General features: G+C 26.3%; 50 protein-coding genes. 6 read left to right on the top strand and 44 right to left on the bottom strand.

Annotated elements, in window-relative coordinates:
• Positions 1 to 138: 138 nt before the first annotated feature.
• From AWT72_RS01545 to AWT72_RS01505, 10 genes are all read right to left on the bottom strand, one after another.
• Entirely contained in the window at positions 139 to 798 is a 660-nt protein-coding gene (locus AWT72_RS01545) for a hypothetical protein (RefSeq protein ID WP_067139779.1), read from the bottom strand.
• Positions 791 to 1492: an ABC transporter ATP-binding protein gene (locus tag AWT72_RS01540; RefSeq protein ID WP_067139776.1), complete on the bottom strand. Its 702-nt coding sequence runs from the start codon at positions 1490 to 1492 to the stop codon at positions 791 to 793. Before AWT72_RS01540 ends, AWT72_RS01545 begins: the two co-directional genes overlap by 8 nt.
• A gap of 1 nt (position 1493) precedes the next feature.
• A complete protein-coding gene (locus AWT72_RS01535; RefSeq protein ID WP_156285898.1) occupies positions 1494 to 1847 on the bottom strand; it encodes a GntR family transcriptional regulator in 354 nt (117 codons plus the stop codon).
• A 65-nt stretch (positions 1848 to 1912) separates the two neighbouring features.
• Positions 1913 to 2896 carry a LacI family DNA-binding transcriptional regulator gene (locus tag AWT72_RS01530; protein WP_067139770.1) on the bottom strand — a complete coding sequence of 328 codons (984 nt, stop codon included), beginning with the start codon at positions 2894 to 2896 and terminating at the stop codon, positions 1913 to 1915.
• Between the two features lie 102 nt (positions 2897 to 2998).
• Positions 2999 to 4318, bottom strand: a complete 1320-nt coding sequence (locus AWT72_RS01525; protein WP_082680497.1) for a carbohydrate ABC transporter substrate-binding protein — start codon at positions 4316 to 4318, stop codon at positions 2999 to 3001.
• 18 nt (positions 4319 to 4336) lie between these two features.
• Positions 4337 to 4498 (bottom strand): DUF6903 family protein, encoded by a 162-nt coding sequence (locus AWT72_RS09425; protein ID WP_156285897.1) that lies wholly within the window; start codon positions 4496 to 4498, stop codon positions 4337 to 4339.
• Entirely contained in the window at positions 4495 to 5364 is an 870-nt protein-coding gene (locus tag AWT72_RS01520; RefSeq protein ID WP_067139764.1) for a carbohydrate ABC transporter permease, read from the bottom strand. Before AWT72_RS01520 ends, AWT72_RS09425 begins: the two co-directional genes overlap by 4 nt.
• A gap of 9 nt (positions 5365 to 5373) precedes the next feature.
• The gene (locus AWT72_RS01515) at positions 5374 to 6264 is read right to left on the bottom strand and encodes a carbohydrate ABC transporter permease (protein ID WP_067139761.1); all 891 of its coding nucleotides are present in this window, start codon (positions 6262 to 6264) and stop codon (positions 5374 to 5376) included.
• Between the two features lie 18 nt (positions 6265 to 6282).
• A complete protein-coding gene (gene gnpA, locus AWT72_RS01510; RefSeq protein ID WP_067139759.1) occupies positions 6283 to 8460 on the bottom strand; it encodes a 1,3-beta-galactosyl-N-acetylhexosamine phosphorylase in 2178 nt (725 codons plus the stop codon).
• Between the two features lie 170 nt (positions 8461 to 8630).
• Positions 8631 to 13322 (bottom strand): OmpA family protein, encoded by a 4692-nt coding sequence (locus AWT72_RS01505; protein ID WP_067139756.1) that lies wholly within the window; start codon positions 13320 to 13322, stop codon positions 8631 to 8633.
• A 200-nt stretch (positions 13323 to 13522) separates the two neighbouring features.
• On the opposite strand from AWT72_RS01505, the gene AWT72_RS01500 reads away from it, so the two are divergent.
• Together AWT72_RS01500 and AWT72_RS01495 are read left to right on the top strand one after the other, a co-directional pair.
• Complete coding sequence (locus AWT72_RS01500) at positions 13523 to 15403, top strand: ABC-F family ATP-binding cassette domain-containing protein (protein ID WP_067139754.1); 1881 nt, start codon at positions 13523 to 13525, stop codon at positions 15401 to 15403.
• A complete protein-coding gene (locus AWT72_RS01495) occupies positions 15396 to 16538 on the top strand; it encodes an Abi family protein (RefSeq protein ID WP_067139751.1) in 1143 nt (380 codons plus the stop codon). Before AWT72_RS01500 ends, AWT72_RS01495 begins: the two co-directional genes overlap by 8 nt.
• A 90-nt stretch (positions 16539 to 16628) precedes the next feature.
• Here the strand turns inward: AWT72_RS01495 and AWT72_RS01490 are convergent, their stop codons facing one another.
• The 14 genes from AWT72_RS01490 to AWT72_RS01425 all read right to left on the bottom strand — a co-directional run bounded on the left by AWT72_RS01490 (position 16629) and on the right by AWT72_RS01425 (position 29542).
• On the bottom strand, positions 16629 to 16937 hold the full coding sequence (locus AWT72_RS01490) for a PTS sugar transporter subunit IIB (RefSeq protein ID WP_067139748.1): 309 nt from the start codon (positions 16935 to 16937) through the stop codon (positions 16629 to 16631).
• 34 nt (positions 16938 to 16971) lie between these two features.
• Positions 16972 to 19536: a phosphoenolpyruvate carboxylase gene (gene ppc / locus AWT72_RS01485; protein ID WP_067139744.1), complete on the bottom strand. Its 2565-nt coding sequence runs from the start codon at positions 19534 to 19536 to the stop codon at positions 16972 to 16974.
• Positions 19537 to 19574: 38 nt separating this feature from the next.
• The gene (locus AWT72_RS01480; RefSeq protein WP_067139741.1) at positions 19575 to 21275 is read right to left on the bottom strand and encodes a DEAD/DEAH box helicase; all 1701 of its coding nucleotides are present in this window, start codon (positions 21273 to 21275) and stop codon (positions 19575 to 19577) included.
• Entirely contained in the window at positions 21275 to 22174 is a 900-nt protein-coding gene (ylqF, locus tag AWT72_RS01475; RefSeq protein ID WP_067139738.1) for a ribosome biogenesis GTPase YlqF, read from the bottom strand. The genes AWT72_RS01480 and ylqF overlap by 1 nt, the downstream gene beginning before the upstream one ends.
• Positions 22174 to 22836 (bottom strand): 16S rRNA (cytidine(1402)-2'-O)-methyltransferase, encoded by a 663-nt coding sequence (rsmI, locus tag AWT72_RS01470; RefSeq protein WP_067139735.1) that lies wholly within the window; start codon positions 22834 to 22836, stop codon positions 22174 to 22176. Before rsmI ends, ylqF begins: the two co-directional genes overlap by 1 nt.
• Entirely contained in the window at positions 22836 to 23579 is a 744-nt protein-coding gene (locus AWT72_RS01465; RefSeq protein WP_067139732.1) for a TlyA family RNA methyltransferase, read from the bottom strand. Before AWT72_RS01465 ends, rsmI begins: the two co-directional genes overlap by 1 nt.
• On the bottom strand, positions 23576 to 24031 hold the full coding sequence (locus AWT72_RS01460; protein WP_067139729.1) for a divergent PAP2 family protein: 456 nt from the start codon (positions 24029 to 24031) through the stop codon (positions 23576 to 23578). The genes AWT72_RS01465 and AWT72_RS01460 overlap by 4 nt, the downstream gene beginning before the upstream one ends.
• The gene (locus tag AWT72_RS01455) at positions 24028 to 24366 is read right to left on the bottom strand and encodes a YhbY family RNA-binding protein (protein ID WP_067139726.1); all 339 of its coding nucleotides are present in this window, start codon (positions 24364 to 24366) and stop codon (positions 24028 to 24030) included. Before AWT72_RS01455 ends, AWT72_RS01460 begins: the two co-directional genes overlap by 4 nt.
• A gap of 168 nt (positions 24367 to 24534) precedes the next feature.
• Positions 24535 to 25833 (bottom strand): toxin-antitoxin system YwqK family antitoxin, encoded by a 1299-nt coding sequence (locus AWT72_RS01450; protein ID WP_067139722.1) that lies wholly within the window; start codon positions 25831 to 25833, stop codon positions 24535 to 24537.
• Positions 25834 to 25892: 59 nt separating this feature from the next.
• Positions 25893 to 26363 (bottom strand): hypothetical protein, encoded by a 471-nt coding sequence (locus AWT72_RS01445; RefSeq protein ID WP_197407583.1) that lies wholly within the window; start codon positions 26361 to 26363, stop codon positions 25893 to 25895.
• A 24-nt stretch (positions 26364 to 26387) separates the two neighbouring features.
• Positions 26388 to 27212, bottom strand: coding sequence for a toxin-antitoxin system YwqK family antitoxin (locus AWT72_RS01440; protein WP_067139715.1), 825 nt, complete (start codon positions 27210 to 27212; stop codon positions 26388 to 26390).
• 28 nt (positions 27213 to 27240) lie between these two features.
• On the bottom strand, positions 27241 to 28554 hold the full coding sequence (locus AWT72_RS01435; RefSeq protein WP_067139712.1) for a toxin-antitoxin system YwqK family antitoxin: 1314 nt from the start codon (positions 28552 to 28554) through the stop codon (positions 27241 to 27243).
• A gap of 95 nt (positions 28555 to 28649) precedes the next feature.
• A complete protein-coding gene (locus AWT72_RS01430) occupies positions 28650 to 29147 on the bottom strand; it encodes a GNAT family N-acetyltransferase (RefSeq protein WP_067139709.1) in 498 nt (165 codons plus the stop codon).
• Between the two features lie 23 nt (positions 29148 to 29170).
• Positions 29171 to 29542 (bottom strand): hypothetical protein, encoded by a 372-nt coding sequence (locus AWT72_RS01425; protein ID WP_067139706.1) that lies wholly within the window; start codon positions 29540 to 29542, stop codon positions 29171 to 29173.
• A 151-nt stretch (positions 29543 to 29693) separates the two neighbouring features.
• On the opposite strand from AWT72_RS01425, the gene AWT72_RS01420 reads away from it, so the two are divergent.
• From AWT72_RS01420 to AWT72_RS01405, 4 genes are read left to right on the top strand one after another with little or no spacing between them, the layout of a single operon-like run.
• Positions 29694 to 29996: a PadR family transcriptional regulator gene (locus AWT72_RS01420; protein ID WP_067139704.1), complete on the top strand. Its 303-nt coding sequence runs from the start codon at positions 29694 to 29696 to the stop codon at positions 29994 to 29996.
• A gap of 4 nt (positions 29997 to 30000) precedes the next feature.
• Positions 30001 to 30570 carry a DUF1700 domain-containing protein gene (locus tag AWT72_RS01415; protein ID WP_067139703.1) on the top strand — a complete coding sequence of 190 codons (570 nt, stop codon included), beginning with the start codon at positions 30001 to 30003 and terminating at the stop codon, positions 30568 to 30570.
• Between the two features lie 20 nt (positions 30571 to 30590).
• A complete protein-coding gene (locus AWT72_RS01410) occupies positions 30591 to 31175 on the top strand; it encodes a hypothetical protein (RefSeq protein ID WP_067139700.1) in 585 nt (194 codons plus the stop codon).
• Between the two features lie 36 nt (positions 31176 to 31211).
• Positions 31212 to 31694, top strand: coding sequence for a hypothetical protein (locus AWT72_RS01405; RefSeq protein ID WP_067139697.1), 483 nt, complete (start codon positions 31212 to 31214; stop codon positions 31692 to 31694).
• A gap of 35 nt (positions 31695 to 31729) precedes the next feature.
• Here the strand turns inward: AWT72_RS01405 and AWT72_RS01400 are convergent, their stop codons facing one another.
• The 20 genes from AWT72_RS01400 to infA form a co-directional block, all read right to left on the bottom strand.
• Positions 31730 to 32236, bottom strand: coding sequence for a hypothetical protein (locus AWT72_RS01400; RefSeq protein WP_067139693.1), 507 nt, complete (start codon positions 32234 to 32236; stop codon positions 31730 to 31732).
• A gap of 372 nt (positions 32237 to 32608) precedes the next feature.
• Complete coding sequence (locus AWT72_RS01395; protein ID WP_197407582.1) at positions 32609 to 33076, bottom strand: hypothetical protein; 468 nt, start codon at positions 33074 to 33076, stop codon at positions 32609 to 32611.
• A 22-nt stretch (positions 33077 to 33098) separates the two neighbouring features.
• The gene (locus AWT72_RS01390; RefSeq protein ID WP_067139687.1) at positions 33099 to 34121 is read right to left on the bottom strand and encodes an N-acetylmuramoyl-L-alanine amidase family protein; all 1023 of its coding nucleotides are present in this window, start codon (positions 34119 to 34121) and stop codon (positions 33099 to 33101) included.
• On the bottom strand, positions 34118 to 34378 hold the full coding sequence (gene yajC / locus AWT72_RS01385) for a preprotein translocase subunit YajC (protein WP_067139683.1): 261 nt from the start codon (positions 34376 to 34378) through the stop codon (positions 34118 to 34120). The genes AWT72_RS01390 and yajC overlap by 4 nt, the downstream gene beginning before the upstream one ends.
• Positions 34379 to 34397: 19 nt before the next feature.
• Positions 34398 to 36710 carry an endopeptidase La gene (gene lon / locus AWT72_RS01380; protein ID WP_067139680.1) on the bottom strand — a complete coding sequence of 771 codons (2313 nt, stop codon included), beginning with the start codon at positions 36708 to 36710 and terminating at the stop codon, positions 34398 to 34400.
• Between the two features lie 3 nt (positions 36711 to 36713).
• On the bottom strand, positions 36714 to 37937 hold the full coding sequence (gene clpX, locus AWT72_RS01375; RefSeq protein ID WP_371440132.1) for an ATP-dependent Clp protease ATP-binding subunit ClpX: 1224 nt from the start codon (positions 37935 to 37937) through the stop codon (positions 36714 to 36716).
• Positions 37938 to 37954: 17 nt separating this feature from the next.
• Positions 37955 to 38527: an ATP-dependent Clp protease proteolytic subunit gene (locus AWT72_RS01370; protein ID WP_067139674.1), complete on the bottom strand. Its 573-nt coding sequence runs from the start codon at positions 38525 to 38527 to the stop codon at positions 37955 to 37957.
• Between the two features lie 13 nt (positions 38528 to 38540).
• Positions 38541 to 39821 carry a trigger factor gene (tig, locus tag AWT72_RS01365; RefSeq protein WP_067139671.1) on the bottom strand — a complete coding sequence of 427 codons (1281 nt, stop codon included), beginning with the start codon at positions 39819 to 39821 and terminating at the stop codon, positions 38541 to 38543.
• 46 nt (positions 39822 to 39867) lie between these two features.
• Positions 39868 to 40224: a 30S ribosome-binding factor RbfA gene (gene rbfA, locus AWT72_RS01360; RefSeq protein WP_067139667.1), complete on the bottom strand. Its 357-nt coding sequence runs from the start codon at positions 40222 to 40224 to the stop codon at positions 39868 to 39870.
• On the bottom strand, positions 40224 to 42863 hold the full coding sequence (infB, locus tag AWT72_RS01355) for a translation initiation factor IF-2 (RefSeq protein WP_067139663.1): 2640 nt from the start codon (positions 42861 to 42863) through the stop codon (positions 40224 to 40226). Before infB ends, rbfA begins: the two co-directional genes overlap by 1 nt.
• Positions 42856 to 43119: a YlxR family protein gene (locus AWT72_RS01350; RefSeq protein ID WP_197407581.1), complete on the bottom strand. Its 264-nt coding sequence runs from the start codon at positions 43117 to 43119 to the stop codon at positions 42856 to 42858. The genes infB and AWT72_RS01350 overlap by 8 nt, the downstream gene beginning before the upstream one ends.
• Positions 43103 to 44191: a transcription termination factor NusA gene (nusA, locus tag AWT72_RS01345; protein ID WP_067139657.1), complete on the bottom strand. Its 1089-nt coding sequence runs from the start codon at positions 44189 to 44191 to the stop codon at positions 43103 to 43105. Before nusA ends, AWT72_RS01350 begins: the two co-directional genes overlap by 17 nt.
• Complete coding sequence (rimP, locus tag AWT72_RS01340; RefSeq protein ID WP_067139654.1) at positions 44181 to 44666, bottom strand: ribosome maturation factor RimP; 486 nt, start codon at positions 44664 to 44666, stop codon at positions 44181 to 44183. Before rimP ends, nusA begins: the two co-directional genes overlap by 11 nt.
• A gap of 65 nt (positions 44667 to 44731) precedes the next feature.
• On the bottom strand, positions 44732 to 45106 hold the full coding sequence (gene rplQ, locus AWT72_RS01335) for a 50S ribosomal protein L17 (RefSeq protein WP_067139651.1): 375 nt from the start codon (positions 45104 to 45106) through the stop codon (positions 44732 to 44734).
• A 19-nt stretch (positions 45107 to 45125) separates the two neighbouring features.
• Complete coding sequence (locus tag AWT72_RS01330) at positions 45126 to 46073, bottom strand: DNA-directed RNA polymerase subunit alpha (RefSeq protein WP_067139648.1); 948 nt, start codon at positions 46071 to 46073, stop codon at positions 45126 to 45128.
• Between the two features lie 35 nt (positions 46074 to 46108).
• Positions 46109 to 46696 carry a 30S ribosomal protein S4 gene (rpsD, locus tag AWT72_RS01325; RefSeq protein WP_067139645.1) on the bottom strand — a complete coding sequence of 196 codons (588 nt, stop codon included), beginning with the start codon at positions 46694 to 46696 and terminating at the stop codon, positions 46109 to 46111.
• A gap of 25 nt (positions 46697 to 46721) precedes the next feature.
• A complete protein-coding gene (gene rpsK / locus AWT72_RS01320) occupies positions 46722 to 47108 on the bottom strand; it encodes a 30S ribosomal protein S11 (RefSeq protein WP_067139643.1) in 387 nt (128 codons plus the stop codon).
• 20 nt (positions 47109 to 47128) lie between these two features.
• Positions 47129 to 47494: a 30S ribosomal protein S13 gene (gene rpsM / locus AWT72_RS01315; protein WP_067139640.1), complete on the bottom strand. Its 366-nt coding sequence runs from the start codon at positions 47492 to 47494 to the stop codon at positions 47129 to 47131.
• 145 nt (positions 47495 to 47639) lie between these two features.
• Positions 47640 to 47753 (bottom strand): 50S ribosomal protein L36, encoded by a 114-nt coding sequence (rpmJ, locus tag AWT72_RS01310; protein WP_067139637.1) that lies wholly within the window; start codon positions 47751 to 47753, stop codon positions 47640 to 47642.
• Positions 47754 to 47766: 13 nt separating this feature from the next.
• Entirely contained in the window at positions 47767 to 47985 is a 219-nt protein-coding gene (gene infA, locus AWT72_RS01305) for a translation initiation factor IF-1 (protein ID WP_046328514.1), read from the bottom strand.
• Positions 47986 to 48372: the final 387 nt, after the last annotated feature.

Below are 48372 nucleotides of genomic sequence, written 5' to 3'. Positions count from 1 at the left end.
TTTTTACTTTTTTTTGAAAAGTTTTTTATTTTATCAAAAACACTTTAAAATAAAAGGAAATTTTATATTTTATTTCTCAAAAAAAATATGAGTATAAAACCCATATTTATTTTTTTATTAACATATAAATCTAATATATTACATATCTAATTTTTTATCTAACAATCTACCTGATATTAAAACAAAAATACATGATAGCGCAATTGCTATAATACTTTTAACATCATAATTATAAATCATAATATCAATAAAAGTAGTCATGATTATAGCAGTTATAGTAGTTATCAATATAGCATAAAATCTAGAATTTATATAGACTTTTACAAATACAAACATAATAATTATAAATGATAAAAACATAAATACATTAATATTAATAATTACCATTGGTGATATTCCATCTTTTATCAAATTTAAAATATTTAAAAAATCTACTCTAAAATTAAGCGCTGTTTGTATTGAAATAGCTACCAAAATTGTATTCATATAAAATAAAGCAAATAGTATTTTTGAAAATAGTATTTTATAACTTTTTATAGGCAATGTATATGTGAAATAACCTGTATTTCTAAATAAGTCTCCAACTATAATATCATATGCCTTATAAAAAGAAAACATTACACTTAGACCCAATAATATTGCTCCTGGTATTAATAACAATGTAATAGCATCTAATGAAATTATTGTTGTCCCATTATCATATTCAGTAATTATTTGTGTTAATGAAACTACCACCAATAAATTTACTACAAGAATTTTATAATTATTCTTTAATTGATATATAAAATATTTAAGCATTTATAACACCTCCAAAAAATTCTAAATACAGTTCTTCTACTGATTTTTCATTATTAACTCTAACTTCTTCTACATTGTAAATTTTAGAAATGTTACCTTCGTTTAAGAAGCATACTTCATCAAATATTTGTTCTATATCTTTAATTAAATGTGTAGTTACTATAACTGATGCATCTTCATTTATATTTTCTATTATTAATTTTAAAATTTGTTGTCTAGTTACTATATCTACTCCTGCAATTGGTTCATCTAATATAAATAGTTTAGCATCTCTTGATAAAACTAAAATTAAATTTAATTTTTCTTTCATACCCTTAGACAATCTTTTTATTTTTTGCTTTTTGTCTAATTTTAATTCTTTTAATAACTTTTCAGATTTTTCTTCATTAAAATCTTTATAGAAAAGCTTATGATTTGATATAGCTTGACCTATACTCATGTTCTCATCTAAGAATATAACATCTGGTAAATAACTTATATATCTATTAGTTTCTTTACAAAGTTTTTCTCCCATGATTTCTATTTCCCCACTGTCATAAGCTCCTATATTTACTAAAATTTTCATAAGACTTGTTTTTCCACTTCCATTAGGTCCTAATAAGCCTAGTATTTTCCCGCTAGATAATTCTAAATTTACATTATTTAAAATTAAGTTACTCCCAAAACTTTTATTTAAATTTTTTATACTTAACATTTTAACCTTCCCTTTCTATAAGTTCCATAATCTCTTCTTTACTAAATCCCGATAAATACATATCTTTCAAGAAAATCTTTAAGGCTTCTTTTATTTTTTCTTTTTTTAGTTTTTCTACAATATTTTTATCGTCAACTATAGAATAACCCACTCCTCTTTTAGTTTCAATTATACCTTGGCGTTCTAATTCTTGGTAACATTTCATTATAGTATTTTGATTAACTGTACACTCCTTTGCATAATCTCTAATAGAGGGTATTCTTTCTCCTGATACATACTTTTCTTGTATAATATCATCTATGATATTATCCATTATTTGTATGTAAATCGGTTTTTTGTTATCAAATTTCAACAAAATCACCTCCTTAGTGTTATATTGGTATATTACACCAAGAAAGGCGGTTTGTCAAGTATTAAATTTTAAATTTTTTTACAACTCTTTCTAACAATTAATTCTGTTTGTATTTGAACCTTACAAGTAAAAGTTCTATTTTCATATATTCTTTCTTTCAATAACTTCATAGCAACATTTATTATATTGTCTAAATTAATACTTATAGTAGTTAAAGGTGGATTTAAAAATTTAGCATTCTTATTATCATTAAACCCTATAACAGATATATCATCAGGTATTTTTTTATTATATTTATATATAGCCTTATAAACGCCTAGTGCTATATTATCATTCCCACAAAAAATAGCAGTTGGCTGATTTTTTTTATTTTTTAAAAGTTCCAACATGAGTTTATAACCACTTTCATCAGAAAATTCTCCTATTTTAAGTATAGTCTTTTTTAGTATTTTCCTATCTTTTGTTATTTCTTCAAAATATTTTTCTCTAAAATCTTTTTTATTATATTTCCCCGTTATTAATGCAATCTTACTATGACCTTGTTTAATTAAATAATCAACAACTTTTTTTACACTTAATTTATAGTCAAAACTAACAGAATCCACACTATCTATTTTAATATCTGTATCTAAACATATAATATTTTTATTATATCTTAAAATGTTTAGTATAAACTTATTAGGGGCTTCACCAACAACTATTATTGCATCTAGGTATTTTAGTTTGGCAAAACTCTCATCTTCTAGGTCATTTTTTGAATATATCTCATATTTAATTTTTTCTTCTTTAAATTTTGTCTTTATTTTTAAATAAAAAGAAGAATAATACGCATTAATATCTTCTATTTCATTTTCAAATATTTTTATTATTCCTACCTTATATCTAAGTTTATTTTTCCCTATATTTCTTTTAACATAACCTAGTTTATGAATAGTATCTATTACCCTATTTTTAGTTTTCTCACTAACTCTAAAATCCTCATCATTATTTATTATTCTTGATACTGTAGTAATACTTACTCCACTAGCCTTTGCTATTTCTTTTATAGTCATAATATTTCCTTTCAAAATTCCTATAATACATTATACAATGAAAATTAATTTTTAACTACAAAAAAAGTGCTACCATTTAATAGTAACACTTAAATTTTAAAATTATTTGATGATATTTTTTTGTAACTTGTCAAATTTTTCTACTAAATTATCTCTATATTGTTTTATAGTCTTAGTCTTATTAACTACTGAATCCACTGAACCATATACTTCATCTCCTATTACTAAACCTTCTATTGGTGTAGTCGGAACAAATCCACCAACTATTGCCTTAGCACCATCTTTATATATACTAAAAAATATTTGATTTTCAGCTGACAATTTATCATAAGGATATGAATTTATTGGTTGCACTGCATTATACTTAGCAAAAATTTCTGCTGCTGCATCTGAATATATGAAGGCAATAAAGTCTTTAGCTGCTTCTTTATTAGCGGCTTCTTTTGGTATCCAAATTTGTTCAAAGAAACTATATGCATATTTATTTCCACCATCTAAACTAGGAATTGCCATCATTCCCCATTCCGTACCTTCAGGAGTTGTATCTTTCATTTCTCCTAAAACCCAGAATCCATTAGGCATAAATAATGCTTTACCATCTATGATTAATTGTTGATTTTTTCTATAGTTTTGTGCATTTGCATTTGAAACTGTTGTAGGGTCTGCATTAGCAAATACTTTTTCTAATATTTCAAATAATTTATCTCCCTTTTCTCCCTTGAAAACACTACTATCAAAGTTATAGAATTTATTTATACCTTCATAACCATTAACTGATGCTACTACTGATGGTATAAACGAATCTAAATAACCTGTTGTAGGATAAGTAAATAATGATATACCTTTTTCTTTAGCTTTTTCTCCTAAAGCAAATAATTCATCCCAAGTATTAGGAACTGCAAATCCTTCTTTTTCAAATAAAGTTTTGTTGTAGAATAGTCCAGTAGTTGAATAGAATACTGGCATTAAATATAGTTTATCATCACCATAAGGTTTTGTTACACCATTATTTATAAAGCCTTCTTCAACTTTTTCTGAAACTTTCTTGTTTTCTCCAGGAATTGTTAAGTTTAAAATATCTGTCAATTCTTCTAATGCTTGTTCCTTAACAAAATTTTCTGTAAATCCTGCTTTACGACCCATAGCTATCATAACTACATCTGGGTAATCTCCACCTTTAATTTTACTTGTTAACTCATCTTCTATAGTTTTAGACTGAGTTAATGTAACTTTTACATTAGGATTAACTTTTTCATAGGCTTCAACTATTTCAGGCCAAACCTTATCTCCATATCCACCTTCAAAAGCCGAAAATTTTAAATCTATTTTTTCCCCTGTATCAGTTTTCGCACCTTCATTACCCCCGCATGAAAGAGCTAATACTGTTAATGCAAAAGTTAATAAAACTTTTAATTTTTTCATATTAATCATCCCCTTCTTTTAATACCTTTTATTATATCTATATAAAACATATAACACACCAAACATACCTATTAGCATAACTAATAAATTTTTCAAGCTAGTTTCTCTATTACCATAATGGATTATAAACATAGAGATTATAAATATTACTAAATTTAATAAATTTTCTACTTTTCTCATTCTTTAGAACCTCCCAAAGACATTCCTTGAGTAATTTTACTTTGTAATAACATATATAAAATTAATATAGGTAGCATTGCTATAACCATACCTGCATATAAAACACCATAATTGGCTGCTTCTCTACTTGAAGCCATAAGAGATAATAATCCTACTGGGAGAGTTCTCTTATCTCCTGTCATTAATGTTAATGCTATTATATAATCATTCCAAAATGCTAAAAAATTAAATAATATTACTGTTATTATACTTGGCTTTGCCATAGGAGTCATAATCTTTATCATAGTTATAAAATAACTTGCACCATCTATATATGCTGCTTCTTCATAAGATTTAGATAGAGTTTCAAAAAAACCTGTTAATATATATATAGTAAATGGAAGTGCCATTGATACATAAACTATAGATAACATTACCAAACTATTCAAAAAAAATGTTGATTTTATAATTTGTAAACCTTTTAAAGCCCTATCTCCTTTAAGAAGTATCAAAAATATTGGTATAACTATATAACTTATATCTATAAACATACCTGCTTTTACAAAAGTTTTAAGTAGTTTTGCTCCCTTAAATTCAAATCTTGCTAATACATAAGCTGCTGGAACAGCAGTGATAACTAATATAAATAGTGATAATGCCGTTACTATTACAGAATTCATGAAGTATACACCCATTTTAGCCTTTATAAATGCATCTATAAAATTTTGATAATAAAAACTTTTAGGTAATGTCCAAGGATTTCCTACAAATTCAGAATTTTGTTTTAAAGATGCAACAAATACCCATAAAATAGGAACTAGTATAGACAAAGTAAATACTAATAATACTACATAAATAAATAATCTATATAATTTTTCTACCTTCATAATATCTCCCTAATATTGCAATATATCTCTTTTAGTAATAAGGCTTACTATAGCAGAAATTATAAATGAAAACATAAAAACTACTACTCCTATTGCCATACCATAACCATAACTTTGATTTGTATATGCTTGATTATACATATATGTTAAGAAAACTTGTGAAGCCCCATCAGGACCACCATTAGTTAATATGGTTACTATTAAAAAGCTCATATTTATATTACTAATTATAAAAAATGATAATGTCGTTCTTATACTACTCCAAATAAGGGGTATAGTTACATTAAAAAATTTAACTATTCTACCTGCTCCATCTATTTCTGCTGCTTCATATAAATTAGTTGGTATAGAAGCCATTGCTGCCATATACATAACCATATAATAACCTAATGCTTGCCAAACCATTACTATTAAAACTGAATAAATAACTATACTTTGGTCTCCTAGCCAACCTAGTTTAGGTCCACTTAAACCAAATACATTTAATACAGAATTTAAAAGTCCTAAATTTGTATCATAGATTGCAGAAAATATTCCACCTATAACAACTATAGATAATATACTTGGTATATAAAATATTATTCTATAAAAACTAGAGCCTTTTATCTTTGCATTAACAAGTAAACTTGCAAATATAAGTGATATGGTTATAGTTATAATAGTTACATATACTATTAATAATACTGAATTTTGAAATGCTCTAATAAAATTCATATCTTGAAATAAAATCTTAAAATTATGTAATCCTACAAATTGTTCCTTAAAAGATAATATTGATAACTTATATAAGGAAAGTTTAAAAACTTTAAATACAGGAAACACCTTAAATATTGTATAAATTATTAAAGAAGGTAATAGTGATAAAACAATAAAAATTGTATTTGATTTATTTCTTTTCATTTATTTCTCCTATATTATTTAATTTATATCTACCCATCTTATTTCTCCAGAACCTAAATTAAGTTCAAATTTAACTTCTCCTTTTAATAAAATTTTACTTATTTGCTTTTCTTCACTATTATTTATCACCGCTAACTTATTAACCTTTTCAAATTCATATACTTCAACATTTTTATTATCACTTAAATAAATTTTAGCATTTTCATTTTTTGTTGCCCATAATATTGCATTAAATAAGATTTTATTATTCAACAAACTATAATTACTTGAATTAAAGTAAACTGCTCTCCCTTTTCCATATTCATTACAAGCAATTTTTATACTGTAATGAGAACTAGCTAATATATTTAAATTATCATTTATTCTATAAATATAATCATCATTTTTATCATAAATACTACTAGCTAGTATCTCGGTTTCAGACAAATTATTGAATATATAATGTTTATTTAATATCTTTTCTTTTGATTGTTCATATTTAGAATATTGTAGAGTATTCCCCACTTCTTTATCTAAACCAAATATGTCGGCTAAACTAAAATGTGTCCCCCTAAATTTATGACATGCACTTGGATCTCCTATACCAATTATACTTGACCCATTATAAACAAATTCTCTTAAATTACTTATAACTTTTTCATCTAACCAATTTTCATTTCCTATAAATGCTGTATTCTCACGACCAACATTTATTATTAGACCAAATTCATTTAATTTTTCCTTATTTCTAACATCATCAAAATTAATAAATTCAATGTCTATTGGTAAACCTGATAGAGCTTCTAATGCTCCTATATATATATAATTTTCATAATTTCCACTAGCATGACCTGTTCTATTTGCCTGCCAAGTTTTAAGTTTACCCCAACTATTAAGTATCCCTACTTTTTTATTTAATTTTTTACTCTCAGTTCCATTAGTAATATCATGTATTTGTCTAAATTCATTACAAATTTTCTCTACATATTTAGTAAAACCTTCTTCTTCATTTGCTAAACTTAAATAACCACCAAAACCTATTCTATCAACATTTTTAACTAACATAGCCCGTCTCATTCTAAGCCAATTAAATTTCATTTCTTTTAAAGCTTGCCCTGTTTTATTAAATACATCTGGGAATAAATATGGTAAAAACCTAATTTCTTTAATACTTAAATCTTGCATATCAGACACCATTCTAATATCTACACCACATTCTGCAGACCCTACAACACCATCTAAGCCTATATTTTTAAAAGTTTTAGAATATGGTTCTATACCTATCCAGTTGTCTCCTACAAACATTATTGCTTTTTTATTATATTTATGCACTAAATTTACCAATGTTTTAGCTTTTTCACTTACAAATTTAGTAAGTATATCTATATAATCTAAAAACTGCTTTGTCGGATTTCTAAATTGATTGTTATAAAATCCACCATCTATAATATCCTCTAATTTTAATTTATATTTCTTTTCTTTTTCAAATCTTTTAAACATAGCAACACTTGCTGTGCCACTATACCCAAACCAATCTCCATATTTTTGTCTTTTTTTATCATCATACATAACCATAAAATGATAAAAGAATGTTGTAAATCTTACTATATCAACATTTTCTTTTTCATTTAACCATTTTTCTAAATTTTCTATCATATGTTTACTACTCTTTTCATAAACTGCATCAAAAGGTGTACTTTTACCTGTAGTCCAATTATTAGTTAAATGATTATACATATGAGTTATATCCCAAACTTGCTTTGCTAAAAAATTTACTGTATATTCATTAAATTTAGTAGCATTAGTAATTACTACATAACCATTTTCATAATAATAATCACTTTTTGGTAAGTATTCTCCCGCAGTTCTATTTATAACTTCAAGTAAATCTAAGGCTTCTTTACTTTCGTTTATTTCTAATTGTTCTTTGTAATAACCCTTTAAAATATCAATTTTTAAAACTTTATCATACGCTATATTTCTCTCACTCATAAGAGCAGCATTTATTATTTCACTAGGATTTTTTGTAACCCATTCTTGGTCTCCCCTAGCAACAAAATATGTAGCATAAACCATTTGATTTAGCTTTTCAAAATATTCATTTAATTTTGTACCATCACTATTTCTTATAGCATCAGTTTTCCATAAACTTATAAGTTCTTTCACAAGTTCTTCTCTACCTTCTTCTATAGGTAATGTTACTCTTCCTGTTGACATAATTGGTCTCCTTATTCTTTCTACATATTTCTCTCGTTTTTATTATTATAACCCCATAATCATAAATAACAATAGTTATATTTTGGTAAAAATGGCATAAAATTTTACCAAATAAAAAAAGAATTAGGGAGTATGCCTAAACATATTCCCTAACCCCATGAAAATAAACTTTAATTGTATATATCAAAATTATTGATTAATACTTCTACTCTTCTTAAATCTTTTCTATTACCATCGTTAATTTCATTAAATGCTCTTGATCTTATTTCTATGTTTACATTCTTGCTTAATCCTAAGTCAATTAATTTCTTTCTAACTGAAACTGCTCTTCTTAATCCTAAATCTAAATTATATTGTTCTGTATATGCTCTATCTGTATACCCTATAATTTCTATTGTTGTTCCATCATAATTTGCATTTATAACTTCTACTATAGTTTCAAGTTTTGCTATTTGTTCTGCTTTTAAATTATATTTATCTAAATCGAAGTCTTTTATAGTAAATTTAATTGATTTTTTCATTTCATTTAATATTTCATTTTTAACTTCTTGTTTTAATCTATCTAATTCTTCTTTTGGTATTTCTTTAACTATTGTAGTTTTAACCATATTCTTTTTCTTTTCAGGGAATAAATTAACATTTACTCCTGCTGCTACTCCCCAAGATTTTTTAGTATCTACACCAGCACTTACTTTATATATAAATCTTCTTGATGGTATTGTACCACTTACACCTAAAGCAAATCCACCAGTTTTATTATAATAAGCTCCACCTGCTCCTATTGAGAATAAATGTCTATCACTTACTTGTGGTATATTACCCATAGCCATTGACGTTGCTATTCCACCACTTAATTTTCCTGTTTCTGCTCCTATTTTACCTAACTTATTATCAATATCTTTTCTATCATAATAATTATCTTTCAAGTGTTTATGTACTGTATCTCCTGTTACTGTATTTTGATCTCCCTTTACTATTTTACCAGTTCCAACACCTAATTTTTCTCTCCATTTAACCTTTGCTGCATCATCTATATTGCTTGCATCTTTTTTAGCAAAATCTTTTGCTAATTCATCTTTATCTACGGCTAAATCATATATTACTTTTCCAGCTCCATTAGTTTTTGTAACAACATTTAATGACTTATCCTCTGAAGTTACACCTACAAGTTTTTTAGAAAGATTTGTTACTTCATTTACTGTAAGATTACTTCCATCTTTTTTGATGGCATTATCTTTAACATAATCATGTACTGCCTTTCCTGTTACTGTATGATCTTTTTTAGGGTCTGTATCCGAAATTACTCCATCTCCTATTTTATCAACTTTTTCTTTAGTTGGTGCATCTAATCCTACTGTAAATGTTTTCTTACCAGTTGCATCTGGTCCATCAGCAATTACTTCTATACCTGAATTTGGTTTTTCTTTTACGTCAACTAAACCACTTGCAGTCTTTTTAACATAATCATGAACTTGTTTGTCAGTTACTAATCTTGGTTTTGCTGCATCTAGTGTTGCAATATTAGCATCTTTACTTAATTTTTCAGCCCATTGTTTTACATTGTCATCATTTAAGTTACTTGCATCTTTTTTAGCAAAGTCTTCTGCTAACTTCTCTTTATTTACTGCTAAATCAAATGTTTTCTTACCATCTTTAGTAGTTGTTACAACTTTTACTGTTTCATCTTTTGAAGTTACGTCTACTAATTTACCTACATTATCTTTAAGAGCTTTATGTACTGTATCTCCTGTTACTGTATTTTGGTCTCCAGCTTCTACTTTACCTTTACCTATTTTAGCAATATCACTTTTTACAGAATCTGCTAATCCTACAGTATATTCATTAACATTTCCATTAGTATTCTTAGTTACTTTTGTTTCTCCATCAACTTGTTTAACTACTACTGAATCTTTAGCTGATTTTTCTAATTCATCCTTAATTTTATCTAATTGACCCTTATTTACTGCATCTTTAGCATCAACACCATCAGCAACATTTGCAATTTTCTTATTATTCGCATCTACTCCATCACTTGTTATATATGTATTACCACCTAATGAAATTTTATTTTCACCTATAATAACTTTATTTGCTCCAGTTCCTGCTTCTACTTCTTCAAATTTAGGTTTTTCTGCTATTAGTATTTCTAATTTTTTACCATTTACTTTTGTTGTTACATTTTTAGATGAACTTGCTTCTCCTGCTGCTAATGTTCCTTCTATTGCAAATGATTCTCCTAATTTTATTGCTTCTGAACCTACATTTCCTGTAAATGTTAATCCTTGATTTTTAACATAGTCAAATACTGTTTTACCTGTTACAGTTTTATCATTATCTGGGTCGTTTTCATCAATTTTACCTTTTCCTATTTTTAATGCTTTAATTTGAGCCACATTTACTGCATCTGAATCTTTAGTACCAGCTGCCACTCCATTTATTTGTCTTGTTACAGTTCCATCTGCCTTACCTACTGATACTGCTGCATGTGTTGCACTCCAAACTCCGCCAGTTTCTGTACTAGCTGCATCTTTTAAGAAATCATGTCCTGCTACACCTTTATCAACGTCTGCAATTGTTTCAGAACCTAATGCTACTGCATTATCTAATGCTGTTGTTGCCGAAGTTCCTAATGCTACTGCACTTTCTCCTTTAGCATGTGAATCATTACCTATTGCTAATGCTTTTTTCTTTGTTGCTACTGCATTATGTCCTATAGCATATGACTCTTCTTCTTGTGCATTCGCACCTATACCTAAAGCATAAGCATATTTTTTACTTGCAATTGAAGCATTACCTAAAGCATAAGAACTATCTCCTTTTGCTTGTGCATTATACCCTATAGCAAATGCGTTTTGTGCAGTTGCTTTTGATTCAGCACCTAATGCATATGCACTATCTCCATCTGTTTTAGCTTGATACCCTAATGCAAATGATTTTTGCTTCTTAGCTTCTGATTCAGTACCAAGTGCAAATGAATTTGCATCTTTTGAAGTAGCTTTTTTACCTAATGCAAATGAATCTAAACCTTCTGATATTGCTTCATTACCAACTGCAAATGAATATTCTCCTACTGATTTAGCTTTATGTCCTATAGCAAATGAATTTTTTCCTTCTGATACTACTTCATTACCAAATGCATATGAATTTTCATTTTTAGCATGTGCTTTATGACCTATAGCAATTGATTTATCTTTATCTATTTTATTTTCTGAACCTACTGAAACACTTTGAATTCCAGCAACAGTACTTTTTACACCACCAATTATAGCAGAATGATTACCACTAACCGTATTTTTTGTTCCACCTATTACTACTGATGATACTCCTTCAGATTTGTTACCTGCACCACCTACTACTGACGCATGGCTTCCTGAAGCTTTATTACTTGAACCAGCCAATACTGATGAACGTTCTCCACTAGCCGTATTTGTTAATCCACCTAATACTACTGAACCTACTTTTTCAGTTTTATTTTTATAACCACCAAATATTCCAGAGTTTTCTCCAGTCGTATCAACAACATTACCTGCTCCACCAGCTACTACTGAATTATGTCCCTTTGTAACATTTGGATTATTTCCATTTCCACCACCAAGTACTGCTGAATCTTGTCCTTCAGCTCTATTTTGATAACCACCTATTACTGAAGTCGAAGCCCCAATTGCTTGATTTCCTATACCACCTATTACTGATGAAAATTTCCCACTAGAAGTATTTTTTGATCCTCCCATTACTACAGAATGAGTTCCTGAAGCTGTATTAGTATCTCCACCTAATATTACAGTTCTGTTTCCACTAGCATCATTTTTCAGTCCTCCTAACACAACTGACGTAATTCCTGAAACCTTATTTTGAGTTCCTGCTATCGCACTTGAATGTGATCCTGTTACTGCATTATTTACTCCACCTAAGGCTGTTGAATAAGTCCCTGAAACTCTATTATGAATACCAGCTACTATTGCGGTACGATCTCCTGCAGTAATATTATCATATCCTCCTAATACTACAGAATCTGCTTTTTCAACTTTATTTTTATAACCAGCAAATATTCCAGAATTTCCCACTGCTTCGACAATATTACCAGCTCCACCTGCTATTACTGAATTTTCCCCTTTAACTATATTAGGAGCTCCAGCATTTCCTCCAGCAAGTACCGCTGAATCTTGTCCTTCGGCTATATTTAAACCACCACCTAAAACTATTGATCTAACTCCTTTGGCAGTATTTGTTGATCCACCTACTACAGCTGAATCTACTCCTTCAGCCTTATTATTTTCTCCACCTAATACTGATGAAAATTTCCCATCAGAAGTATTTTTTGCTCCACCTACTACTGTTGAAGCTTCTCCATTAGCTTTATTTAATACTCCACCTAAAACACCTGAATATCTACCTTTTGTAATATTTGTAGACCCTCCAATTATTCCTGATTTTTCGCCATCAGCAGTATTTTTGAATCCACTCACTACAGATGAACTTTCTCCATTAGCTTTATTTGATGCTCCACCTAAAACACCTGAATATCTACCTGTTGTAGCGTTTGTAGACCCGCCAATTATTCCTGATTTTTCACCATCAGCAGTATTTTTGAATCCACCCACTATAGATGAACTTTCTCCATTAGCTTTATTTGATGCTCCACCTACTACTGAAGTAGAAACACCACTAGCAGTATTTGAATTCCCTGCTACTACACCTGAATTTTCTCCTGTAGCAGTATTGTTTTGTCCACCAATTTTTTCACCTGGTGCTGCTACTGATAAATTACCACTAATCAAAAATGATATCATTAATCCTAGTGTTACACTTTTTTTATTCTTTAATGACTTTTTAAGCCATTTCATCTTTTCCTTAATTCCCATATTTTTCTCCCTTATATTTTTTCTCAATTACATTATACCCCCCCTCCCCCATGAATGTCAAATAATAATATTTATTTAGCTATAAATGTTAGCTTATAGAATTTCTTTTTTAATTTAGACCGCATTCCGAAATTAATAATAAATAGATTGAAGATTTAAAACATATATGATAGTATTTAGTTAAATAAAAGGAGATAAAGATGGACATAATACAATTTAATAAAGTAAATAAATCATTTTTAGATAAACCAATTTTAAAAAATGTTACTTTTAATATAAATGACAAAGATAAAATAGGATTAATAGGCTTAAATGGTGCTGGTAAATCAACAATAATAAATATAATAAAAGGGACAGAGAGAATAGATAATGGAGATGTTTTTGTAAATCCAAATGTAAATATTTCTTATCTTTCACAAGAACATAATTTTTCAGATGAAAATAATACAGTTTTAGAAGAATTAAAATCTGCATTTGCTTATGAGTTTGGTATTTTAAGTCAGATTGAAAAAATCAATGCTAAAATACAGATAAATGAGGATTTAAATTTACTTAGTGAATTAGAAAAGTTAAATAATATCTTTTTATCGTTTGATGGATATAATTTAGATTATAGGATAAAGCAAGTTTTAAATGGTTTAGAATTAGATGATATGCAAGAAAATATTATTTCTAATTTAAGTGGAGGAGAAAAAACTAGAGTTTCTCTTGCTAAACTACTTTTAAAAGAACCTGAACTTTTAATATTAGATGAGCCAACTAACCATTTAGATTTAGCATCTATAGAATGGTTAGAAAACTTTTTATTAAAATACAATAAAGCTTTCTTATTAGTATCACATGATAGAGTATTTTTAGATAATGTTTGTAATCGTATTTTTGAATTAGAAAATAAGGAACTATATAAGTATAACGGTAACTTTTCAGACTTTATTATTCAAAAAGAAATGATAATAAAGGGAAAATTAAAAGCCTTTGAAAAAGAACAAGATAGAATAAAAAAATTAGAGGAGTATATAGAAAGAAATCGTGCTGGTAGAATGGCTAAACAAGCCAAAGGTCGTGAAAAAATCCTAAACAGAATAGACAGAATAGATGACCCTATATTTAATATCAAAAGAATGAAGTTAAAATTTATACCTAAAAGTCCTACAGCACAAAATGTATTAATAGTTAAAAATATATGCAAGAATTTTGATGATAAAAATGTACTAAATGACATATCATTTAATCTTTATAAAGGAGAAAGAGTAGGAATTATAGGTAAAAATGGTTCTGGGAAATCTACTTTACTTAAAATTATAACTAACAAAATTAAAGCAGATAATGGAGAAATTACTTTAGGTAGTAGAGTTAATGTGGCAAGTTATGACCAAAACAATGAAGATTTAGGTCCTGATAATACTATACTACAAGAAATAAATACTTCTATTAATTATACAGAGGAATATTTAAGAAGTATGGCAGGTGGTTTTCTATTTACAAAAGATGATATAGAAAAAAGGATTTCATCTTTATCTGGTGGAGAAAAAGTAAGAGTATCTTTTATTAAAATGTTACAAAAACAAGCGAATTTTTTAATATTAGATGAGCCTACTAACCACTTAGATATTTACTCTATAGAAATATTGGAAAATGCTTTAGAGGATTTTGAAGGAAGTATATTACTAGTTTCGCACAATAGACATTTTATAGACAGTGTTTGTAATATAATATACATATTAGATGAAAATGGACTTACTAAATTTAAAGGGAATTATGAGGAGTATAAGAAAAGTTTAATATCTAAAAATGATAATACAAAATCTTATAGCGGAAAATTAAATTATACTGCTCAAAAAGAAAAATTAAAAAGAATTAATAAAATAAAAAAAGAGATTGAAAATATTGAGAAACGAAGCAAAGAAATTGAATTAGAAAAAGATGAACTTAACAAAAAAATGTTTATCTCTAGTATAGCAACTAATGCTGGAAAACTTGTAGAAATACAAGAAAAATTAAATTCACTAAATGACCGCGAACTAAACTTACTTGAAAAATGGGAACAATTACAAAATGAATTGGAGGAAATAAATGAATAATGAAGCTTTTGATATAATCTATCAAGATACTCAGCTAATAAGTAAAATATCTAAATTAACTAATGTTTTAAATAAGGATAATCCTAATTTAAAGTTAATTTGTGCATATATTATAGATAATAGACAACTATTATTAGCATCTGTACATGGAGATATAGACTTAGAAGATATAGATTTTGTAAAAAGTTCTTTAAATACTAATAAAGAAAATATAAGTTTAGATTATAAAAAAGTCTGTATTCCTTTCACTCTAGATAATCATATAGTATTCTTACTGTATTTATACTCAAATAAAGAAATAAATGTAGATGAATACAAATCAATTGCTAGGGCATTTTCTAAAATAAGAAAAAAATACAATAAAAATCTTTTAAATGAATATGGGTTAATTGAATTATTAAAAAATAAAAACTTAACATTTGAAAATGAAGAAAAGGCTAAATCATATTTAAAACATACAAGTTACTATGAACTTAAAGACTTTGCTTATGTATTTATGAATAATAATAAATATAAAGATAATATATCTTTTGATGAAATACGAAATAGAATAGATTTAGACAAAAAACTTCGTTTTAATTTACTTGCCCTTATAGAAATAATAGAAATTTCTATAAAAACTAATTTTGCTAAAATATTAAGTAAAAATGGTCCACTTGATTATTTAAAATTCGAATGGTGCCATAAAACTAGTATAAGGGGTGTTCATAATAGTATAGAAAGAGCAAAAGATTTACTTAAAAATGATGATAATAACTATTTTGTTAATTTATATAAGCAAAAATACTTTACTGATGATATACCCATTTTAATTTTAATGGAGAAATTTACTTTGGGTAGTTTAAATGATTTAATAGATGCTAGTCATGATAATATATTAGAAGAAATTTCTAAAATATATAGTTTAAGTAAAAAAGATTTTCAAAATTACCTATCATCTATAAAAGAACTTAGAAATAGGGCTGCACACAATAATAATATATTAGACTTTTTATATGATGACAAGCATAAACTTGAAACAGTTGTAAAATATATAGAATATTTATTTAATATAATAAATAAAGATGAAATTTTTGAAATTGAAAAAAATCAACTAGAAAACTGCAAAACACTTTTAAAACAAATAAAATATTAGAATATAAATGAGATAAGTAATTTTAAAATTTATCTCATTTTTTATAAATAAAAAAAAAGAAATGATAAAAATCATTCCCCTTTATTAATATTATTTCTTTTTATTTTTCATTGTATTTGCTATAAAATCAATACGAGTTCCTATAACAATTTGAACATCTGTATTTGATGATTTTGTTATACCTAGTGTTATTTTTTCAATAGCTTCATCATCTATTATTGAAGTATCTTTAACTTCTAATCTTAATCTAGTTATACAGTTATCAATTTTTACTAAATTATCAATACCACCTAAATATTTGATTAAATCATCTACTAACTTTTCATTTTCTACATTAGCATCAAATTTAGCATCAATACTATCATTCCCTTTTTTATTTTTCTTTAAATAATTAAACATAATTTCTCCCCTCTAATATTTATATTTAAATTTTTTAACCTGAATTTCTAAGTCCTGTTGCTATACCATTAATACTAGTATATATAGCCTTTATTATTTCTTCGCTAGATTTCCCTTCTCTAACTCTTTTAATTAATTCTATTTGCATATAGTTTAAGGCATTAAAATATGGTACTCTATTTTCTAAACTTGTTGCTAGTTTTTTATTATCTCCCAGTAATTCTTTTTTATCAGAAATTTCTAAAATAACTTGTTTAGTTAATTCCCATTCAACCTTTATATCTTCAAATATTTTTTGAGCTACTTCTTGATTTGTGGCTAGTCCAACATATTCTTTTGCTATTCTTAAATCTGTTTTAGCCAAAACCATGTCTATATTTGATATTAATGCTCTAAAAAATGGCCAATTCATATACATTTCTTTGGATTTTTCTATATCATTTTTAAGTGCTGTTCCTAAACCATACCAACCAGCAAGCATTATTCTACATTGAGACCATGAAAATACCCAAGGTATTGCTCTTAAATTCTCAATATCTCTTGTTTTCTTTCTTGAAGATGGTCTAGACCCTAAATTAAGTTTAGATATTTCTGATATAGGAGTTATATCATAGAAAAAATCTACAAAACCTTTAGTTTCAAAAACTAAATTTCTATATTTTTTAAAACTTATCTCAGATAATTTACTTACAATTTTTTCATATTCTTCTTCATTATATGATATTTTTAATTCTTTGGTTGCTTCTAAACTAGCAGCAACTAATGCTTCAAGGTTACGCAGAGAATTAGTATAATTACCATATTTGGCTTCTATAACTTCTCCTTGTTCTGTAAGTCTTATTCTACCATTAATACTATCTTTGGGTTGTGCTAATATTGCATCATAACTAGGCCCACCACCACGGCTTACAGTTCCGCCACGACCATGGAAAAAACTTATACTTACACCTTTTTTAATAGCCAACTTACTTAATTTCTTTTGTGCTTCATATAATACAAAACTAGAACTTAAATAACCACCATCTTTATTACTATCTGAGTACCCTAACATTATTTCTTGTTTTTTGTTATTAATAAGTCCTAAATCAAACCATTTAGACATTATTTCTATTGAATTTTCTAAATCTTCAACAGTTTCAAATAAAGGTACTATATCTATATCAAGATTGGCTTCTTTCAATAATATCTTATTTTCTAATAAATCAGAAACACTAGTAGAATGCGATATTATATTTCTCTCTATAACTTTTTTACCGAATTTATCTATCATCTTTTTAGCCATTTTATAAATTGCTAGTTCTTTTTCCAAAATTTCACTTTTAGTTATATACGGACTAGATAATGTTCTAGGGTCATTAGTTATTAAATTAAATAATAACTCACATTTTTTATCTTCTGATAACGAAATATAGTCTTTTTCTATATTAGCCGATTTAAGAAGTTCCGCTACACATATTTCATGTTTACTTGAGTCTTGTCTTAAATCTATACTAGCTATATTAAATCCAAATACTTCCGTTAATACTATTAATTTTTCTAATAATCCCTTAGATATTATTGGATCTATATTTTCATCAATAGATTTTTTTATCTTTATTAAATCACAAGTAAAAGCATTACAATCCTTATATGGTTCTATATCAACCTTTTTAGGCATAGTTGTAGTATCAAGACCTAAGTAATAAGCAGTGCTTATTACCCTGTCTTTTATGTATTTTATTGCTCTCCTGTATGGTTCTTTTTGTCTATGTATAGAAATATCAAAAGATTTTTCTGCCATTTCCATTACTTCTAAGCTAACTTTTGAAAGTTCTGTACTTAAAGAAATATCTCTATAAAGTTGTTCTAATTTTTCTATATACTCTTCAAAAATTAAAGTAGATGCACTATATACTGCTTTTTCTAATGTTTTATCACTTACATAAGGATTTCCATCTCTGTCTCCACCTACCCAAGTTCCAATAGTTATAGGTATTAAGTCTTCTTTTATTCCTAATTTTTTTGATTTTTCATTATATTTAACAATTAAATCAGGTATAGATTCTAAAAAACTTGATTTATAGTAACTATTAATATTAGTTATTTCATTATCTACCCTTAATTTACTATCTCTTAATATAGCAGTATATATTAATATGTTTATAGTTCTTTCTACTTCTAATAACCATTTTTCTTTATCTTCTGTATAATTATATTCCCTAACCAACTTATATATTTTACTTATTAAATCTAGTACACTTTTTCTTTGTATTTGTGTTGGATGCGCAGTTAATACTGGCATAACAGATATATTTTTTAATATATTAATATCTTTAATATTGTTAAATGCATAATCAAGAGTAGCAATATCATCAGTTTTTATACTACGTGATTCTATTGCATCTTCTGCTATGTTTATAAGCAGTGGAAATAAACTCAAAATTCTTGAAACTTCATAAACATTTTCTTCTTTTATTTCACTAATTAATATCTTTAATTTATCATAATCTTTTAATATAGCTGCATTTTTTATATTTTCTATGTCTAATCTTATGTTACTTTTTAAAGATTTCATTAATATTTCAACTAAAATATTGATTTCTTCATATTTTTTATTCATTTGCTTCTTATCCTTTACAATATATGTGAGATTATCTATTAATATTTTTTACTTCCTCTGCTACCTCTGCTACCTTTATTATCTCTACTTCCTTTGCTTCCCTTATTATCTCTACTTCTACTATTTCCTCTTCTATCTCCTCTATCTCTGTTTCCAGATTTCTTAGATGATCCACTACTATTTGATACTTCAACTAATGGTTTTTTAGATTTATCTCCATTAAATGCATTCATAATATCTTCCGCTTCTTTTAAAGGAACAGTTACAAAAGAGAATTTGTCCATAATTTTAATATCTCTTACTTTACGACCTGGTACATTAGCCTTTTTATTTATTAATTCTAATAAACTCTTAACATTCATATTATCTCTTGCACCTAATGCTATAAATAATCTTGTATTATCTTCTAAATGTACAGTTGTTTCTTTAATTTCAGTATATTTTTCTTTTAAAAATTCTTCATCATAAACATGTCTTAAAAATGCTGCTAAAACTGTTTCAGCATTTTTTTCATTTAACATTTTTCTTGCTAAATCTAAATACTTAGTGAAATCATTTTCTTTAATTATTTCTTCTATATTAGCCAGTAAATATTCTTTTTTAGATTCTAAAATATCATTTACATTAGGTACTTTTTCTTTTCTAATGTCAGATTTAGTATGTTTTTTAATTTTTGCTAATTGACTAGCTTCTCTTGAACTTACAAAAGTAATTGCTATACCTTTTTTACCAGCACGACCTGTTCTACCTATTCTATGAACATATGCTTCCGCTTCTTGTGGTATAGAATAATTTATTACGTGTGTTAAATCTGATACGTCTATTCCCCTAGCAGCCACGTCAGTTGCAACTAATACGTTTAAAATCTTAGTTTTAAATAAGTCTAAAGTTTTTTCTCTCATATTTTGAGTAACGTCTCCATGTATACATTCTGCATCATAACTTCTAGCCTTTAATTTTTTTGTAATTTCATCAACGTCATGCTTAGTTCTACAAAATACTATACCATAAAAATCTGGTCTAGAATCTAATACTCTACATAAAGCTTCAAATTTATCATTAGGTCTTACTTCAAAGTATATTTGTTCAGTTAAAGCCGTTGTTAATTCTTTATTTTTAACCTTCATTATTTTATGACCTGGCATAAATTCTTTTGCTATGTTTAATATTTCTTTTGGCATAGTTGCTGAGAAGAATAACATTTTCTTTTCATCATTTGTTTTTGATAATATATCTTTAATATCATCAATGAATCCCATATTAAGCATTTCATCAGCTTCATCTAAAATAAAATATTCTAAATCATCTAATATTAATGCTCTTTTTCTCATCATATCCATAATACGACCTGGTGTTCCTACTACTATATCTACACCTCTTTTTAAACTTCTTAATTGTGTTTCAATAGAGGCTCCACCATAAACTGATAATACTTTAATATCTTTATCACCTTTTAAAGAATAAATTTCTTCTGCAACTTGTACTGCTAATTCTCTAGTTGGCGCTAATATCATAGCCTTAACTTTTTTAGTTGGCTCTAATAATTCTAATATAGGAAGTGCAAATGCAGCAGTTTTACCTGTTCCTGTTTGTGCTTGTCCTATTAAATGTGTTCTCTCTTTTAAAAGTTCTGGTATAACCATTGCTTGTATTTCTGATGGTGCTTCAAATCCTTTTGCCTTAACTGCTTTTAATGTATCATTACTTAATCCTAATTCTTCAAATGTTTTTTTACTCATTATTTTCCTTCTTTCTTAGGCGATTTAGGTAATTCTAAAAAGAATTTTCCTAACTTTCCTGTTCTATAATCTCTTAATATTTTTTGTGATATGATTTCATAATCATGTTCTTTAGTATTATGAATTAAAAGTCTTTTTTCTATTGCTTTTAATAGTTCATAATCATCAGCATTTTCAATATTTTCTAAATTTTCAATATTATATGCTTTTAAAATATTATTTATTATATTATATTCTTTCATTTTTTTTACAAGTGATATACACACTTGTTCTAACGATAATATATCATCTTTTATAGAGCCTGTTATTGCTAAATTTAATGCCGTTTCATGACTATCAAATTTTGGCCATAATACACCTGGTGTATCTAGTAAATAGAATTTATTATTTACTGTTATCCATTGTTTACCCCTAGTAAATCCAGGCAAGTTTCCTACCCCTGCTTTACTTGTTGATGATATTTTATTAATAAACTTAGACTTTCCAACATTGGGTATTCCTACTACCATTGCTCTAATCTCAGTTTTTATTAAACCTCTTTTTTTCTTTTTTTCTAATTTTTCTTTGTACATAGTGTCTATTTCAGTTCTTAATTCTTTTATATTAAAACCTTTTTCAACACTCATAGGTATTATTTTATCTGCTAAATTATTAGCCAAAAAATATTCTTCCCACTTAAAAAAATCATTTTTATCAACTAAATCCATTTTGTTTAAAATTATTATTCTTTTTTTATGCTTTACTAATTTTTCAACTTCTGGGTTCTTACTTGATAAAGGTATTCTCGCATCTAATATTTCTATTATAAGGTCAACCTGTTTTAACTGCTCTTTGAACATATCCATTGTTTTTTTCATATGTCCAGGATACCAGTTTATATTTGTTTTTTGTATATCCATTACTCTAATTCCTTAATTATTAAGACTATTTCTCCTTTTATAGGTTTAGTCTCTAATTTTTCTATTAGTTCTTCTACATAGCCACGAATAACTTCTTCATACATTTTTGTTATTTCTCGTGCTATTACCACATATCTATTTCCTAAATATGTATTTATGTCTTTTAATGTCTTCAATATTCTATTTGGAGATTCTAAAATTATTATAGTTCTATCTTCTTCTTTTAATTTATTTAAAAGAGTTTGTCTGCCTTTTTTCTTAGGTAAAAAACCTTCATAGGCAATTCTTCTCATACTTAACCCCGATATACTAGCTGCCGTTATTATAGAAGAAGCTCCCGGTATTCCTACTACCTTAATTCCTTCATTTAATACTTCATCAACTAATTCATAACCCGGATCTGATATACAAGGAGTTCCTGCATCTGTAACTAATGCCACATTTTTTTCATTTTTCAATAAACTCAATATATTATCTATTTGATGCCTTTTATTATGTTCATGATACTGATAAACAGTATTTTTGATTTCATAAGCACTCAATAATTTTCTTGTTACCCTTGTATCTTCAGCAAAAATATAATCAACTTCTTTCAATATTCTTAATGCTCTCATGCTAATATCTTCTAAATTTCCAATAGGAGTAGCTACTATGTATAACATTAATTCCTCTTCTTTCTTGCGTACATTAAATACTCAATGTTTCCTTTTGTCCCTTTTATAGGAGACTCATTTATACCAACAATTTCATAATCATATTCTTTCATTACTTTAACTACTTTTTTTATAGCAAAATCTCTCCAATTTTCATCTTTTACTATACCATTTCTAGCAATGTTTTCTTTTCCTACTTCAAACTGTGGTTTTATTAAAAGTACGCAAAACGAATTTTCTTTTGAAAATTTATGAACATATTCTATTATCTTTGTTAAAGATATAAAGGAAACATCCGCAACTACTGCATCTGCCAAACCTAAATCTAGGTCTTCTTCTCCCAATTTATTAATATGTCTGTTTTCTATACTTTTAACTTTGTCATTCATTCTTAAACTATAATCTAATTGATTAGTTCCCACGTCTACTGCATATACAAATTTAGCTCCATTTTTTAAACTACAATCCGTAAATCCACCAGTTGAAGATCCTATATCTAACACTATTAAATCTTTAAAATCAATATCCCAAATTTTAATAGCTCCTTCTAATTTAAGTCCGCCACGACTAACATAATTTATTTTTGTTTTTACCCTGATACTTTTAATGTTTTCTTCTTTAAACATTGTACCAGCTTTAGTTACTGCCATTTCATTGACTATAACTTCTCCAGCCATTATTGCTCTTTTAGCTTTCTCTCTTGTATCAAAGTACCCTTTTTCTTGTAATATATGGTCTAATCTTTTTTTCATACTAAATACCACCCAAACATATATGGGACTAATATTCCTAAAATCATTCCACCTAAAACTTCTAAAGGTGTATGTCCTAAAAACTCTTTAAATTCTTTAAATTCTTTTGTTTTGAATAATTTTAAATCACTTAATATAATTTTATTTAGTATTTTTGCATGTCTACCTGCTTCTCTTCTTATTCCTGTAGCATCATACATAACTATTGTTGCTATAACCATAGTCATTGCAAAATATATGCTAGTTGTTCCATATATAATAGAGATGCAAGTACAAAGACTTATTACACTTGCTGAATGTGAACTAGGCATACCACCTGTTTCAAATAACTTTGAAAATTCTGGTTTTTTACCTTTTAATACTGGTATAAATATTTTTATCATTTGTGCAATCATCATTGACAAAAACACTATATCTATTATTTTATTACCAAATATTATGCCGCCACTCATTTTTTACTCCTATTTCTAAAATCATAAAATTCTTGGGTTATAGGTCCTTTTTGATTTTTTTCATCTACTTTTTTCTTAAAAAATATCATAATATTTCCTATTAAATAGACTCCAACTGCACCAGTATACTTTTCAATCTTACTGCTTAGTTCATAGGAAACACTTTCTTCTGAATTATTCAATATCTTAACTTTTATTAATTCTTGCTTATCAATAACTTGCTTTATATTTTCTAACACAGTATCGCTTATTCCTAATTTACCTATTCTAACAACAGGTTCTAAGTTACTTGCTTTTTTTCTCAAAAAGTTTCTTTCTTTACTTGTTAACTCCATATTTCTCCTTTCTGTCCATATCTAATTATTATATCATATTTTACAATTAATTAATATATTTTATTAGTATATTTATCTTAAAAAATGTTTTTATATTTATATTTTTTTTATTATTTTAAATAAAAAAAGACACAAGTCTTTAAACTAAATGTCTTTTTACAAAATATTTTATTTTTTATCTGCTGATTTTAACTCAATATATTCTCCGCCACCTTGATATTCGTTTAACCTTCCATATCTTCTTATTTGACCATTAGCCTTAGTTACAATTTGCATCATTTCTTTATCTGCACCTTTTAATATGACTTTATAGTAACCTTTTATAGTATCTCCTTCATGTACTTTGAAATGGTCTAAATATCTTATAAGAAGACCACTTTCATCTGCCTTACCATGAATTTTTTTAACATTTTTTTCAACTATATAGCAATCTCCTACTACTCTTCCATCTTTAAAATTAACTATTAAACTATATTCTCCAAAATTTTGAACATGTTCGCCATTCAATAAATTGTTTTTCATATTAAAAGTTAAAGTAGTTTTTTCATTTAAATAAATAATTGTTTCTCCATCTAATTCATCATTTTTAAACATTGAAGTCGTTTTTACATCATATTTTTCATCTTTATATTCTAGCAAACCTTCAATTTTCCCATCTTTAATTTTACCCTTGATTTCATCCTCATTAAAAGATTTAGTCATTTTTTTATCTTTTTTATTATACTTAAAATCAAAACTTATAACTTCTTTAAACTCATTAGGAAGTAATTCTTTTATACTTTTACCATATTTAATTTTTCCATTTTGATATACTACTTTTGCCATAGTTATAGGTTTTGAATTAATAAAAGTTTGAGTATACACATTTCCCTGATGAACAATTTTTGATTGTCCAAAAAGTTTTCCTTTAAATACTTTATAACTCATTTCTAAATTATCATCTTCTGATTTTAAATCTACAATTGTATACATTGGTGTATTTGTAATAACTGTTTCAAAACCATCACCATAGTCTATTGTTTTCAAATTTTCACCTAAGATAAAAGTTTCTTTTTGAAGTAAATTTCCATTTTTATCAGTAGTTATAAAATCTCCATCTATTAAACCATTCAAATACTGACCTTTTATTATATATTCTCCATTACTACTTTTAAATATTGTTTCCCCTTGTATAAGGCCATCTTTAATATTAATTATTTCAATATCTCCATTAGGGTATTCAATTTTCCCTTCTCCTTGTCTTACACCATGTTTATATGTTGAATAAAATATTCTACCGTCTGGGTAAATTTCTTTTGATTTCCCTTCTTTTCTACCATCAATGACTTTTACTTCTTCTGTTGTATTATCTGCGTTATAATATGCAATAATATTCGTTCCACTATTATCTTGTGGCATGTATTTCGCTTCCCCATAAGTAATATTTATTAAAGTAAATAGACAAAATATGCTTAATATTTTTTTCATAATAATTTTTCTCCTTTTTATAATAAATCTTAATTTTCTGAACTTTTAAATTAAATATCTTATTTTTTATCTGCCGCTTTTAATTCAATATATCTACCTCCACCTTGATATTCGTTAAGTTTTTTATACATTCTAACTTGTCCATTTTTCTTTGTAACAATTGTCATTATTTCCTGATCTTTTTTATATGGTACTAGCTTATAATAAGTTTTTAAATTATCCCCTTCATGTACAGAAAAATGATTTGAAGACATTATAAGAATTCCTTCATTGGTAACTTCATATTTTTCAGTTTGTATATTATTTATATAAATTGAATGCTTTACTAATCTCCCATCTTTAAAAATTTTTTCTATTCTAAGTTCATCAAAATTTTCTGTATATTTCCCATTTAATTTATCATTTTTTATGTTTGATTTTAAATATACTCCTTTTTCATTAGTATAAATATTAACTTCTCCATCTAATTTTCCATTTTTAAAATTCAACACAGTTTTGTTAGAAGTCATTTTATTATGATATTCTAACACTCCATCAACTTTTCCATCTTTAATTTAACCTTTTAATCCATCTATTTCAAAAGATTTTGTCATTTTTTTATCTTTTCCTTCATATTCAAAATCAAAACTAATACTTTCTTTTATATCATCTGGCAATAATTCTTTCATACTTTTAGCATATTTAACCTTTCCATTTTTATAAACTACCTTTGCCATAGTAATAGGTTTATTTTTTATTATTGTTTGAGTATATACATTTCCTAAATGAGTAATTTTTAATTGACCAAATTCATTACCAAATTCATCAGAATATTTATTATTAAAAATTTTAAACTCATATTCAAAATTTTCTTTTAAGATTTTAAATTTGAGTGTAACAAAAAATGGGTTAAATACATTTTCTACTATTTCATTATCATAATAACTCTCTATTCTTGTAATTTCATCTAATATATATGTTCTTTTTTCAACTATTTTACCACTTTTATCAGTAGTTATAAAATCTCCATCTTTTAAATTATATAAATATTGCCCTTTTGTTATATATTCTCCATTAGGGCTTTTAAATATTGATTTGCCATGAATAAAATCATCTTTCATATTAACTATTTCGACACTTCCATTAGGATATTCTATTTTAGCTTCACCTTGTCTTACACCATATTTATATGTTGAATAAAATATTCTACCATCAGGGTAAATTTCTTTTGATTTTCCTTCTTTTCTACCACCAATGACTCTTACTTCCTCTTTAGTATAAGAAATATCATTATATAAAAGAGTAAATCTTCCATTATTATCTTGTGGCATGTATTTAGCTTCTCCATAAGTAATATTTATTAAAGTAAATAGACAAAATATGCTTAATATCTTTTTCATAATAATTTTTCTCCTTTTTATAATAATCTTATTTTTTATCCGCTTCTTTTAATTCAATATATGATCCACCACCTTGGTATTCACTAAGTTTTTTATACATTCTAACTTGTCCATTTTTCTTTGTTACAATTACCATTATTTTTTCATCTTCACCATATGGTACTGGCTTATAATAAATTTTTAAAGTGTCTCCTTCATGTATAGAAAAATGATTTGAAGACATTATAAGGATTCCTTCATCAGTAACTTCATATTTTTTAGTTTCTACATTGTTTTCATAAAATAAACACTCTACTAATCTTCCATTTTCAAAAATTTTTTCTACTCTAAATTCATCAAAATTTTCTATATATTTCCCATGTAATTTATCATTTTTTATATTTGTTTTTGAGTATACTCCCTTTTCACTAGTGTAAACACTCACTTCTCCATCTAATTTTCCATCTTTAAAATTCATCACAATTTTATTAGAAGTCATTTTATCATGATATTCTAATATTCCGTCAATCTTTCCATCTTTAATTTGACCTTTTAATCCATCTATTTCAAAAGATTTTGTCATTTTTTTATCTTCACCCTTATACTCTGCATCAAAATTATAATTATCTTTAATTTCATCAGGTAATAAATCTTTTATCTTTTTGGCATATTTAATCTCTCCATTTTTATATACTACCTTTGCCATAGTAATAGGTTTATTTTTTATTATTGTTTGAGTATATACATTTCCTAAATGAGTAATTTTTAATTGACCAAATCTATTACCAAATTCATTAGCATATTTTTCATTAAAGTATTTAAACTCATATTCAGAATTTCCATTTAAAATTTTAATTTTAAATGTACCAAAAAATGGATTAAATACTGCTTCTACTATATCATTATCATAGTTAGTCTCCATTCTTGTTGCTTCATCTAATATATATGTTATTTTTTCAACTATTTTACCGCTTTTATTTCTAGTTATAAAATCTCCATCTTTATATTTATATATGTATTTACCTTTTACTTCGTATTCTGCATTAGCACTTGTAGTAATAGTATCTCCATGTAAATAATCATTTTTAATATTAGTTATTTCAATATTACCATTAGGATATTCTATTTTTGCTTTCCCTTGTCTTACACCATTTTTATATGTTGAATAAAGTATTCTACCATCTGGATAAATTTCTTTTGATTCCCCTTCTTTTCTACCATTAATAACTTTTACTTCTTCCTTTGTATTTGGTTCAAGAAATACTGTTTTAATAACACCACTGTAATCTTGTGGCATGTATTTAGGTTCCCCATATGCTATAACTACACTTAGTAGACAAAATATACTAAATATTTTTTTCATATTAAACTCACTTCCTTATACTCCTAAAATAATAAGCCTATATCCATTTTCTAAATGTGAATATAAAACTTATCTTAAATGCACATTCTAATTATCTAAGTTTGTTTTTTTATAAAATATAGTACTAGGTCATCATCGTTTATACACTCTGTGTATGGCTCTAGTATTTCTCCTTTATAATAGACCCCATTACCATCTGGTATGAATCCATTTCTAATATACATCCTTTGAGCTGTACCATATCCTGCATGTAGTCCAACTCCTATACCAACTAAATCACTTATTTTTTTAGATCTATTAATAATATTATCTAATAATTTTTGTCCAATACCCTTACCTTGATATTCTTTAAAAACATTGAAATCAGAAATTTCAGGAATATTTGTTAAACTAAACGGACCTTTTGTTGGACTTATTATAAGAGTAATATATCCCTTTATTTCATTATTTTCTTCATACACTAAAACTATTCTTTTACCAGATTGTTGCTCATCTAGATATTTATTCAATATATCCTTTCTAGAACCCCATCCCTGTTTAATAAAGTTTTCATTAATTTTTATGATATGGTCCTTATTTAAATTTAAAATCATAGTTGGTCTCCTTTTTTATAATATCATACTCTTAAAATTGGGTTTGAAACCATAAAACCTAAAATTGTTGGTCCAAATCCTAATATAACTATAGGAATCACCATAATTAAATGTAATACCCATCTCCTAAATATGAACATTAAAGTATCTATTATAATATTTTCTGTATATTTTTCTATTAACTTACATAATGCACTTTGTATTATTAAAAAAATTTTAAATGCACATATATAACAAGGTATCATTCCTATAATAATAGCAAAAATATATACGTTTGTTTTATGAGAATTAATATCATTTGATTTTATATAATTTATAAAAATCGCATAAATAAAATTAAGTATGCTTATTATTAAAGTAATTAAATATAGTCTCATATTTCTATTAAATCTCATATTTCTCACTCCAAACATTATTTACATTACTGGTATATTATACCCCGTTTTTGATAATGTTCAACTAAAATAAGAATTTTTTTATATGTATTGACAAACAATATTATATGTCATATAATATTGTTGAAAGCAAAGTAAAGGAGGGTAATATGTGCAAATAACAAGTGATATATTAGAATTTTGTGTTCTATCTTGTCTTAAAAAAGAGGATTTATATGGTTATGCATTAACTCAAAATATTCAAGAAAAAATACAAATAAGTGAATCAACACTCTACCCAGTATTAAGAAGGCTTAAACAAAATGATTTGCTTAGTACATATGATAATAATTATCAAGGCAGAAATAGGAGATATTACAAAATAACTAAAAAAGGACTTCTAGAATTTGAAAAAATCAAATTAGAATGGACAGATTTAAAAAATACAATAGACAATTTTTTAAAAGAGGGTTAAAAAAATGACTAGAAAAAAATTTATGCAAAAACTAGATAATTATTTAAAAAACATATCTTATAGTGAAAAAGCAGATATTTTTAAATATTATGAAGAGTATTTTGAAGATTTAAATATAGGACAAGATGATAATGTACCTGAAAATATGGATCCTTATAAGATAGCAAATGAAATACTATTAGACCAAGGTATACAAGTTGCCAATAAAAAAGAAAAAATGAATAATCCACTTAAATTTATTTTAATAACTATAAGTGCCATATTGGGATTGCCTATTGCATTACCACTAGCACTTGCTGCTATTGGAATTATATTTGCAATCTTTGCAGTAATTCTTAGTATAGGTGTTGTTATAATGGCTCTAATAATTTCATTATTTGCAATACCATTTAAAACAACTTTTTGGGCAATAACTTTCCCATACCCTAGTAACTTTTTATTCTTAGGTGTATCAATATTTTCAATAGGTCTATTATTGGTAATTTCACCTTTATTTATAGAAGTTGCAAGATATATTTTAAATTTATTTGCTAGATTATTTGCTAAGATATATACATTTTTTTCGAATAAATAAAAATTAGAAAGGAAAATAATATGAATAAAAAACTTAGTATAATTATAATAGGTATAATTTTAATGATGATAGGGCTTGTATTTTCAATTTATGCATATAATAAAATAGAAACTAACTATAATAATGAATTTATATATGAAAAAACTTTTAATAAACTTACACATGAAATGCCTTTTAATAATGAAAAAATTTTATTAGAAACCTTTGCTGGAACTATTCAAATAGAAAAGGGAGATAAAAACCTTATAAAATATGATGAAACATTAAATATTAATAATAATTCTAATGAAATAGAAATATATTCAAAAAAGAAAGCTAAAAATAATAAAGTAAAGATAATATATAAAGAAAATCTAGATATAGATATTATAGATGCAGTTGGCTTATTAAACTCTAATTTAGAAAATAATTCTAAAATAAATATAGAAAATTTTGTAGGAGATATAAATATTGAAACTAGTAGTAATGTTTCTATAGATACAACTAATACTCTTGCTCCTATATCAATAGAAAATATTAATAAAAATAGTGATAAAACTATTAATATTTCTATAATTAATGCATTAGGAAACATAAATATTAAGGGTAAATTGAAAGGGAAATAATATGAATAAAAAATAATTATAATAGGTATTATTTTAATGATAACAGGATTTATATTTTCAATTTATGCATATAAAAATAATTACAGTAGTGTAATAAACTTCAAAAATAATGAAATTATAATAGATGATTATGTAGGAGATATAAAAATAATAAAGAGAGAACAAAACATTATAAAATATAGTAATAATGTAGAAGTTGAAACCATATCTGATAAAGTAAATATCTCATCTATTAAAAAACATAATTTAGATGCTATCAAAATAATATATAAAGATGAAATATTTATAGATATTTCAGATTCTATTGGGAAAATAACATCTGATTTAGAAAATAATTCAAAAATTAATATTGATGATTTTATAGGAGATATAAAAATTAAAACTAGTAGTAATGTCTCATTACAAAGAGATGATATAATTGGTAGTGTATCTATGAAAAATATTAATAAAGAAAGTGATAAAACTATTAATATTTATATAAGTAATTTATTAGGTAAAATAAAAATTTCAGGTAGATAAATTAAAAATCTAGGCAATTAATACCTAGATTTTTTTTAGAATGATTTACCTATTTCTAATCCTACAATTCCCTTTGAACCATAACCTAGATAACCACCAACTCTAAATCCATTATCAAATTTTTTACCTACATGAAGTAATTTAGCATTTATTGCAAAAGGATTAAATTCTACACGTTTATCTTTACTTTTTTGAATTCCTAATGCAAGCCCTAATTCACTTCCTATATATATATCATTTTTCTTTAAATAAATGTCATATCTTACACCTAAATTTATTTGAGCAGAACCAGAAAAATCATTATTAAATTTAAAAGCCGAAGTATCTACCCCAAATACTGGACCTACACCTATATCAATTTTTTCTTTTTCAAAAATCCATTCAGGTTGAATATTAAATCCTAAGGTAGCACCATATGTTGGTTCTAATATATATGAATTAAATCCAATATTACCTATAACATTAATATTATCTGGTTTCTTAGTATATGATAAGCCTGATAATACTAGTATTGAAAACATTAAAATTATGTTTTTTTTCATACATTCACTTCCTTTCTAAAAGAATATTATACTATTTAAAAACTTTTGTCAATGATAAATTCTCTATTGATTTATCTAGTTTTTAGGTATATAATTAATTAAAAAATTAACAATTAATTTTTTAGAACGGAGTTAAACTATGAAAAAAGATATTTTATTCGTAAGAAGTTTTAAATTCAGTATCTTTTGCTTTCTTTTGTTTGTTGTAATATTACCTATGCTAGTAATAATTTTCAAAGACAAAACTATTATAGCAAAAACAATATTCTTTACAAATTTATTTTTAATATTTTTATACTGTTTACTACAATTAATAATTACAATAAAAATTAAAAAATAACAAAAAATCTAGACAATTAAGCCTAGATTTTTTTAATCACTATCTAACTTTATATTAACTACTTTTACATTTGGAAAAGCTTCCTTTAAATTAAGTTTTATAGTTGTAGTTACTGCCACAAATGAAGATTTTGAAAGATTTCTAAATTCATCTGATAATATAACTAAAACTTGCTCATCATCTAATTCATAAACTGATAAAAGGTCCATTTTATTAGTTAAGAATTCCGAATTTTCAAGAATTAATTTAATGTAATCTCCCATAGTCAAAAATTGCTTATTGTTGACTTCAATTTCTTTTTCTTTAATCTTATTTTCAAAAGAATCATATATTTTTAACTTTACAATCTCTGATTCTCTTTCAATTTGTTCAGCTTCTTCAACTAAAACAGTAACTGCTTCTTGTTGTTTATTTAAATGACTTTTGTATATATATGCAAATACTATGCATACTAATAATACAATAGTCCATAAATTTTTTTCAATAAATTTTTTTCTCATAGATTTTCTTTTCATATTAACCTCAATAATGCTTTCTTATAGCTTCTGCTATAGTTTTTGCAACCTTTCTTTGTCCATATGATGTTGAATATTTCTTAATATCATCATGATTTGAAACAAAACCTAACTCTATTAATATAGATGGCGAAATTGATCCTCTTAGTACAGCAAAATTTGCCCCTGCTACACGTCTTCTTTCCATATTCATAGTTCTAACTATTCCATCTAAAATAGAATTAGCAACAATCGCACTTTGCTGTTGGTTTAAATGATATAATACATCTTCAATAACAAACTGTGATGCTTCTATTGCTCTTGCTCCTTTTATATCAAAACTATTTTCATATTTTGCTAATTGTTTTGCATAAGATGATGGGTTTTTAGAAAAATAAAATACTTCTGCTCCATGTGCTTTTCTATTATGTGATGAATTTAAATGCACACTTACAAAAAGATCTGCATTATTTTCATTCCCAATATCTGCTCTTCTATTAAGTGGTATAAAAGTATCATCTTTTCTTGTAAGTATTACATTATAGTCTTTACTTAACTCACGATACAATTCAAGAATAACTTTAAGTGCTATATCTTTTTCTCTATACCCATTACCAACTGCACCACTGTCTTTTCCACCATGTCCTGCATCTAAAACAATAGTTTTTTTCTTCTTAACTAAAACACTTTCTTCTTTTAATTTAATAATTAGTTTTTTTCCTGAACTACTTATTGTATATTTAACTCTTGATTGTAAATAAATCACTATATCTGTTTCACCATTATAGTTTTCAGTTAAAACATCCATTAAATAACTATCATTTACACTTATAACTTGCTCTATTCTTTTGTTTTTATCAGTATCTTCAAAAAGCAAAGTTAAAGATGGTAATTCAGAATCAAATACCTCTTTATATCTTGGTACTCTTTCTGAAAATGTTAATGATATTTGACCGTTTCTGTATGAAACGCTTTCTAAATCATTAGAAAATGTTATTATTGGAATTATACAAAATAGCAGGAAAATTATTTTTTTTAATTCTTTTATCATCTTTCTATCCTTGAAATCGCCCCTTTTGATATAGTCATAGATACACCTTTATCTATTTTTATTTCTATTTTATTATCTAAAATTTTAGTAACACTTCCGTATATTCCTCCAATAGTTACTATTTGATCTCCTATTTTCATTGTAGAAATCATTTCATTATATTTTTTCTTTTTATTTTTATTCATTAAATATAATGGTAAAAACAATGCTAATATTAATATTGCATATGACCCTAATAATACTACATTTGAATTCATAAATTTACTCCTTTTTAAATTAATTAACTAACGCTATTTTTATCACTTCATTATAATTAGCAACAAAATTAAAATTCATATCTTTTAATATTTCTGCTGGCAATTCTTTTGTATCTACTTCATTTTCTTTTGGTAATATGACTTCTCTTATACCTATTCTATGTGCTGCTATAACCTTTTCTTTTATACCACCAACGGCTAATACTTCACCTGTCAATGTTATTTCACCTGTCATAGCTAAATCTTGTCTAACCTTTTTATTAGATACTACTGATAATATTGCAGTAGTTATAGTTATACCTGCAGATGGTCCATCTTTTGGTACTGCTCCTTCTGGAAAATGTAAATGTATATCAGAATCTTTTTCAAAGTTATTTTTCTTATCTTTTATACTTCTTACAAAAGAATAAGCAACTTTTGCTGATTCTTGCATAACCTCACCTAATTTACCAGTTAACATTAGTTTTCCATCACCTTGCATTTTTAAAGCTTGTACTTCTAATGTAGTTCCCCCTACACTAGTCCATGCAAGTCCAGTTACACTCCCTTTTTTCGCTTTTTTTTCAGCCATTTTTTCAGGCTTATATTTTTCAGGCCCTAAATACTTAACTAAATTTTTCTTTCCTATAATAAATTTTTTCTTAGATTCTTCAAGAGTTTCTCTTGCCATTTTTCTCGCTAATTTAACCAATTCCCTTTTAAGATTTCTAACTCCTGCTTCTCTAGTATATGAATTTATTATTTTTAAAACTATATCTTCTTTAAGATTAAGTTTTATACCTGTTTCTTCTGCTACCTGAGATATTAAATATTTCATAGCTATGTTTAATTTTTCTAATTCAGTATATGAATCTATGTATATAACTTCTAATCTATCATATAATGGCTCAGGTATAGTTGAATAATTATTAGCAGTACATATAAAGAATACATTAGATAAATCATAAGGATAATCTATAAAATGATCTTCAAACTTATAGTTTTGAGCCGGATCTAATACTTCTAATAAAGCAGAAGATGGATCTCCTCTAAAATTTGAATCTAATTTATCTATTTCATCTAATAATATAACTGGGTTATTTACTCCCGTTCTTTTTACTGCTTCTATAATTCTACCTGGCATAGCAGCTACATAAGTTCTTCTATGTCCTCTTATTTCACTTTCATCATCTACTCCACCCAAACTAATCTTAGAAAATTCTCTATTCATAGCCCTTGCGATAGAATTTGCAAATGAAGTTTTACCTATACCTGGAGGTCCTACTAAACATAATACACTTGCTGTTTTTTTAGTATTCTTTTTTGCTAGTTTCTTTTTAAGTTCAATTACTGCTAAGAACTCTAAAACCGCATCTTTTACTTCTTTTAAACCATAATGATCTTCATCTAATATTTGTTTTGCTTTTTTCAAATCAAATGCTTTTTTCTCAGATGCTTTAAATGGCAATTCTAAAACTAATTCTATATAGTTTAAAAGCACATTGTATTCCGCTGACATTTGAGGTGTTTTTTCTAATTTTTTCAAATCTTTTAAAACTTTTTCCTTAAAGTCTTTAGGCATCTCACTTGCTTCTAATTTATCATATAGACCTTCTATATAGTCATCAGTATCATCGCCTAATTCTTCTTTAATTACTTTCATCTTTTCTTTTAAGTAATAGTTTCTTTGCGACTCATCAATAATTTCTTTAACTTTAATATTTACACTTTCTTCTATATGCGCTTTTTGTTTTTCAACACTTAAATCTTTATAAAATTCTTTAATACGCGTTCCTAAGCTTCTAATTCTAATATATTTTTGTTTTACTTCTACTGGAAAACTTACAAAATATACTAATATATCAAGTAATTCTTCTAATGAACTTGCTGTTAATAAATTCATTCCTTCCTCAGATTTAACAAAAGATTTATTAGTAAATAGATCTGTTGCCATAGCAACTAAATATTCTGGATTATAGATAGTTTTTTTATAATTTTCATCATCTATTAAATCCATTTTAGTTCTTACATTTATTACTTCAGTCATAAAACTATTTTTTTCTTTGTCATAGTTTAATTTTTTTAATTTTACACGCTTAATACCTTTAACAAATAAATTATAGTTATCATTTTTTGTTTTAGTTAAATTCGTTGTTTCTGCTAGTATACCATATTGTTCTATATCATCTACTGTTATATCTAGGTCTTTTATATCTTTTTGTACAACTAATACTATTTGCTTATTCTCCATAGCTAAGTTAGCTGCATTAATGCTAAATTTTCTACCTAATCTAATACTAGACTCTATACCTGGCATACAAACAATTTGTCTTACAGGAATTACTGGTATCATTTATTACTCCTTATCTGTATTAACTTTATTTTTTTCATCTATAATTTTCTTTGTGATTACTAATTTTTTAATATTATTTTCACTAGGAATTTCATACATTAAATCAAGAAGTGCATTTTCTACTATACTTCTAAGCCCTCTTGCTCCTATTTTTTTCTTAAATGCTAATTTTGCAATTTCTTTTAATGCCCCTTTATCAAAAGATAATTCTATATCTTCCATTTCAAAAAACTTTTGGTATTGTTTAACCAAAGCATTTTTAGGTTCAGTTAGTATCTTAATAAGTGCTTCTTCATCTAACTGATTAAGTGCTGCTATTACAGGAAATCTACCTATTAATTCAGGAATAAGCCCAAACTTTTTAAGATCTTCTGGTAATACATGTTTAAATATAGTTTCTTCTGTTAAATCAATATTTTTACTATTATTTCCAAAACCTATTTGTTTTACATTAAATCTACTCTTTATTTTCTTTTCTAATCCAGAAAATGCTCCACCAACTATAAATAATATATCAGTTGTATCTATTTCTAACAATTCTTGATTAGGGTGTTTTCTGCCACCTTGTGGTGGAACAGATGACACTGTCCCTTCTACAATTTTAAGTAGGGCTTGTTGAACTCCTTCACCTGATACATCTCTTGTTATAGAAGTGTTTTCAGATTTTCTTGCTATCTTATCTATTTCATCTATGTAAATTATTCCTCTTTGTGCTGCTTCAATATCATAATCCGCTGCTTTTATTAATTTTAATAAAACATTTTCTACGTCATCTCCCACATAACCTGCTTCTGTTACAGTAGTAGCATCAGCTATTGCTATAGGTACATTTAATATTTTGGCTAATGTTTGGGCTAATAAAGTTTTACCACTTCCAGTAGGCCCTATTAATAACACATTAGATTTTTGAATTTCAACGTCTAAATCTTGTTTTAACTTTAAAGAAATCCTTTTAAAATGATTGTATACAGCAACTGACAGAACTTTTTTAGCTCTATCTTGTCCTATTATATACTCATCTAATTTTTCTTTAATTTCCTTAGGTTTTAAAAGATTTACATTAAAATTATTTTCTGATGTTTTAGACAAAACTTTTTGTTCTTCAAGTAATAAAGCACATCTTTTTACACAATTTTCACAAATTTGTGCTTGTTCATCTCCTTCTATATATTCTAAGTTAGGGCTATTTTCACCACAAAATGAACAATCATAGTATTTATCTTCTATCATTGTCTTTCCTTTCATTAAATAATTTCATCTATCAGACCAAATTTTTTGGCTTCTTCTGATGACATAAAATTATCTCTATCTGTTGCTTTTTCTATAACTTTTACTGTTTTATTTGTATTTTTGGCTAATTCTTCATTTAATAATTCTTTTAACCTAAGCATTTCTTCTGCTCTAATTTGAACGTCAGAAGCCTGAGAATAATTTATACCACCTAAAACTTGATGTATCATTATTCTTGAATTCTTAAGTGATCTTCTCATGCCTTTTTCACCAGCGGCTAATAAGAATGCTCCCATACTTGCTGCTTGTCCTATACATACAGTTGATACCTTACAATCTATATGATTCATAGTATCATATATACCTAGCCCTGCGGTTACAGAACCACCAGGACTATTTATATACATTATTATATCTTTATTTTTATCTTGGGCATTTAAATAAAGTAATTGTGCTATTATGGTATTAGCCATTTCATCATCTATCTCACCCATTAAAAATATTATTCTATCTTTTAATAATCTTGAAAAAATATTGTATGTCTTTTCAATTCCACTTTCTTCTTCATGTATAAATGGATATATCATTTATTTCCTCCAATTATTTTGTTAATAATAAGTCTTTTAATTTTCCACCTATTATATTATTTGCTATTTCATTAGTATAATTTTCTAGAATATTCATTTTCTTTAATTCTTCTACTAATTGTTCTCTAGTCATATTATAGCCAGTTGCCATATTATTTAATTGTTCATTTATATCATCTTTTGTTACTTCTAAGTTTTCTTTTTTAATTATTTCAGATGCTATTAATCTAAATTTAACTACTTCTTCTGCTTTTCCTAAAGCATCTTTTTCAAATTCTTCCATAGTTTTTTTAGAACTTGTCAAGAAAGTTTCTAGATTTTGACCATACTGTGCTAATTGTTTTTTGAAAGCTTCTATTTCTCTATCTTTTTCTTCTGTTATTAATACTTCTGGTACAGTTATAGTTGCACTTTTAACTATTTTATCTATTACTTTTTGATACTTCATATTGTTTAATTGTTCTAATCTTTGAGCTTCTAAATTTGATTTAACAAAAGTCTTATAATCTTCTAATGTATCATAACCTTGTTTTTTTGCTAATTCATCATTTATTTCAGGCATTTTAACTTCTTTTATAGAATTTAACTTAACCTTAAACATAGCAGGTTTTCCTTTTAAGTTTTCTGCATGATATTCTTCTGGGAATTTAACATTTACTTCAAATTCTTCATCTAATTTATGTCCTACTATTTGATCTTCAAAAGTATCTATAAATGAATGAGATCCTAATTCTAAGTCAAAGTTTTCTGATTTTCCACCTTCAAATGCAGTACCATCAACAAATCCTTCAAAATTAATATTTACTATATCTCCTTTTTCAGCAGTATCTTTTCCTTCAACTTTTTCATAAGTTTTAAGTCTAGCTGCTACATTTTCTACTGATTTATTAACTGCTTCATCATCAACTTCTGGTAAATCATCAATTTCAACTTCTAAACCTTTATATTCTGGTAATTCAAATTCAGGTCTTACTGCAAACGTTATTACTGCTTCTACCTTATCTTTTGTTATATTATCACTTACTACTTCTAATCTTGAAACAGGTTCAACATTCTTTTCTTCTATTGCTTTTGAAAATTCTTTATTTATTAATTTAGTAAAAATTTCTTCTCTTATTTGTCCTTCGAAATGTTTTTCAACAACGTCTAATGGTGCTTTACCTTTTCTAAATCCATCTATTTGTGTATTTTTAAATTTATTTAAAATTTCTTCCTTTGCTGATTTAAATTCTTCACCTTCTACTACTATTTTTACTGTTGCTAATAAGTTTTCATTAATTTCTAAATTATACATTTTTACCTCCTAATTTTTTTCTAATCATATTATTTTAACATGAATTTTATTTTTTGTCTAAAACTTCATCTATAAGATTTGAAATTTTAACAGCATACTCTACACTATCATCTAAATGTACTCTTATTTCAGGTACATATCTTATAGTTAATTCTTCACTTAATCTTTTTCTAAAATAACCTTTGACCTTATTTAAATCTTCTAACACTTTTTCTTTATTTATATTTTGTTTATAATTTAAAACTGAAAATGTTATATCTGCATATCTTCCATCTTTTGATAATTTAACTTCATATACAGTTACTAAATTTTTTAGTTTTTCATTTTTTATTTCAGTAAGTAAAATATTTCCAATCTTTCTTGAAATTTCTTTTTCTAAACCTTTTACTCTTCTTTCATTCATTATCTAGTAATTTCCTCCATAGTAAATGATTCTATTATATCTCCTTCTTTAATGTCTGTATAATCTTTTATACTTATACCACATTCTTGACCAAGATTTGCTTCCTTAACGTCATCTTTATATCTTTTAAGTGAATCAATTTCTCCTTCATGTATAATAATACCATTTCTAAGTAATCTAATATTAGATTTTTTAACAACTTTACCATCTACAACTAATGATCCTGCTATATTACCTACATTAGAAACTTTAAATACTTTTTTAACTTCTAAACGACCATAATATATTTCTTTGTATTCTGGGTCTAGCATTCCTTTTATTGCTTTTTCTATATCTTCTGTTACATGGTATATTACATTATAGTTTCTTATTTCTACACCTATTTTTTCTGCAATATTTCTAGCAGTATTATTAGGTCTTACTCCAAATCCTATAATTATTGCATCAGATGCTTCTGCTAACTTAACGTCTCCTTCTGTTATTGCACCTGCTGATGCTTGTATAACAGTTATGGCTACCTTATCATTAGATAATTTTGCTAAAGATTCTTTTAAGGCTTCAACAGATCCTTTTGAATCTGCTCTTATTATACATTTTAATTCTTTTAATTGTTTATCCTCTAATTCTTTTGATAAACTTTCAAGAGATATATGTTTTTTACCATTTAATTCATTTAATTTATTAGTATTTCTATAATCTTCTATTATTTTTCTTGCTTGTTTATCATTTTTTACACAGTATAATAAATCTCCAGCTTCTGGTATATTATTAAATCCTGTTACTTCTACTGGCATAGATGGAGTTGCAATTTCTATTTTATTTCCCTTATCATCTATCATAGTTCTTATCTTACCATAAGATTCTCCTGCAACAAATATATCACCTATTCTAAGTTCACCTTCTTGTATTAAAATATCTGCTATTGTTCCTACTTGTGGATCTAATTTAGATTCTATAATTACTGCTCTAGCTCTCTTCTTAGAATTAGCTTTTAATTCAAGTAATTCAGAAGTTATAATTATAGTTTCAAGTAATTCTTCAAGATTTAATTTTTCTTTTGCTGAAATTTCAACACATTCTATGTCTCCACCCCATTCTTGTGTAATTAAACCATGTTCCATAAGTTCTTGTTTAACTCTCATAGGATTAGCTCCTACCTTATCAATCTTATTTATTGCTACAATTATAGGTACCCCTGCTTCTTTTGCGTGAGAGATTGCTTCTACTGTCTGTGGTTTAACTCCATCATCTGCTGCTACTATTAATATAGCTATATCAGTTATGTTTGCTCCCCTTACTCTCATTTCAGTAAATGCCTCATGACCTGGTGTATCTATAAATGTAATAAGTTGATTTTTCCATTTAACTTGGTATGCACCTATACTTTGTGTAATTCCACCTGCTTCTCCTTCAATTACATTAGTATGTCTTAATGCATCTAATAATGAAGTTTTACCGTGATCTACATGTCCCATTATAGTTATAACTGGAGCTCTTAATTCTAAATCTTCTTCTTTATCTTCTTCTTCTAATTCATATTTTTCACCATAAGAAATTTCTTCTGGTTCCTCATGTTCTATTAAAACATCATATTCTAATGCTAATTCTTCTATTTCTTCTAAAGATAATATAGCATTAGCTGTTAATATTTTACCTTCCATAAAGAATTTTTTAATAATATCAGAACTATTTACTCCTAATTTTTTCCCTAATTCTTTAACAGTTAATTCTCCAACTATTTTAAGTACTCCTGCACCTTCATCTATTTGAACAATTTCACTTTTTATTTCTTTATCTTTTTTCTTAACTTTTTTCTTATTAACATCTTTTCTAAAATCTGTTCTTAATTCTTTTAATTTTCTTGCTTCTTCTTTTGCTTTCTTTTCTTTTTCATATTTTTTCTTATCAAATTTTGATTTGTTAGAAGCTTTTGAAAATTTCTTACTTACTGCTCCGTTCTCTGATTCAGGTATAACTGAATCTGTAACTGGTTTTGTATCTCTTTTTTTAGGCTTTGGTCTACCAAATTTCTTAGTAGAATCATCATCCTCTTTATCTTTGTCAAATGATTTAAAATTTCTATTATCGCTTCTATAATTATTAGTTCCTGTATTATTTCCAGCATTATTTCTATAACCACTATTACCGCTTGTATTATTCCCAGCATTATTTCTATAATTATTATTACCGCCTGTATTATTATTTCTATTTCTATTATTCCAATTATTTTCTTTTTTATTATCAAAGTTTTTTCTACTATTGGCATAATCAGAATTAGTATTTGTATAACTTGCAGCACCTCTATTTCTTCTATAATCTTTTTGAACAGGTTTTTCAGCATTATCTTCTGTACTAGTTGTAGTCTTATTAGTATTTACTTTATTTCTATTATTATTCCAATTACTGTCTTTATTGTAATTTTTCTTTTCTTTTTTTGTATTGCTAAATATCATTTTTTCTTTAACTACTACATTATCGTCATTTTTTCCTTGAAATTCCATTTCAATTTTTTTCATTTCATTTTCATCAAGTTTGTTTAAAGGATTATTCTTTGTTATTCCCAACTTACTTATTTTTTCAACGAATTTTATAGTATCCATTCCAAATTTTTTAGCTACATCATAAATCCTATTACCCATTGCTTACACCTACCTTTATTCTCTTAAGAATCTCTTCTTTTATTATACTCATATCTTTCTCAGATATATCATATTTCTTATTTTTTTCTAATATCTTTAATGTTTTCTCACTAGCAGATATATATATAGCTCTTTTTTGTATTTTTTGATTTATATCTAATACATATGTGCCATTTTCATTTTTAACTAATCTTAACAAATTAGCTTTTTCATCTTTTATTCTTGTATATACACAAGTCCTAATCGGCTTCTTCAAGATTTTTTCTATATTCATAATTTTCTACTTCATCTACCTTTATATTTATTTTTATCTTACATAATTTTGAAGCTAATCTTGAATTTTGACCTTTTTTACCTATTGCTAATGATAATTGTTCAGGGTCTACCTCAACATTAGCAACTAATTCTTCATTCACTTTAACTATTTCAATAGCAAATATTTCGGCTGGACTTAACGCATTTTTCACAAATATTCTTTGGTCTTCATCCCATAATACTATATCTAATTTTTCTCCATTTAATTCAGATAATATAGTTTGTATTCTTATACTATTTTTACCTATACATGCACCTTTAATATCTAAATTAGGGTCTTTTGAATAAATTGCTACCTTACTTCTATTTCCTGCTTCTCTAGTTATAGCTTTTACTTCTATATCTTTATTAGCAATTTCTGGTATTTCTCTTTCCAATAACTTTAATAAAAATTCTTCATTTTTTCTTGAAAATTCTACCTTAGTAAATCTAGTTCCTTCTAAAACAGTTCCAACATAAACAGAAACTCTATCTCCTTGCACAAATTCATCTAATGGATTTAAATCTTTTGCTTGAATTATTGCTTCCATATCATTTATTTCTATATATAAATTTCTATTTTCATCCATTTTCTTTACTAATACTGTTACTAAACTATTTTCTAAGGCTTTAAATTTATTATATAAACTTAATTTTTCATGCTCTCTTACTTTTTGTATAACTATTTGTTTAGCGTTTTGTATAGCATTTCTTTTAAAATTACCAGCATCTATATCAATAGAAACTATATCTCCTAATTTTGCTGATTTTGAATATTTTTTTGCTAATTCTAAGCCTATTTCCAAAGTTTTATTAGTAACTTCTTCAACTACTATTTTATCAGCTTTAAAGTCAATTGATCCTGTAATCCTATTAATTTCAACTCTCGCATTCTCAGCATCTTTATAGTTCTTTTTGTATGCTGCTAATAAGGCTGTTTCTACCGCTTGTAATAATTCTTCTTTGTCTAACCCTTTTTCTTTTTCAAGTTGATCTAATGCAGCTAAAAATATTTCTTGCCCTTTAGCCTTCATTTGCTTCCCCCAATTCTTTTAATTTATTAAAATCAAATATATTATTCGCACTCTTTATTTTAGATATTGGTATTGCTACCTTTCCTATTTTATTATCAAATAAATGTATATTACCATCTTCAAAATTTTCAAGTTTACCTTCAAAACTCTTAGTTCCTTCAATATTACTTATTGTTTTTACTTTAATATTATGACCTATAAATTTAAGAAAATCTCTTTCTTTTTTTAATTTTCTTTCTAATCCTGGACTTGATACTTCCAACATAAATTTTTCATTAATTTCATTATCTGCTAAATCGCTTATAACCCTACTTACATTTTCACAATCATCTAAACTAACTTTTGACCCATCTTTTTTTTCTAGATAAACTCTTAAGTAGTTATAGCCACCATCACTTTCATAGTCCACATAAAGTATTTCTATATTCTCATCAGTTATAGCGTTTTGAAATTTCTTTTCTAATTTTTCTAACACAAATTCTCCTTATTTTTTAAATTAAAGAGTGGACGACTGTCCACTCCTTTCTTACATATTTACAATTATACAAACATTATAATTGCCATTTCTGCTGAATCTCCACGTCTAACAGCAGTTTTAAGTATTCTAGTATACCCACCATTTCTTTCTAAATACTTTGGTGCTATATCATTGAATAACTTAGCTACAGCTTCTTCACTTCTTAAGAAAGCAAATGCTTGTCTTCTTAAGTGAACTCTTCTAGCTTTATCATCAGTTTGATTATATTTCTTTCCTAATGTTACTGCTTTTTCTGCAAATTTTCTTAATTCTTTTGCTCTTGTAACTGTTGTTTCTATTTTCTCAGCCTGTATTAAAGATATAGTCATATTTTTTAACATTGCTAATCTATGATCTGTTCTTCTCCCAAGCTTTCTATATGATTTATTATGATTCAATTTACTAAACCCCCAATCTTTAATCTAAGTTAAAGCCATACTCTTTTAATTTATCAATTATTTCAGTTAATGATACTTTTCCTAAATTTTTAATCTTTTCTACTTCGGATAAACTCAACTTAGATAATTCTCCTAATGTATTTATACTTGCTCTTTTCAAAGCATTAAATGATCTAACAGTTAATTGTAATTCTTCAATTTTTAAATCTGTATAGTCATTTTCTTCTTCTTCAATAATTTCTTCTTCTGCATCTCCTCTATACTTAGCCATAGAACTACCTATATTAGTAAATGGTTTAATATGTACTTGCAATAATTCTACTGCATAAGATAATGCATCATGAATTTCTACACTTCCATCTGTAACTATTTCTAACATAAGTTTATCATAGTTAGTAACACGACCAACCATAGTATCTTTAACTGTATAGTTTACTTTCTTTATTGGAGTATATATAGCATCTACAGCTAGGAAGTCTAATTCCCAACCTTCTTTTGAAATTTCATCTGATACTACGAACCCTTCACCAGAATCAACTAAAAACTCCATAATAAGTTCTCTATCAGTAGTAACTGTTGCTATTACTTGATCAGGATTTATTATGTTTATTCCCATTTCTGCTTTTATATCTGCTGCTGTTACCACTTTTGGTCCTTTAACAGATAAAGACATTCTTTTTTCTCCTGGTTCATCAAGCTCAATTATTATTTCTTTAACATTTAAAATTATATCGGTAACAGCTTCCTTTACACCATCTAATGTTGTAAATTCATTCAATACACCTTCTATTCTCATACCTTTTATGGCAGAACCTGGTATTGAAGATAATAATATTCTTCTTAATGCATTTCCTATGGTATTACCATAACCTCTATATAAAGGTTCTAATGTATATATTGCTGAATATTTATCAATCTTTTCCTCTGTTAACTTTATATTTTTTGCTATTTTTTCTATATTTAACAAGCGAATCAACTCCTTAGTCTGATTTTTAATAATTATTATCTAGAATAGAATTCTATTATCATCGCTTCATCAACTTCAAAATCCACAACATCTCTCGTTGGATTTTCTAATACTTTCCCAACTTTTTTAGTTTCATCTAATTCAAGCCATCCTGGAACAGATTTTTTACCTAATGAATTTTTAATAACATCTAATTCTTTAGAATGTTCTCTTACTTCTATTACATCACCTTGTTTAACTCTGAAAGAAACTATGTTTACTCTCTTACCGTTAACAAGTACATGTCCATGATTAACTAATTGTCTTGATTGTTTTCTAGTTGTACCTATACCTAATCTAAATACTACATTATCTAATCTTCTTTCAAGGTATTGTAATAGTAACTCACCAGTTACACCATCTTTTCTTGTTGCTTCTTCATATAATTTATAAAATTGTTTTTCTTGAACTCCGTATACAAATTTTGCTTTTTGCTTTTCTCTTAATTGCGTACCATATTCTGTCATTTTCTTAGCAGCGTTTGGTCTTTTATTTCTTTTTGATTTTTTATTAACACCTAATGTGATTGGATCTAATCCAAGTGTTCTACATTGTTTTAAAACAGGCTTTAAATTTCTTGCCATTTATTTTTTCCCTCCTTCGTCAAAATTACATTCTCTTCTTAGGTGGTCTTGCACCATTATGAGGAACTGGAGTAATATCTATTATTCTAGTAACCTCTAATTCAGTAGCCTGTATTGATCTTATTGAAGCTTCTCTCCCTGATCCAGGACCCTTTATTTTTATTTCTATTTTTTTCATTCCATTGTCTATTGCAACTTGTGCTGCTTGTTCAGCTGCTATTTGTGCTGCGAAAGGAGTTCCCTTCTTAGTTCCTTTAAATCCTGATGTTCCACCTGATTTCCAAGCGATAACTTTACCTTCAGAATCTGTTATAGTAACAACTGTATTATTAAATGTTGAATGTATATATGCTATACCATTTGGTACATTTTTTAATTTCTTTTTCTTTGAAACTGTTGTCTTTTTTGCCACTTATAGTTTCCTCCTATCTACTATTTTTTCTTAGCAACTGCCATTCTTACTGGACCTTTTCTAGTTCTAGCGTTAGTCTTAGTTTTTTGTCCTCTTACTGGTAGTCCCATTCTATGTCTTAATCCTCTATAGCATTTAATATCAGTTAATCTCTTGATATTAAGTCTAATGTCTTTTCTTAACTCTCCTTCAATTTTGTACTCATCAACTATTTTTCTGATTTTCCCTAATTCTTCTTCTGTTAAGTCTTTTACTTTTGTGTCTTTGTTTACTTCAGCTCTTGCTAACACTTCGTTTGCAATACTTTTACCTACACCAAATATGTAAGTTAATGATATTTCAACTCTTTTGTTTTTTGGAATATCTACTCCTGCTATTCTAGCCAAATTTTCTCCTCCTTTAATAAATTAATCTTCCTCAATATGCCTTACCTAAACTTTACAAGATAAGAATAAGCTCTACAGCCAAACATATTTTTACAATTTTTATATTAGGTTATATATAAAAATTAATTTAATGTTCTTCGTTTAACTATCCTTGTTTTTGTTTATGTTTAGGGTTTTCGCACATTACTCTTACAATGCCAGATCTTTTGATAATCTTGCATTTGTCACAAATACTTTTTACAGATGCTCTTACTTTCATAAAAACCCTCCTTCTATTTTTTTCTGTATACGATTCTACCACGAGATAAATCATACGGAGAAATTTCTACCGTTACTTTATCACCCGGTAAAATTTTGATGTAGTTCATTCTCATTTTACCAGAAATATGCCCTAACACTGTATGTCCATTTTCAAGTTTGATTTGAAACATTGCATTTGGTAATGCTTCTAATATTTCTCCCTCAAGCTCTAGTACATCTTGTTTTGCCATTAAATCACCTCGAATCATATAATATAAAATTGTTGCAATTCCTGCAACTTTTATTATTGTAACACAAATAAAAAAAAATTACAACAAAAAACTTATTTTTTTTCTAATAAATCCTAGTGCTAGGTCTAATTTGAAAAAATATATTTCTCACACCTATTTATTTTGGTGTGTCTTTATTAAAAATTATAAAAAAAATAGAAAATAGAATATTATAAAAAAAGAATATAGATTTTTCTATACTCTTAATTTTATTTTATTGATTACCCAAGTTTCGCAAAAAATTTAAGCTAGAAAACATCAAAAAACAATGATAAATTCTAGCTTTTTTAGTTGACAAAAACATCTTTTTCGTGATATAATATATATATGTTGAAATGTAAAAAAGAG

The sequence above is a fragment of the Oceanivirga salmonicida genome, assembly GCF_001517915.1.
Lineage (GTDB): Bacteria > Fusobacteriota > Fusobacteriia > Fusobacteriales > Leptotrichiaceae > Oceanivirga > Oceanivirga salmonicida.
This window is presented reverse-complemented; position numbering and strand designations above follow the sequence as displayed.

Bases quoted from the DNA above. Each gene is read 5' to 3' on its own strand.
- yajC (WP_067139683.1), bottom strand. From the start codon at position 34,378: ATGAATTCAAATGTAGTATTATTAGGGTCATATGCAATATTAATATTA.
- AWT72_RS01390 (WP_067139687.1), bottom strand. From the start codon at position 34,121: ATGATAAAAGAATTAAAAAAAATAATTTTCCTGCTATTTTGTATAATT.
- AWT72_RS01495 (WP_067139751.1), top strand. From the start codon at position 15,396: ATGAATAATGAAGCTTTTGATATAATCTATCAAGATACTCAGCTAATA.
- nusA (WP_067139657.1), bottom strand. From the start codon at position 44,191: ATGAAGGCTAAAGGGCAAGAAATATTTTTAGCTGCATTAGATCAACTT.
- AWT72_RS01410 (WP_067139700.1), top strand. From the start codon at position 30,591: ATGAATAAAAAACTTAGTATAATTATAATAGGTATAATTTTAATGATG.
- AWT72_RS01500 (WP_067139754.1), top strand. From the start codon at position 13,523: ATGGACATAATACAATTTAATAAAGTAAATAAATCATTTTTAGATAAA.
- AWT72_RS01415 (WP_067139703.1), top strand. From the start codon at position 30,001: ATGACTAGAAAAAAATTTATGCAAAAACTAGATAATTATTTAAAAAAC.
- AWT72_RS01465 (WP_067139732.1), bottom strand. From the start codon at position 23,579: ATGAAAAAAAGATTAGACCATATATTACAAGAAAAAGGGTACTTTGAT.
- rpmJ (WP_067139637.1), bottom strand. From the start codon at position 47,753: ATGAAAGTAAGAGCATCTGTAAAAAGTATTTGTGACAAATGCAAGATT.
- rsmI (WP_067139735.1), bottom strand. From the start codon at position 22,836: ATGTTATACATAGTAGCTACTCCTATTGGAAATTTAGAAGATATTAGC.
- AWT72_RS01405 (WP_067139697.1), top strand. From the start codon at position 31,212: ATGATAACAGGATTTATATTTTCAATTTATGCATATAAAAATAATTAC.
- AWT72_RS01520 (WP_067139764.1), bottom strand. From the start codon at position 5,364: ATGAAGGTAGAAAAATTATATAGATTATTTATTTATGTAGTATTATTA.
- infB (WP_067139663.1), bottom strand. From the start codon at position 42,863: ATGGGTAATAGGATTTATGATGTAGCTAAAAAATTTGGAATGGATACT.
- infA (WP_046328514.1), bottom strand. From the start codon at position 47,985: ATGGCAAAACAAGATGTACTAGAGCTTGAGGGAGAAATATTAGAAGCA.
- AWT72_RS01480 (WP_067139741.1), bottom strand. From the start codon at position 21,275: ATGAGTAAAAAAACATTTGAAGAATTAGGATTAAGTAATGATACATTA.
- tig (WP_067139671.1), bottom strand. From the start codon at position 39,821: ATGTATAATTTAGAAATTAATGAAAACTTATTAGCAACAGTAAAAATA.
- gnpA (WP_067139759.1), bottom strand. From the start codon at position 8,460: ATGTCAACAGGAAGAGTAACATTACCTATAGAAGAAGGTAGAGAAGAA.
- rpsD (WP_067139645.1), bottom strand. From the start codon at position 46,696: ATGGCAAGAAATTTAAAGCCTGTTTTAAAACAATGTAGAACACTTGGA.
- lon (WP_067139680.1), bottom strand. From the start codon at position 36,710: ATGATACCAGTAATTCCTGTAAGACAAATTGTTTGTATGCCAGGTATA.
- AWT72_RS01440 (WP_067139715.1), bottom strand. From the start codon at position 27,212: ATGAAAAAGATATTAAGCATATTTTGTCTATTTACTTTAATAAATATT.
- AWT72_RS01540 (WP_067139776.1), bottom strand. From the start codon at position 1,492: ATGTTAAGTATAAAAAATTTAAATAAAAGTTTTGGGAGTAACTTAATT.
- AWT72_RS01515 (WP_067139761.1), bottom strand. From the start codon at position 6,264: ATGAAAAGAAATAAATCAAATACAATTTTTATTGTTTTATCACTATTA.
- AWT72_RS09425 (WP_156285897.1), bottom strand. From the start codon at position 4,498: ATGAGAAAAGTAGAAAATTTATTAAATTTAGTAATATTTATAATCTCT.
- AWT72_RS01425 (WP_067139706.1), bottom strand. From the start codon at position 29,542: ATGAGATTTAATAGAAATATGAGACTATATTTAATTACTTTAATAATA.
- ppc (WP_067139744.1), bottom strand. From the start codon at position 19,536: ATGAATAAAAAATATGAAGAAATCAATATTTTAGTTGAAATATTAATG.
- AWT72_RS01435 (WP_067139712.1), bottom strand. From the start codon at position 28,554: ATGAAAAAAATATTTAGTATATTTTGTCTACTAAGTGTAGTTATAGCA.
- AWT72_RS01395 (WP_197407582.1), bottom strand. From the start codon at position 33,076: ATGAGAAAAAAATTTATTGAAAAAAATTTATGGACTATTGTATTATTA.
- AWT72_RS01530 (WP_067139770.1), bottom strand. From the start codon at position 2,896: ATGACTATAAAAGAAATAGCAAAGGCTAGTGGAGTAAGTATTACTACA.
- AWT72_RS01455 (WP_067139726.1), bottom strand. From the start codon at position 24,366: ATGGAGTTAACAAGTAAAGAAAGAAACTTTTTGAGAAAAAAAGCAAGT.
- ylqF (WP_067139738.1), bottom strand. From the start codon at position 22,174: ATGGATATACAAAAAACAAATATAAACTGGTATCCTGGACATATGAAA.
- rbfA (WP_067139667.1), bottom strand. From the start codon at position 40,224: ATGAATGAAAGAAGAGTAAAAGGTTTAGAAAAAGAAATTTCAAGAAAG.
- AWT72_RS01400 (WP_067139693.1), bottom strand. From the start codon at position 32,236: ATGAAAAAAAACATAATTTTAATGTTTTCAATACTAGTATTATCAGGC.
- AWT72_RS01525 (WP_082680497.1), bottom strand. From the start codon at position 4,318: ATGAAAAAATTAAAAGTTTTATTAACTTTTGCATTAACAGTATTAGCT.
- AWT72_RS01460 (WP_067139729.1), bottom strand. From the start codon at position 24,031: ATGAGTGGCGGCATAATATTTGGTAATAAAATAATAGATATAGTGTTT.
- AWT72_RS01430 (WP_067139709.1), bottom strand. From the start codon at position 29,147: ATGATTTTAAATTTAAATAAGGACCATATCATAAAAATTAATGAAAAC.
- AWT72_RS01450 (WP_067139722.1), bottom strand. From the start codon at position 25,833: ATGAAAAAAATATTAAGCATATTTTGTCTATTTACTTTAATAAATATT.
- AWT72_RS01490 (WP_067139748.1), bottom strand. From the start codon at position 16,937: ATGTTTAATTATTTAAAGAAAAATAAAAAAGGGAATGATAGTATTGAT.
- AWT72_RS01545 (WP_067139779.1), bottom strand. From the start codon at position 798: ATGCTTAAATATTTTATATATCAATTAAAGAATAATTATAAAATTCTT.
- AWT72_RS01370 (WP_067139674.1), bottom strand. From the start codon at position 38,527: ATGATATATCCATTTATACATGAAGAAGAAAGTGGAATTGAAAAGACA.
- AWT72_RS01505 (WP_067139756.1), bottom strand. From the start codon at position 13,322: ATGGGAATTAAGGAAAAGATGAAATGGCTTAAAAAGTCATTAAAGAAT.